At 70.2% G+C, this 55,878-nt stretch carries 49 protein-coding genes and 2 pseudogenes (2 of these 51 only partly in view); 30 read left to right on the top strand and 21 right to left on the bottom strand.

The window, feature by feature from the left end; genetic code table 11:
• On the bottom strand, positions 1-102 hold the beginning of the coding sequence (locus ACOQFR_RS07655; protein WP_421380341.1) for a hypothetical protein. Its footprint begins 1,590 nt before the window's first position; only the first 102 of its 1,692 coding nucleotides appear in the window; the start codon lies at positions 100-102; the stop codon falls past the left edge of the window.
• A gap of 118 nt (positions 103-220) precedes the next feature.
• Here ACOQFR_RS07655 and ACOQFR_RS07650 point away from each other — a divergent pair, with 118 nt between their 5' ends.
• Positions 221-1,273 (top strand): CDP-glycerol glycerophosphotransferase family protein, encoded by a 1,053-nt coding sequence (locus ACOQFR_RS07650; protein ID WP_421380338.1) that lies wholly within the window; start codon positions 221-223, stop codon positions 1,271-1,273.
• Positions 1,274-1,288: 15 nt separating this feature from the next.
• Here ACOQFR_RS07650 and ACOQFR_RS07645 read toward each other — a convergent pair whose 3' ends face one another.
• Positions 1,289-3,505 carry a patatin-like phospholipase family protein gene (locus tag ACOQFR_RS07645; RefSeq protein WP_421380335.1) on the bottom strand — a complete coding sequence of 739 codons (2,217 nt, stop codon included), beginning with the start codon at positions 3,503-3,505 and terminating at the stop codon, positions 1,289-1,291.
• Positions 3,506-3,585: 80 nt separating this feature from the next.
• Between ACOQFR_RS07645 and ACOQFR_RS07640 the strand changes: the two genes are divergently transcribed.
• Positions 3,586-5,364, top strand: a complete 1,779-nt coding sequence (locus tag ACOQFR_RS07640; RefSeq protein ID WP_421380333.1) for an LTA synthase family protein — start codon at positions 3,586-3,588, stop codon at positions 5,362-5,364.
• A gap of 3 nt (positions 5,365-5,367) precedes the next feature.
• On the opposite strand, the gene ACOQFR_RS07635 is transcribed toward ACOQFR_RS07640, so the two are convergent.
• Entirely contained in the window at positions 5,368-6,252 is an 885-nt protein-coding gene (locus ACOQFR_RS07635) for a hypothetical protein (RefSeq protein WP_421380330.1), read from the bottom strand.
• A gap of 136 nt (positions 6,253-6,388) precedes the next feature.
• Here ACOQFR_RS07635 and ACOQFR_RS07630 point away from each other — a divergent pair, with 136 nt between their 5' ends.
• Complete coding sequence (locus ACOQFR_RS07630) at positions 6,389-7,666, top strand: acetyl-CoA C-acetyltransferase (protein ID WP_421380327.1); 1,278 nt, start codon at positions 6,389-6,391, stop codon at positions 7,664-7,666.
• A 124-nt stretch (positions 7,667-7,790) separates the two neighbouring features.
• Here the strand turns inward: ACOQFR_RS07630 and ACOQFR_RS07625 are convergent, their stop codons facing one another.
• From ACOQFR_RS07625 to ACOQFR_RS07615, 3 genes are read right to left on the bottom strand one after another with little or no spacing between them, the layout of a single operon-like run.
• Complete coding sequence (locus ACOQFR_RS07625) at positions 7,791-9,038, bottom strand: heme biosynthesis HemY N-terminal domain-containing protein (protein ID WP_421380324.1); 1,248 nt, start codon at positions 9,036-9,038, stop codon at positions 7,791-7,793.
• Entirely contained in the window at positions 9,035-10,075 is a 1,041-nt protein-coding gene (locus tag ACOQFR_RS07620) for a uroporphyrinogen-III C-methyltransferase (RefSeq protein WP_421380321.1), read from the bottom strand. The genes ACOQFR_RS07625 and ACOQFR_RS07620 overlap by 4 nt, the downstream gene beginning before the upstream one ends.
• Positions 10,076-10,083: 8 nt before the next feature.
• Positions 10,084-10,863, bottom strand: a complete 780-nt coding sequence (locus tag ACOQFR_RS07615) for a uroporphyrinogen-III synthase (RefSeq protein WP_421380318.1) — start codon at positions 10,861-10,863, stop codon at positions 10,084-10,086.
• Between the two features lie 39 nt (positions 10,864-10,902).
• Here ACOQFR_RS07615 and ACOQFR_RS07610 point away from each other — a divergent pair, with 39 nt between their 5' ends.
• The 5 genes from ACOQFR_RS07610 (at position 10,903) to ACOQFR_RS07590 (ending at position 13,912) form a co-directional block, all read left to right on the top strand.
• The gene (locus ACOQFR_RS07610) at positions 10,903-11,352 is read left to right on the top strand and encodes a YiiD C-terminal domain-containing protein (protein ID WP_421380315.1); all 450 of its coding nucleotides are present in this window, start codon (positions 10,903-10,905) and stop codon (positions 11,350-11,352) included.
• A gap of 33 nt (positions 11,353-11,385) precedes the next feature.
• Positions 11,386-11,805 carry a hypothetical protein gene (locus tag ACOQFR_RS07605; protein ID WP_421380312.1) on the top strand — a complete coding sequence of 140 codons (420 nt, stop codon included), beginning with the start codon at positions 11,386-11,388 and terminating at the stop codon, positions 11,803-11,805.
• Positions 11,806-11,874: 69 nt separating this feature from the next.
• Positions 11,875-12,306 carry a rhodanese-like domain-containing protein gene (locus ACOQFR_RS07600; protein WP_421380309.1) on the top strand — a complete coding sequence of 144 codons (432 nt, stop codon included), beginning with the start codon at positions 11,875-11,877 and terminating at the stop codon, positions 12,304-12,306.
• Positions 12,307-12,369: 63 nt separating this feature from the next.
• Complete coding sequence (gene secB / locus ACOQFR_RS07595; protein ID WP_421380306.1) at positions 12,370-12,864, top strand: protein-export chaperone SecB; 495 nt, start codon at positions 12,370-12,372, stop codon at positions 12,862-12,864.
• A 16-nt stretch (positions 12,865-12,880) separates the two neighbouring features.
• Complete coding sequence (locus tag ACOQFR_RS07590; RefSeq protein WP_421380303.1) at positions 12,881-13,912, top strand: NAD(P)H-dependent glycerol-3-phosphate dehydrogenase; 1,032 nt, start codon at positions 12,881-12,883, stop codon at positions 13,910-13,912.
• Positions 13,913-13,947: 35 nt separating this feature from the next.
• On the opposite strand, the gene ACOQFR_RS07585 is transcribed toward ACOQFR_RS07590, so the two are convergent.
• From ACOQFR_RS07585 to ACOQFR_RS07565, 5 genes are all read right to left on the bottom strand, one after another.
• Positions 13,948-14,505, bottom strand: a complete 558-nt coding sequence (locus ACOQFR_RS07585; RefSeq protein ID WP_421380300.1) for an outer membrane beta-barrel protein — start codon at positions 14,503-14,505, stop codon at positions 13,948-13,950.
• A 170-nt stretch (positions 14,506-14,675) separates the two neighbouring features.
• Complete coding sequence (locus ACOQFR_RS07580; protein ID WP_421380297.1) at positions 14,676-15,224, bottom strand: diffusible signal factor-reguated Ax21 faimly protein; 549 nt, start codon at positions 15,222-15,224, stop codon at positions 14,676-14,678.
• 117 nt (positions 15,225-15,341) lie between these two features.
• Positions 15,342-15,815 (bottom strand): tRNA (cytidine(34)-2'-O)-methyltransferase, encoded by a 474-nt coding sequence (locus ACOQFR_RS07575; protein ID WP_421380294.1) that lies wholly within the window; start codon positions 15,813-15,815, stop codon positions 15,342-15,344.
• 18 nt (positions 15,816-15,833) lie between these two features.
• Entirely contained in the window at positions 15,834-16,073 is a 240-nt protein-coding gene (locus ACOQFR_RS07570) for a hypothetical protein (RefSeq protein ID WP_421380291.1), read from the bottom strand.
• A 113-nt stretch (positions 16,074-16,186) separates the two neighbouring features.
• Positions 16,187-17,026 carry a hypothetical protein gene (locus tag ACOQFR_RS07565; protein ID WP_421380289.1) on the bottom strand — a complete coding sequence of 280 codons (840 nt, stop codon included), beginning with the start codon at positions 17,024-17,026 and terminating at the stop codon, positions 16,187-16,189.
• 96 nt (positions 17,027-17,122) lie between these two features.
• Between ACOQFR_RS07565 and ACOQFR_RS07560 the strand changes: the two genes are divergently transcribed.
• The 3 genes and pseudogenes from ACOQFR_RS07560 (at position 17,123) to ACOQFR_RS07550 (ending at position 21,570) form a co-directional block, all read left to right on the top strand.
• Positions 17,123-19,984: a M16 family metallopeptidase gene (locus ACOQFR_RS07560; RefSeq protein ID WP_421380286.1), complete on the top strand. Its 2,862-nt coding sequence runs from the start codon at positions 17,123-17,125 to the stop codon at positions 19,982-19,984.
• 70 nt (positions 19,985-20,054) lie between these two features.
• A pseudogene (locus ACOQFR_RS07555) lies at positions 20,055-20,363 on the top strand (DUF4156 domain-containing protein); the annotation flags it as partial.
• A 190-nt stretch (positions 20,364-20,553) separates the two neighbouring features.
• The gene (locus tag ACOQFR_RS07550; protein ID WP_421380284.1) at positions 20,554-21,570 is read left to right on the top strand and encodes a 3-oxoacyl-ACP synthase III; all 1,017 of its coding nucleotides are present in this window, start codon (positions 20,554-20,556) and stop codon (positions 21,568-21,570) included.
• A gap of 60 nt (positions 21,571-21,630) precedes the next feature.
• Here ACOQFR_RS07550 and ACOQFR_RS07545 read toward each other — a convergent pair whose 3' ends face one another.
• A complete protein-coding gene (locus ACOQFR_RS07545) occupies positions 21,631-22,683 on the bottom strand; it encodes an ornithine cyclodeaminase (protein ID WP_421380282.1) in 1,053 nt (350 codons plus the stop codon).
• Between the two features lie 129 nt (positions 22,684-22,812).
• On the opposite strand from ACOQFR_RS07545, the gene ACOQFR_RS07540 reads away from it, so the two are divergent.
• The 7 genes from ACOQFR_RS07540 (at position 22,813) to ubiB (ending at position 31,896) form a co-directional block, all read left to right on the top strand.
• Positions 22,813-23,232 (top strand): Lrp/AsnC family transcriptional regulator, encoded by a 420-nt coding sequence (locus ACOQFR_RS07540; protein WP_421380280.1) that lies wholly within the window; start codon positions 22,813-22,815, stop codon positions 23,230-23,232.
• 93 nt (positions 23,233-23,325) lie between these two features.
• On the top strand, positions 23,326-25,854 hold the full coding sequence (locus ACOQFR_RS07535; protein WP_421380278.1) for a TonB-dependent receptor plug domain-containing protein: 2,529 nt from the start codon (positions 23,326-23,328) through the stop codon (positions 25,852-25,854).
• A gap of 53 nt (positions 25,855-25,907) precedes the next feature.
• A complete protein-coding gene (locus ACOQFR_RS07530) occupies positions 25,908-26,837 on the top strand; it encodes an alpha/beta fold hydrolase (protein WP_421380275.1) in 930 nt (309 codons plus the stop codon).
• Positions 26,834-28,495 (top strand): olefin beta-lactone synthetase, encoded by a 1,662-nt coding sequence (oleC, locus tag ACOQFR_RS07525; protein WP_421380273.1) that lies wholly within the window; start codon positions 26,834-26,836, stop codon positions 28,493-28,495. Before ACOQFR_RS07530 ends, oleC begins: the two co-directional genes overlap by 4 nt.
• The gene (oleD, locus tag ACOQFR_RS07520; RefSeq protein WP_421380271.1) at positions 28,492-29,499 is read left to right on the top strand and encodes a 2-alkyl-3-oxoalkanoate reductase; all 1,008 of its coding nucleotides are present in this window, start codon (positions 28,492-28,494) and stop codon (positions 29,497-29,499) included. Before oleC ends, oleD begins: the two co-directional genes overlap by 4 nt.
• Positions 29,500-29,575: 76 nt before the next feature.
• Entirely contained in the window at positions 29,576-30,214 is a 639-nt protein-coding gene (locus tag ACOQFR_RS07515) for a ubiquinone biosynthesis accessory factor UbiJ (protein ID WP_421380269.1), read from the top strand.
• A 5-nt stretch (positions 30,215-30,219) separates the two neighbouring features.
• Positions 30,220-31,896, top strand: a complete 1,677-nt coding sequence (ubiB, locus tag ACOQFR_RS07510; RefSeq protein WP_421380658.1) for a ubiquinone biosynthesis regulatory protein kinase UbiB — start codon at positions 30,220-30,222, stop codon at positions 31,894-31,896.
• Between the two features lie 99 nt (positions 31,897-31,995).
• Here the strand turns inward: ubiB and ACOQFR_RS07505 are convergent, their stop codons facing one another.
• Positions 31,996-33,546: a peptidoglycan DD-metalloendopeptidase family protein gene (locus ACOQFR_RS07505; protein WP_421380267.1), complete on the bottom strand. Its 1,551-nt coding sequence runs from the start codon at positions 33,544-33,546 to the stop codon at positions 31,996-31,998.
• A 121-nt stretch (positions 33,547-33,667) separates the two neighbouring features.
• Here ACOQFR_RS07505 and ACOQFR_RS07500 point away from each other — a divergent pair.
• The 4 genes and pseudogenes from ACOQFR_RS07500 to ACOQFR_RS07485 all read left to right on the top strand — a co-directional run.
• Positions 33,668-34,381 (top strand): annotated as a pseudogene (locus ACOQFR_RS07500) (pseudouridine synthase); the annotation flags it as partial.
• A 68-nt stretch (positions 34,382-34,449) separates the two neighbouring features.
• Entirely contained in the window at positions 34,450-35,226 is a 777-nt protein-coding gene (locus ACOQFR_RS07495; RefSeq protein WP_421380265.1) for a hypothetical protein, read from the top strand.
• Between the two features lie 137 nt (positions 35,227-35,363).
• Positions 35,364-36,095, top strand: coding sequence for a tetratricopeptide repeat protein (locus ACOQFR_RS07490; protein WP_421380263.1), 732 nt, complete (start codon positions 35,364-35,366; stop codon positions 36,093-36,095).
• A 61-nt stretch (positions 36,096-36,156) separates the two neighbouring features.
• Positions 36,157-36,780, top strand: coding sequence for a thymidine kinase (locus ACOQFR_RS07485; RefSeq protein ID WP_421380655.1), 624 nt, complete (start codon positions 36,157-36,159; stop codon positions 36,778-36,780).
• A 12-nt stretch (positions 36,781-36,792) separates the two neighbouring features.
• Here ACOQFR_RS07485 and ACOQFR_RS07480 read toward each other — a convergent pair whose 3' ends face one another.
• The 3 genes from ACOQFR_RS07480 to mutM are packed head-to-tail and all read right to left on the bottom strand — an operon-like array spanning position 36,793 to position 41,039.
• A complete protein-coding gene (locus ACOQFR_RS07480) occupies positions 36,793-39,597 on the bottom strand; it encodes a protein kinase domain-containing protein (RefSeq protein WP_421380261.1) in 2,805 nt (934 codons plus the stop codon).
• Between the two features lie 15 nt (positions 39,598-39,612).
• Positions 39,613-40,176 (bottom strand): ECF-type sigma factor, encoded by a 564-nt coding sequence (locus ACOQFR_RS07475; RefSeq protein ID WP_421380259.1) that lies wholly within the window; start codon positions 40,174-40,176, stop codon positions 39,613-39,615.
• Positions 40,177-40,226: 50 nt separating this feature from the next.
• Positions 40,227-41,039 (bottom strand): bifunctional DNA-formamidopyrimidine glycosylase/DNA-(apurinic or apyrimidinic site) lyase, encoded by an 813-nt coding sequence (gene mutM / locus ACOQFR_RS07470; protein WP_421380257.1) that lies wholly within the window; start codon positions 41,037-41,039, stop codon positions 40,227-40,229.
• Positions 41,040-41,115: 76 nt separating this feature from the next.
• Between mutM and ACOQFR_RS07465 the strand changes: the two genes are divergently transcribed.
• The 4 genes from ACOQFR_RS07465 (at position 41,116) to ACOQFR_RS07450 (ending at position 48,180) form a co-directional block, all read left to right on the top strand.
• Entirely contained in the window at positions 41,116-44,547 is a 3,432-nt protein-coding gene (locus ACOQFR_RS07465; protein WP_421380254.1) for a mechanosensitive ion channel domain-containing protein, read from the top strand.
• Between the two features lie 200 nt (positions 44,548-44,747).
• Positions 44,748-45,932 carry a DesA family fatty acid desaturase gene (locus ACOQFR_RS07460; protein ID WP_421380251.1) on the top strand — a complete coding sequence of 395 codons (1,185 nt, stop codon included), beginning with the start codon at positions 44,748-44,750 and terminating at the stop codon, positions 45,930-45,932.
• Positions 45,933-46,001: 69 nt separating this feature from the next.
• Positions 46,002-47,075: a hypothetical protein gene (locus ACOQFR_RS07455; RefSeq protein ID WP_421380248.1), complete on the top strand. Its 1,074-nt coding sequence runs from the start codon at positions 46,002-46,004 to the stop codon at positions 47,073-47,075.
• On the top strand, positions 47,065-48,180 hold the full coding sequence (locus tag ACOQFR_RS07450; RefSeq protein WP_421380246.1) for a metallophosphoesterase: 1,116 nt from the start codon (positions 47,065-47,067) through the stop codon (positions 48,178-48,180). The genes ACOQFR_RS07455 and ACOQFR_RS07450 overlap by 11 nt, the downstream gene beginning before the upstream one ends.
• A gap of 36 nt (positions 48,181-48,216) precedes the next feature.
• On the opposite strand, the gene ACOQFR_RS07445 is transcribed toward ACOQFR_RS07450, so the two are convergent.
• From ACOQFR_RS07445 to ACOQFR_RS07435, 3 genes are all read right to left on the bottom strand, one after another.
• Positions 48,217-48,609, bottom strand: a complete 393-nt coding sequence (locus ACOQFR_RS07445; RefSeq protein ID WP_421380243.1) for a host attachment family protein — start codon at positions 48,607-48,609, stop codon at positions 48,217-48,219.
• A gap of 134 nt (positions 48,610-48,743) precedes the next feature.
• Positions 48,744-49,169 carry an organic hydroperoxide resistance protein gene (locus ACOQFR_RS07440; RefSeq protein WP_421380240.1) on the bottom strand — a complete coding sequence of 142 codons (426 nt, stop codon included), beginning with the start codon at positions 49,167-49,169 and terminating at the stop codon, positions 48,744-48,746.
• 40 nt (positions 49,170-49,209) lie between these two features.
• The gene (locus tag ACOQFR_RS07435) at positions 49,210-49,674 is read right to left on the bottom strand and encodes a MarR family winged helix-turn-helix transcriptional regulator (protein ID WP_421380237.1); all 465 of its coding nucleotides are present in this window, start codon (positions 49,672-49,674) and stop codon (positions 49,210-49,212) included.
• Positions 49,675-49,797: 123 nt separating this feature from the next.
• Between ACOQFR_RS07435 and ACOQFR_RS07430 the strand changes: the two genes are divergently transcribed.
• From ACOQFR_RS07430 to ACOQFR_RS07415, 4 genes are all read left to right on the top strand, one after another.
• Positions 49,798-51,348, top strand: coding sequence for an SDR family NAD(P)-dependent oxidoreductase (locus ACOQFR_RS07430; RefSeq protein ID WP_421380233.1), 1,551 nt, complete (start codon positions 49,798-49,800; stop codon positions 51,346-51,348).
• Between the two features lie 71 nt (positions 51,349-51,419).
• Positions 51,420-51,788: a hypothetical protein gene (locus ACOQFR_RS07425; RefSeq protein WP_421380230.1), complete on the top strand. Its 369-nt coding sequence runs from the start codon at positions 51,420-51,422 to the stop codon at positions 51,786-51,788.
• Entirely contained in the window at positions 51,788-52,438 is a 651-nt protein-coding gene (locus ACOQFR_RS07420; protein ID WP_421380227.1) for a DUF3011 domain-containing protein, read from the top strand. The genes ACOQFR_RS07425 and ACOQFR_RS07420 overlap by 1 nt, the downstream gene beginning before the upstream one ends.
• Positions 52,439-52,555: 117 nt before the next feature.
• On the top strand, positions 52,556-53,578 hold the full coding sequence (locus tag ACOQFR_RS07415) for an amidohydrolase family protein (RefSeq protein WP_421380224.1): 1,023 nt from the start codon (positions 52,556-52,558) through the stop codon (positions 53,576-53,578).
• Positions 53,579-53,691: 113 nt separating this feature from the next.
• Here ACOQFR_RS07415 and ACOQFR_RS07410 read toward each other — a convergent pair whose 3' ends face one another.
• Together ACOQFR_RS07410 and ACOQFR_RS07405 are read right to left on the bottom strand one after the other, a co-directional pair.
• Positions 53,692-55,341, bottom strand: coding sequence for an MFS transporter (locus tag ACOQFR_RS07410; protein ID WP_421380221.1), 1,650 nt, complete (start codon positions 55,339-55,341; stop codon positions 53,692-53,694).
• Positions 55,342-55,355: 14 nt separating this feature from the next.
• A protein-coding gene (locus tag ACOQFR_RS07405; protein ID WP_421380218.1) for a DcaP family trimeric outer membrane transporter crosses the window boundary here: on the bottom strand, positions 55,356-55,878 show its 3' portion. The gene runs 818 nt beyond the window's last position; 523 of the gene's 1,341 nt are visible here — the last part of the coding sequence; its start codon lies off the right edge, out of view — the gene reads right to left on this strand; the stop codon is at positions 55,356-55,358.

The raw sequence follows: 55,878 nt of genomic DNA, 5'->3' as shown, positions 1-55,878 counted from the left end.
CTGGCGCAGGGCCGGCACTTCGTCCGCGCGCAGGTCGCGGTGCCCGGTGACGCCGATGACCAGGCTGCCCGCCAGCGAAGGATGGCGCTGTTGACCCGACATGCCCGTGATTGCCCCCGTTGGCGGTGCCTGCATACTATCCGTCCGCCGCACGGGACGGGCTACGGTCTGGTCCAACGTGGAAACCGCCGCCGACCGGCGCCGTCGATCGAGGTCCCGGGTGCCGAGCTACCTGCTGTTTGCCACCGAACGCTACGCCCTGCCCATCCTGCAGCCGCTGGCCGATGCGCTGCTGGCCACGGGCCACGGGGTGCATGCGCTGCTGGTGGACGGCGCCGCGGGCGCCACGCTGTCGGGTGGCGTGCAGGCCGTGGACGTGGCGCGGGCGGTGGCCCTGAAGCCGCGCGCGGTCTTCAGCGCCGCCAACTGGGTGCCGCCTTTCCTGGGTGGCGCCAAGGTGCAGCTCTTCCACGGCTTCAACGTCGAGAAGCGCGACGATGCGCGCGGCCACTTCCGCGTGCGCGGCCTGTTCGACCTGTACTGCACGCAGGGTCCGCTGACCACGGCGCCGTTCCGCAAGCTGGCCAGGCAGCAGGGCCACTTCGCGGTGGTGGAAACCGGCTGGCCCAAGCTCGACCCGCTGTTCGGGCCGGAGGATGCGGTGGCGCAGGATTTCCGCGCGCGTGCCGGCGGCCGGCCGATCGTGATGTTCGCGTCCACCTTCACCGAGCGGCTGAGCGCGGCGCCGCACCTGCACGAGGCCATTGCCGCGCAGATCGCGGCCGGCGACCGCTACTGGCTGCTCACCCTGCATCCCAAGTGCGCGCCTGGGCTGTTCCAGCGCTACCGCGCGCTGGCCGGCGACAACGCGCTGTTCTTCGAAACCGAACAGCTGGTTTCGGCCCAGCGCGCCGCCGACGTGCTGCTGGCCGACACCACCTCGGTGGTCTCGGAGTTCGCGGTGCAGCGCAAGCCGGTGGTGACCTTCCGCAACCGCGCGCCGAAACCGCACATGCTCGACTTCGATCGGCCGTCCTGGCTGCCGGTGATGCTGGACCGCGCCTTCGCCGCCGACGAGGCCCTGCAGCTGGCAATCGCCAGCTATGCCGACGGCATCCATCCCTGGCGCGATGGCCAGTCCTCGCAGCGCGTGATCGCCGCCACCGAAGACCTCATCGCCGGGCGGCTCGGTGCGCTGCGCCCCAAGCCGCGCAACTGGCTGCGGCACCTGCAGATCCGGCGCGAGCTGGGCTACTGGGGCCGCGCCGGCTGAGCGCGCGGCCGCGGCTCAACGCGGCCGGCCCAGTTCCAGCAGGAAGATGCCCTCGCCGCCTTCGCGCAGGCCGTAGCCGAACTGCAGCGGCCCCAGCCACGAGTCGAAGCCGAAATACAGGCTGCCGTGGATTTCGGCCTCGCCGTCGGACATGGACTCGTTGGCCAGCCAGGTCTGGCCGTATTCCAGCGTGCCGCCGAACACCGCCGGCCGGTTGAAGATGCGGCCCAGCTCGTAGGTGTAGCCGCCGTAGGCCAGCGCATAGTTCTCGGCCAGGCGTTCATTGGGCCGGTAGCCGGCGAAGCGCGTCAGGCCGCCGAGGCGGAACAGGCTTTGCACCGGGATCACGTCATCGCTGGACGCGTGGTAGCGCAGGCCCAGGAAACCCGAGTGCTTGCCGATCGCCTGCGCATGCAGCAGGTCCAGGTTGGTCTGCTGGAAATCGTGGTCGGCGCCCAGCGTGCCGCGCGACACCACCTGGCTGAGCACACCGTAGGTGCCGGCGCGCGGCAGGTAGGCGCTGTCGATGCGGTCGTAGGTCAGCGCCAGCTCCACCTCGCCCTGGTCGAAGCGCAGGTCGTCGAACAGCGGGTTGCCCAGCTCCAGCTTCACGGTGCCGGCGCGACGCTTCCAGCCGAAGGTGGCGGCGCCGTAGTTGCCGAACTCGCGGCCCAGGGTGAACTCGCCGCCCCAGCTGGGCACGCGGTAGTTGGCCACGCGGGTGCCGTCGTCGGCGAACAGGCCGAACTTGGGGCTTTCGTAGCTGGCCTGTCCGATGAAGAAATAGTCGCTGGCCACGCCCAGCGGCTGGTAGTAGTCCAGCAGCAGGCCGGGCTCGTCGCCGATCTGCATCAGCCCGCGCAGTTCGCCGCCGGCCGCGTTCACCGGCGCGCGCAGCACGCCCGCGCGCAGGTTCACGAAGAAGTCGCCGCTGAAGTCGGAGTACAGACTCAGGCCGGTTTCCAGATAGTTCGGGCCGTAGCTGTGCGGCGTCACCGTGACCACCACGCCGGTGCGGTCCTGTTCGCGCACCAGGTCGTAGGTGACCAGGTCCATGGTGTCCAGGCCGTAGATGCGCTGCAGGTTGTCCTGCAGGCGCGGCGTGTCCAGCGGCTTGCCCGGCGCGATGTCGATCATCGCCAGCAGGAATTCGTCGGCGTAGCGGCTGCGGTTGTCCAGGCGCACGAAGTCGATCACCGGCGCGTCCTTGTCGGGCACCGGGCGCGCGGCCAGCGCGGCATCGTAGCGGCCGGTGTCCAGCGCCATCGCGGCCAGGCGCGGGCGCAGCGCTTCCAGGCTCTGGTCGCCCAGCTTCAGCGCCAGCTCGATCTTGGCGAAGTCGGTGGTGGACACTTCGCTGCCCAGCGCCGGCTGCACCAGCAGGTCGCGCTCGGTGAGCGTGGCGATCTGCGCCTTGGCGCTGCCCACCGTGAGGAAGCCGCTGATCTGGTCGACGATGTTGAACAGGCCCGCGCTTTCATCAAGCTTGGACAGCGGCGTGCTCACGTCCACCGCGATCACGATGTCGGCGCCCATTGCGCGCACCACGTCCACCGGCACCTGGTTGGCCAGGCCACCGTCCACCAGCACCCGCTCGTCCAGGATCACCGGCTTGAACACGCCCGGGATGGACATGCTGGCGCGCATGGCCAGGGCCAGGTTGCCGCGGCCCAGCACCACGGCCTGGCCGGAGTTGAGGTCGGTGGCCACGGCGCGGAACGGGATGGGCAGCTGGTCGAAATCGTCGCGGATGGCCACCGGCTGGGTCATCTGCTCGAGCAGCAGCAGCACGCGTTCGCCCGACAGCACGCCGGGCGCGATCTTCAGGCCTTCGTTGCCGATGCCGGGCTTGCCGGCCACCAGGGCCAGGTCGTCGTCGCGCTTGCGGCGGAAGGAACGCTGCGGGCGGTCCAGGCGGTCGGTGAACATGCGCTGCCAGTCCATCGCCCGCAGCTCGCGCTCGATGGTGTCGGCCGACATGCCCGAGGCATACAGGCCGCCCACCAGCGCGCCCATGCTGGTGCCGGCGATGCAGTCCACCGGGATGCGCTGGCGCTCGAGCTCCTTGAGCACGCTCACATGCGCGAAACCGCGGGCGCCGCCGCCGCCCAGCACCAGGCCGATGCGCGGGCGGTCGGGGTCGCCGTCAGCGCGGCGGCAGGAGGGTGCCTGCGCGGCGGACGCGGCCGCGGCGAACAGGCAGGCAAGGACCATCAGGCGGGCAAGCATCATGGGACATCCACGGTGTGGGGCGGCGGCGACGCCCGTGCGGCGGCTAGTCTATCGCGGGGGACTGTTACGCTTTGCCCCGCATGAACGACACCCCCACCCCTCCGACCCCGACCCGCACGCGCGCCGGCGACCGCCTGATGGGGCTGGCCGCGCTGCTTCTGCTGGCGCTGTCGGGCTACCGCGCCTGGCAGGTGGACCGCTCTCTGGGCGCCTACCTGGACTGCGACCGCTGCCTGGTGGTGCCGGTGATCGGGCAGGACCTGTGGCTGCTGTTCGCGCTGCTGTCCGCCTTCCTGCTGGCGCGCTGGCTGGGCACGCGCGTGCTGGCCTGGATGCTGGGCCTGGGCGCGGCCGCGCTGATGCTGGCCTTCGTGGTGGACGTGGGCGTGCAGAGGCTGCTGAGCCGGCGCCTGCTGTGGGAAGACCTGCAGCGTTACGGCGGCGAGGCGGCGGCGAACGCGTCGGTGCTGTGGCCCTTCCTGCGCACGCCCGAAGGCGCGGCATTCGGCGTGGCGGGCCTGGCCCTGGTGCTGGCCGCGGGACTGGCGGTGGCGCGCGCGGCGCGGGCACCGCGGCGACAGGGACGCGGGGCCTGGCTTGCCGCCACCGGCCTGGTGCTGGCCCTGGCCTGGCTGCCCGGCAGGACCTGGTACCTCAACACCCTGGGCTACGAAAACGTGCTGGCCATCAACCGCGGCAACGGCATGGCCCGGCCCTACGGCCCCGCGACCCTGCAGCGGTTGAAAGACACCGCGCCGCCGGCGCCGGTGTGCGAGGCCGGACTGCAGCGCCAGGCGTCGGTGATCGTGGTGGTGGTCGAGTCGCTGTCGCTGCGCCACAGCCGGTTGTTCTCGGGCTTGCCCGACGACCTCACGCCCGGTCTGGACGCGCTGGCGCAGCGGGGCAGCTGGTTCCCCGATTTCTACGCCAACGGGTTTTCGACGGAAGGCGGGCTGATCGCGCTGATGACCGGGCATGCGCCGCTGTCGGGCATCCGCTACGGCACCACGATGCTGTTCACCCAGGTGCACGGCGATTTCCATCGGCGGCTGGCGGCGCGCGGGCATCGCACGCACTTTTTCACCACCGGCGACCTGCAGTTCACCGGGCGCGAGCGCTGGCTGCGTGCGATCGGCGTGGAGGCGATGGAGGGCGACAAGCATCCGGCCTACGACGGCCTGCCGCGCGGCGCCTTCAATGCCGCCAGCGATGCGGCCTTGTTCGACCGCGTGCTGCAGTGGTACGACCACGAGCGCGGGCCGGCGCCGTTCATGGCCACGGTGCTGACGGTGGGCATGCATCCGCCGTTCGTGGCGCGCGACGGCGGTGATGGCGGCGAGGCCGCCGCGGTGCGCAAGGCCGATGCGGCGATCGCGGAGTTTGCGCGCGCGCTGGATCAGCGCGGCTATTTCCGCGACAACCTGCTGGTGGTGGTGGGCGACCATCGCATGATGGCGCCGGTGCGGCGCGACGAGCTGCAGCGCTTCGGGCCGGCGGCGATGGTGCGGGTGCCCGCCTTCGTGGTCGGTGCCAGTGGGCTGCCGCCGGGGCCGGTGCCGGGCGAGTTCCAGCAGGTGGACCTGGTGCCGTCGCTGCAGTACCTGCTCGATGCGCGCAGCTGCCGCAGTCCGCTGCAGGGCCGCATGCTGGGCGCTGATCCGCAGGCCGCGCCGGCGCTGGTGCTGGCCGATCCGATGCGCTACGACCAGGTGCTGGCGCGCGTGGCCGGGCGCGAACACGTGCTGGTGCTCGACGGCGAGGACTCGCGCTGGCGCGGCGCCGCGCCTGACCCGGGCTTCGAGCTGGCGCTGGAAGTGGCGCGGCTGCGCGTGGGGCGCGACCGCCCGCCGCCGCCCTGAAGCCTAGGCTTCGGTCAGCACGCCGCGCGGATCGCGGCCCGCGGGGCAATGGTCGAAGGTGACCGGGATGCCGTGGGCTTCCAGCACCGTCGCGAACTGGCGCTGCCGCATCTGGAACTGTTCGAAGGCGCGCGTGAGCCGCTCGGCATCCACGCCGGCGGGCGCGAAGCCGCCTTCGGCCCAGGCGTCGATGTCGAGCAGGGCGATGCGCACGCCGCCGTCGGCGTAGCGGGCCAGCGGTTCGGGCGGCGCGTCCAGCCACTCCTCGCCCGCGGGGGCCAGCAGCGCGGTTTCCACCAGCGGCCACAGCGGCGCCAGGCCGGCGTGCTCGTACTGCATGGCCATCATCGCGGCCAGGTCGTTGAGGGTGAGCAGGCGCGCGTGTTCGATGCGCGCCTGGAAGCCGTCCTGCGCCAGCAGCGCGGTGTCGGCGCCGGCCATGCCGGTGTCCAGCAGCACCTGTTCCAGCTGGTCGCCGACCCGGGCCACGCGTTCGGCGTCGCCGCGCAGCAGCAGCGGCAGCAGGCGCAGCGGGCCCTGCGCGTGTTCGTCGGCGGGCTGCAGCGGCGCGGGCAGGCCCTCGGCACCGGCGCCGAAGCCGATCACGCGGGCGCCGGCGGCCCCCGGCGCGCGGGCGACCAGGCGTTCGAGCTCGGCGTGCAGCCGATAGCCGGGACGCAGCAGTTCCACCGGATCGAACAGCGCGGCCACGAGGCCCAGGTCCAGCTCGGCGGCCTCGGGCACCAGCTTGGCCAGGTCGCGCGCCACCAGCGCGGCCAGCGCGCCGGCGGCCTCGGGACCCAGCCGCGTGCGGCCGGCGCCGGCACCGGGCGACAGCTCCAGGGCGACGGCGGCGAGGCAACTCAGGGCAGGTCGGGTCATCGGCATACGGTGGCGTCGGGTTATGATCCCATCATACCCGCCGACCCCCGGCTGCCCGCTGCCGGGGCCGGTGAACGCATTGTCCCCGGGTCCGGACCGCGCCCGTCGCGGCCCGGAATGCCGGCCAGCCAGGAGTGATCGAATGTCGCCCACCCGTCGTGTCGCCATCCTCGGCGGCGTCCGCATTCCCTTCTGCCGCAACAACACCGCCTACCACGACGTCGGCAATCTGGGCATGTCGATCAAGACGCTCGGCGCGCTGGTCGAGAAGTTCAAGCTGCACGGCGAGACGCTGGGCGAAGTGGCCATGGGCGCGGTGCTCAAGCACAGCAGCGACTGGAACCTGGGCCGAGAGGCGGCGCTTTCCTCGGGCCTGTCGCCGGCCACGCCGGGCATCACGCTGCAGCGCGCCTGCGGCACCGGCCTGGACACGGTGATCCTGATTGCGAACAAGATCGCGGTGGGACAGATCGAGGCCGGCATCGGCGGCGGCTCCGACACCACGTCCGACGTGCCGATCGTGGTCAGCAAGCGCCTGCGTCGCCGGCTGCTGGACGCCAACATGGCGCGGTCGTTCGGGGCGCGGCTCAAGGCCTTCAAGGGCTTCAGGTTCAAGGAGCTCAAGCCCGATTTCCCGGGCGTGGGCGAGCCGCGCACCGGCAAGTCCATGGGCGAGCACTGCGAGCTGATGGTCAAGGAATGGCAGATCCCGCGCGAGGCGCAGGACCAGCTGGCGATGGAGTCGCACAAGAAGGCGGCCGCGGCGTACGAGCGCGGGTTCTACAGCGACCTGGTGGCGCCGTTCCGCGGCCTGGAGCGCGACAACATCCTGCGCCCCGATACGTCGATGGAAAAGCTGGCCACGCTCAAGCCGGCCTTCGACAAGACCTCCGGCCAGGGCACGCTGACGGCCGGCAATTCCACGCCGCTCACCGACGGTGCGTCAGCTGCGCTGCTGTCGTCCGAGGAGTGGGCCAAGGCGCGCAACCTCGAGATCCAGGCCTACCTGGTGGATGCGCAGGTGGCCGCGGTGGACTTCGTGCATGGCGAAGGCCTGCTGATGGCGCCGTGCTGGGCCGTGGCGCAGATGCTGACGCGCAACCGGCTGTCGCTTCAGGACTTCGACTACTACGAGATCCACGAGGCCTTCGCGGGCCAGGTGCTGTGCACGCTCAAGGCCTGGGAGAGCGAGGAGTTCTGCCGGACCAAGCTGGGCCTGGACAAGGCGCTGGGTTCGATCGACCGCAGCAAGCTCAACGTGGTCGGCAGCTCGCTGGCCCTGGGCCACCCCTTCGCCGCCACGGGCGCCCGCATCGTCGCCACCGCCGCCAAGCTGCTCAAGGAAAAAGGCTCCGGCCGCGTCCTGATCTCCGTCTGCACCGCCGGCGGCATGGGCGTCACCGCCATCGTCGAACGCTAAAAATCCGGGGTCAGAGTAAGTTTATCTTCCGAGCGAAATCCGGGGTCAGAGTAAATTTATCTTCGTAGCGGCTCGCCGCGGGGCGAACGCTCCGAAGATAAACTTACTCTGACCCCGGATTTGGTTAGCGGGGGAGCAGGGGGATGCCGTGTTCGTTGCGCTGTTCGGCGACGGCCTGGTCGGCGATCTGTTCGCGGAGGGTGCGGCCGGAGAGGCTCAACGGCGGTTCGTCGCGCGAGACGCGCAGCGCGTTGGCGTAGGCCAGGGCGGCGCGGGCGCTGTCGTTCTGCGCGGTCCACACGTGGCCCAGCCACTCCCAGGCTTCGGCGCCTGCGCCCTGGGCCAGGGCGCGGTGCAGGTAGTCCTCGGCCTTGCCCCACAGCTGCTGCTGGAAACACAGCTGCGCCAGCGCGACCAGCAGCGCCGGATCGTTGGCATGCGCGGCCATCCAAGCTTCGGCGCGCGGCAGCCGCGCGATCTCGCGCGCCACCGGCAGGCGGCCGTAACGCGAGACGAACGCAGGTTCCCACTGCGCATCGAGGGCATCGGCCAGCGCCTGCACACCCTGCGCTTCCAGGCCCAGCGCCACCGCGCGATGCGCGAAGGCATCAGCCACCGAAGGCGCCAGCTGCAGCCGCTGCGGATGCGCCTGCCAGCGCTGCAGCAGCACGTCGGCCTGCGGTGCCTGCTCCAGCGCGGCCGCGGCCAGCTGCAGTTCCAGCGCCGACAGCTGGTCAGCCGGAAGGGCCTGTTCGCGCCGCAGTGCATTGAGCTGGGCCTGCGCCTCGTGGGCACGGCCACGCGCGGCCATCGCCTGCGCCTGCAGCACCAGCGCGCGCGGCGGCAGCGGACCCGTCAGCCCGGACAGCGCTTCGAGCACTTCGTCATGACGCTGCAGTTCGGCCAGCCGCGTGGCCTGCTCAAGCACGCCCGCAGGATGATCGTGCGCCAGCAGCGCCGCCTGGTGCCGCGCCGCGGCCTCGACGTCGCCGTGGCTGGCGGCCGCGCGGCGCGCGCCCAGCAGCGCCGGCGTGCGCAGCTCGGCGTCGTCGGCGGCCTTGGCCAGCAGCGATTCGGCGCGCGCCCAGCGTCCCTGGTGCAGCGCTTCCAGCCCGCTGACCAGGCGATTGCGCGCCTGCTGCCGCGCATGCCGGCGCCACGCGCGCAGCGGCAGCTGCAGCAGCCACCACAGCGCCCAGATCAGGAACCACGCCAGGCCCCAGGCCAACACGAAATACGCCAGCGTGGTGGTGTACGTGAGGCCACGGAACCGCACCACCACATCGCCCAGGTCCTGCGAAAACACGCTCCACGCAAACGCGCCCAGCACCGCCAGCGCCAGCCACCACAGCAGGCTGCGGTAAAGATTCATGGCGCCGGCGTCCGTCCGCGGCGAAGGTCGCGCAGCTGCTGCAGCCCCGCCCCCTGCAGCGGCAGGTCGGGCCGCAGCGTCAGCGTGGCCAGGCCGGAAAGTTTTTCGCGCTGCGCGCGCAGCGACGCGTCGTCGGCGTACAGCCGCTGCAGCCACTGGTCGATGCGCTGGATGCCGGCGCGGAAACCGCCTTCGTCGCGACGGTCCAGCGCAGTGCGCGCCAGCGCCAGCTCCAGCGCCAGCGTGGCCTCGCCGGTGGCGCGGTCGGCCGGCGAGATCAGGTCCTGCGGATTGCTGGGGCGCACTTGCACCACGGCGTCGAGCAGGCGCTGCCAGCCCGAAGCTGCGGGCGCGGCGGCAGGCGTGGACCCGGGCGCGCGGCTGGTGAAGCCCGCGAGCCCCGACTGCAGCGCGTCCAGTTCGGCCGCCGCCGCGGTGCGCGGATCGGCCGGCAGCGCACGCAGCGCGGCCAGTTCCTGGCCCACGGTCTGGCGCAGGTTGATGTAGAGCGGATCGGTGAGCGGCGCCAGCGTGTCGTGCGCCAGCGACGTGGCCTGGATCGCGCCGGGCAGATCGCCGGCGATATCCAGCCGCGCCTGCGCCAGGCTCAGCAGCAGCTCCACCTCGTCCAGCCGCAGCGCATCGCGGCCTTCGCTGGCCTGGGCCGAGAGTTCGCGCAGGTTGTCTTCCAGGATCGCGGCGCGCTGGCCGACGCCCAGCACCTCGTCGCGCAGCAGGCCGGTGCGCGCGGTGGTGTCGGTGAGGCGCTGGTCCAGGCCGTGGTGGGTGCGGCGCAGCGAGACCAGGGCCTGTTCGGCCTCGAGCAGGCGCGCGTCCAGCGCTTCCGGGCTCAGGTCGGGGCCCGCTTCTTCGCTTGGCCGCAGGGCCTGCCAGCCGCGCCAGGCGCCGTAGACGCCCGCGGCCAGCACGGCGCACAGCAGCAGCCAGCCCAGGGCCCCGAACGGGCGGCGTGCAGGCGGGGTATCGGAGGATTGTTCGAGCACGGTGTCCACTGCCGACAAGGAACGCGAAAACAACCGCAATCCTACCGGAAGCGTCCCGCCGCCACATCGCGGGCCAGGGCCTGCAGCAGGTGCGACGGGGCCGCGCCCTCGGCCAGCACGATGGCCGTGAAGCCCAGGGCCGCCAGGCTTGCGGCCAGGCGCGGACTGCTGGCCACCACCGGGCGCAGGCGCCAGCGGGCGCGCGCCGGTTCGGGCAGGCGCGACCACAGGCCGTCGAAGGCCTCGGCGCTGCTGACCAGCAGGGCGCCGCGCTCTTGGAACTGGTCCAGCCGCGCCAGCCGCGTCGCGGTGGGCGCCACCGGTACCCGCCGATAGACCTCGGCCAGGTGCATGCGTGCGCCGCGCTGGGCCAGGGTCTCGGCAATCAGCCCGCGGCCACCCGGGGCGGTGACCAGGCCCACGTCCAGGCCGGCCACGTCCTGCAGTGCCGGCAGGGCCAGCAGGTGTTCGGAATCGCTGCGACCCGGCGGCAGCTCGACATCGTCGACGCCGGCCCGCTGCAGCGCCGCCGCGGTGCCGCTGCCCACCGCCACCCAGCGCTGCCCCGGCTGCGCCTGCAGCGGCGCGTGCAATCGCGCGAACCGCACCGCGGCGGGGCTGGTGAACACCACGCGCGGGCAGGCCAGCGCGGCCGACAGCGCCACGCCTGCATCCACGGCTTCCAGGCGCAGCGTACTGACGGGGAAGGCGCGTGCGCCCAGCGTCGCCGCGGCGCGCCGCACCGGTGCGTGGCTGCCCGAGGGGCGCAGCGAGATGACGTACCATCCCGCCAATACCGGTGGGGACTTCGGCCTGGCCATGGCCGCAGCTTCGCACAGCCACCCTGGAAACGGCAGCGCATGAACCCCCTGGACTTCCTCAACGCCCAATACCGCTCGATGCCGCCCGTGGCCGCGATGCAGATCCAGGCCCTGTCCTGGGACGGCGACGCGCTGCGGCTGCGGGCGCCGATCGCCGCCAACGTCAACGACAAGCACAGCGCCTTCGGCGGCAGCCTGGCCAGCATCATGACCCTGGCCGCCTGGGGCATGCTGACCCTGAAGCTGCAGCAGTGCGGCATCCAGGCCCAGGTGTACGTGGCCGACAGCCACGTGCGCTACCTCAAGCCGCTCTACGCCGACCTGCTGGCCGAGGCCCGGCTCGAGCCCGAGGTGGACTGGGACCACGTCCTGCACAGCTATCGCGACCGCGGCCGTGCCCGCGCCGCCGTGGTGTCCGCGGTGCTGGGCCCGGAAGGCGAGCCGATGGCCACGCTGACCGGGCGTTTCGCGGCCCTGCGCGCCGACTGAGACGCGCGCGGGCCTTTGTGCATAATGGGCCGCATGGACATCCGACCGATTCGATGGCTCGCCCCGGCCCTGGCCGTTCTGCTGATCACCGCCTGCGGTTCGATGGCGGCCAAGCGCACGCCGCGCGAGGAGGCCCTGTACACCTACGTCAGCGCCATCCGCTGGAGCGACTTCGAGGCCGCGGCCAACTTCGTCGACCCGATGGTGCTGGCGGAAAACCCCATCACCGACCTGGAGAAGGAGCGCTTCAAGCAGTTCCAGGTCTCGGGTTACCTGGTGAAGGGCTCGTCCGAGCCATCCGAAGACCGCTACGAGCAGGTCGTTGAAATCCGCCTGGTCAACCGCAATACCCAGGTCGAACGCATCATCACCGACCGCCAGCAGTGGCGCTGGGACGCCGAGGCCAAGCGCTGGTGGCTGATGAGCGGCCTGCCGGACCTCGAGCCGCGCTGAACCGGCTTCTTTGCCCGGGGCGGCGGCGGCGCCCATAATGCCCGCCCCGCTGCCGGAACCCCGCACCCCATGGATCGCCTGTTCGAAGTCGCCCAAGCCAATCCGCTGCTCTCCATTGCCCTGGCCGGCATCACCCTGGCCCTGATCTATACCGAGGTCATGCGGCTGTTCCGCGGCTACAAGGCCGTCACGCCCGCCCAGCTCACCGAACTGATCAACCGCGAGAACGCGCTGGTCGTGGACCTGCGTGCGCAGGCCGATTACGAGAAGGGCCACATCATCGGCGCCCGGCACCTGCTGCCCAGCCAGGTCGAACCCGAAGGCAAGCTGCTGGCCAAGGCCAAGGAGTCGCCGGTGGTGCTGGTGTGCGCGGCGGGGCTGACCGCCTCGGCCAGCGCCGAGAAGCTGGTCAAGGCCGGCTTCAAGCGCGTCAGCGTGCTCGATGGCGGCCTGGGGGCGTGGACCGCCGCCGGCCTGCCGCTGGCCAAGGGCAAGGCCTGATCCGCGACGGCGTGCGATAATCGCCCTCTTTTTCCCACCCACATCGATACCGGAGTTGCCGTAATGGCCGAGCAGAACAATGGCGCCGTCGGCGCCGACCAGGCGCAGTTCGCGATCCAGAAGATCTACGTGCGCGACGTGTCCTTCGAGGTCCCGGGCGCGCCCCAGATCTTCAACGAGCCCGGCCAGCCCAACCTCGAGCTCAACCTCAACCAGAAGGTCGCGCGCGTCGGCGACGGCGTGTTCGAAGTCGCGCTGGGCATCACCCTGACCTGCAAGCTGGCCGACAAGGTGGTCTACCTGGCCGAGATCGAGCAGGCGGGCCTGTTCCAGCTGGCCGGTTTCGACGACCGCACCCTGGACATGATGCTGGGCACCTACTGCCCGAACGTGCTGTTCCCGTACGCGCGCCAGGCCATCGGCGACCTCGTGGCGCAGGGCGGCTTCCCGCCGTTCTACCTGCAGCCGATCAACTTCGAGGCGCTGTACGCCGAAGGCCTGCGCCGACGCGCCGAAGCGGCCCAGGGCGGCGCGCTGCCCGAGGCCGGCAACGCCTGATCCAGGCGCGGCGCCGATGAGCACCGCCAAGCCGTCCATCGCCGTGCTCGGGACCGGGTCCTGGGGCACGGCGCTGGCGTCGTTGATTGCCCGCAACGGGCATGCGACCACGATCTGGGGCCGCGACGCGGCCCAGGTCGCGTCCATCAACGGGCAACACGAGAACACGCGTTACCTGCCGGGCATCCCGCTGCCCGAGGCGCTGGTGGCCACGGGCGACCTGGCCTCGGCAGTGGCCTCGGCCGACCTGGTGCTGGTGGTCACGCCCAGCCATGCCTTCAGCGAAACCCTGCACGCGCTGGCGCCGCACCGGCGCGCGCAGGCCGGCGTGGCCTGGGCGACCAAGGGTTTCGAGCCCGGCTCGGGGCGCTTCCTGCACGAAGTGGCCGGCGAGGTGCTGGGCGCGGGCGTGCCGCTGGCGGTGGTCACCGGACCGTCGTTCGCCAAGGAAGTGGCGCAGGGGCTGCCGACCGCGGTCACGGTGCATTCGGACGACGAGGACTTCACCACGGCGGTCGCGGCGGCGCTGCACGGGCCCACCTTCCGCGCCTACACGGGCAACGACATGCTGGGCGCCGAGCTGGGCGGCGCGATGAAGAACGTGCTGGCCGTGGCCACCGGCGTCGCCGATGGCATGCAGCTGGGACTGAATGCGCGCGCGGGGCTGATCACGCGCGGCCTGAACGAGATGCTGCGCCTGAATGTCGCGCTGGGCGGACGCGCGGAAACACTGATGGGCCTGGCGGGCCTGGGCGACCTGGTGCTGACCAGCACCGGCGACCTCTCGCGCAACCGCCGGCTGGGCCTGGCGCTGGGTCGCGGGCAGTCGATCAGGGAAGCCGTGGCCGCGATCGGCCAGGTGGTGGAGTCGGTGCAGACCGCCGACGAAGTGATGCGCCTGGGCGACCGCCACGGCATCGAGCTGCCGATCTCGGACCTGGTGCACCGCGTGCTGCACGAGCAGATCACGCCCGTCGAGGGCCTGAAGATGCTGCTGTCGCGCGAACAGAAACCCGAATACCCCGACGGCCTCTTCGAACAACCCTAAGTTCGTAAGTTCGTACCAGGTATGTTTTCTTTGCCTTAGAACGTGGCGCGCAGACCCGCCAGGTACGACTCGCCGCCATCGCCGAACTCGGCTTCGCCGGTGATGCCCCAAGTGTCGGTGAAGCGCCACTGGGCGCCGACCGTGCCGGTGAAGTCACCGCTGTAGTCGCTGCCGTCGTAGTAGTTGGCCTTGATCAGGCCCTCGAAGCGCTCGCTGAACGCGCTGCGCAGGCCCACCGACGTGCGGAAGCCGTCGATCTTGGCCACTTCCAGGTCGTTGCGCTGGTGCGCCAGCTCGCCGATGAAATCGGTGCGGTCGCTCACGCCCAGTGCGTAACCCAGACCGACCTCGTGGCCCTCGGCATCGATGCTGGTGTTGTCGATGTCGGTCTGGTGGTAGCCGGCGAAGCCGTAGAAACCCGACTGCCCGAACTCGTACGAACCGCGCAGGCCGAAGCCGTCGGCATCCAGGCCGCCATCGCCGTCGGTGCTCAGGTAATCACCTTCGATCCAGGTGTAGCTGGGGCCATCCTGGGCCAGCGCCGCGACAGGGAGCAGCGAGGCCAGGGCAAGAACCATCAATGAACGTTTCATGGTGTTTCCTTTTCTACTTTCGGGGGGATGCCCTGCGAACAGGGCAGGCCGAGTATGGAAACCCCACTGCAACCTCCGGTTAACGAGGTGCGCGAGCCTGAACAGGAAAACTTGCGCAAAAAGAAAAAGCCCGGCAAGGGCCGGGCTTTTCCGCAACGCATGCAACAGGATCAGAAGCTGGCGCGGATACCGACCGTGTAGGCCTCGCCACCATCGGCGAACTCGACCTCACCGGTCATGCCCCAGGTCTGGGTCCACTTCCAGTGCAGGCCGGCGGTGCCGGTGAAGTCGCCGTCGATGTCGCTGCCGTCGAAGTAGTTGGCCTTCAGCAGGCCTTCCAGGTTCTCGGTGAACGAGCCGCGGACACCCACGGAAGCGCGGTAGCCGTCGGCGTCGCCGAAGCCCTGCACGTCGGTGTTGACGTAGGCGATCTCGGCGATCAGGTCGGCGTTGTCGGAAATGCCGTGGGCGTAGCCCAGGCCGACGTCGGTGGTGTCGATGTCGATGTTGAAGTCATCGGTCTCGACCTGCGAGTAGCTGCCGAAGCCGTAGAAGTTGGACTCGCCGAACTCGAACGAACCGCGCAGCGCGAAACCGTCGGCGTCGCTGTCGACGTTGACGTAGTCGGCTTCCACGTAGGTGTAGCTCAGCTTGTCGTCGGCCTGGGCCGACAGGGGCAGCAGCGAAGCCAGGGCCAGGGCAATGAGGGAACGCTTCATTTTTCTTATTCCTTTTCGGTGGGGATGGCCCGGAATTCGGCTCCGGGCTGGCGCAAGTATGGGAATCGCACCGTAACGGATCATTAACAAACGACCGAAAACCCCCACCCCCTGTCGTCAGTCATGCCCCGCGGCGCCGACGTAACCCAGCTGCCGCCAGGCCTCGAACACCGCCACCGCCACCGCGTTGGAGAGATTCAGGCTGCGCTGTCCCGGCCGCATCGGCAGGCGCAGGCACTGCTGCGGCGGCAGCGCGTCGAGCACCGAATCGGGAAGTCCGCGCGTCTCGGGCCCGAACAGCAGCGCATCGCCCGGCGCGAAGCGCACGTCCTGCCACGGCTGCGTGGCCCGCGCACTGAAGGCGAACACACGCGGCGAATCAAGCGTCGCCAGGCATTCGGAAAGACTGGCGTGGCGCACCACGCGCGCGGCCTCGTGGTAGTCCAGGCCGGCGCGCCGCAGCCGCGCATCGTCGAGCTCGAAACCCAGCGGTTCGACCAGGTGCAGCCCGGCGCCGGTGTTGGCGCACAGGCGGATCACGTTGCCCGTGTTGGGCGGAATTTCCGGTTCGAACAGGATGACCTGGATCATCCGGCCATTATCGCGGCCTCAGCTGGCGCAGCGCAGCCGGCGCCCGAGGGTGGCGATGTCGCCGGGCACGCGGGCCAGGCCACGCGGGCCGGCCGGCCGCGGATTGCTGCAGTCCAGACCCGGAAGGGCCGCTTCGGCCAGCGCCGCCGGCACCGGCAGCGACACCGGCGAGGCATCGCCGGCGGTGGTGGCCAGCAGGCCCACGGCCAGCAGGGGCAGGGCGAAGAGACTGCGGTGGAGCTGGGTGGACAGGCGCATGGCGAATTCCGGCGTGGTCGGATAAGCCTGGTCAGCAGGAACCGTGCCAAGCCCTCACGCTTTGATAATCAGACACTTGCGGCGCGCCGCAGGCTGTCCGCCGCTGTCCGCGATCAGCCCCGGACGCGGCAGCCGGACAGGGCCAGGTCCTGGAAGGCCTGCCACTGCTGCTCGGTGGCGGCCCGGGCCGGCCGCGGGAAATCGATGCGTGCCGCCAGCTGCGAGCGGCCATCGTCCTCGCGCAGGTTGCTCAGGCCCTCGAAGCGGAGCAGCCGACGGCTCTCGCGGCCGTAAGCCACGTCGATATGCGGCGCCACCCAGCCCAGCACGCCGCCCAGCCGCAGCCGGAACACGTCCGCTGCCTCGCCGGCGTGCGTGGCCTGCCCGACCCGGCTGAGCTTGAACCCCAGGCTTTCCAGCCGCGACGGCACCGCGAAGCGCAGCGGCACCGACTTGCCGGCGCTCAGTGCCGCCCATTGCCCGCGGATGAATTCGTCGAAGCCCGCATCCGCCACCAGCCGGGCGCGGGCATCGTCCAGCGCCGCGCTGCGTTCCTTGCGGCCGGCGCCCTCGCGCACCCACACCGTGCCGGCATCGCCGCGTCGCCGCAGACCTTCGCCGTAACCCAGGCGCGCATCTTCCAGGCTGAACTCCGGGGCCTGCACCGAGTCACGGTAGTCCACCCGCTTGCGCGCGAAGGCGGTGCCGTCGGCGCAGCGGTAAAGCACGAGGCGCTCGCGCGGCTGGCCGTCCACTCGTCGCACCAGGTGCTGTTCGCGATACAGAAGTGCGTTGCTTTCGGGGTCGCGGGCCAGGCCTTCCTCGAAACTCAGGGCGGCATGGGCCGGGCTGGCGACCAGCCCCAGGGCAAGGCAGACCGCGATCGCAAGGCCCGACCACGGCCGCGCCTGGCCATTGATCGGGAAGGAATTTCCGCGGGTTTTTGTAGGCATGTGCCGACTATGGCCTTTGGCCTAGTGTATGGCCCGTCAAGGCAGGCTAGGATTCGGGTCCCCCGGCATCGCCGGCTGTCCCTGCAAGGTATCCGAATGATCTCGATCCGCCGTCCGCGCGCCACCGCGCTTGCCCTGGCCCTGGGCCTCGTCTTCGCCGGCACCTCGCCGCTGCATGCCACCGACGCCATCGCCAAGGAACAGGCCGCCCGGGCCGACATCGCCTTCGAGCAGTTCACCCTGCCCAACGGCCTGCGCGTGATCGTGCACACCGACCGCAAGGCGCCCATCGTCGCGGTCAACATCTGGTACCACGTGGGCTCGAAGAACGAGCTGCCGGGCCGCACCGGCTTCGCGCACCTGTTCGAGCACCTGATGTTCCAGGGCAGCGAGAACCATCCGACCGAATTCTTCGCGCCCTTCGAGCTGGTCGGCGCCACCGACCAGAACGGCACCACCAACCAGGACCGCACCAACTACTTCCAGAACGTGCCCACCACCGCGCTCGACATGGCGCTGTGGATGGAGTCCGACCGCATGGGCCACTTCATCAACTACGTCACCCCGGCCCTGCTCGACGAGCAGCGCGGCGTGGTGCAGAACGAGAAGCGCCAGGGCGAGAACCAGCCCTACGGCCAGTTCTACGAGCGCCTGCTCAAGGCCTCCTACCCCAAGGGCCATCCCTACAGCTGGACCACCATCGGCTCGATGAGCGACCTCAACGCCGCCTCGCCCGATGACGTCAAGCGCTTCTTCCAGACCTGGTACGGCCCCAACAACGCCGTTCTGGTGCTGGCCGGCGACATCGACCTGGCCACCGCCAAGGAAAAGGTCGCCAAGTACTTCGGCGACATCCCGGCCGGCCCGACCATGGCCCAGCCCAAGGTGGATCCGGCGCCGCGCACCGCGTCCACGCGCGAGACCATGACCGACCGCGTGCCGCAGACCCGCGTCTACCGCGCCTGGAACACGGCCGAGTACGGCCAGGCCGACGTCGAACGCCTGCAGCTGCTGGCCCAGGTGCTGGGCGGCTCGCGCTCCTCGCGCCTGGACAAGCGCCTGGTGTTCAACGACAAGCTGGCCGACAACGTGTCCGCCGGCGCCTGGTCCAACCTGCTCGGCGGCCTGTTCTTCATCCAGGTGGACGTGAAGCAGGGCGTGGACGTGGCCACCGTCGAGGCCGCGCTGGACGAAGAGCTGCGCAAGCTGATCAGCGAAGGCCCGACCGCGAGCGAGCTCGAGCAGGCGCGCACCGTCTACAAGGCCGGCTTCATCCGCGGCATCGAGCGCATCGGCGGCTTCGGCGGCAAGGCCGACGCCCTGGCCGAGTGCGCCGTCTACACCGGCGACCCGGGCTGCTTCCGCGAAAGCCTGGACGTGCTCGAGCAGGCCACCGCGGCCGACGTGGTGGCGGCCGGCAAGCGCTGGCTGTCGCGCGGCGACCACACCATCGTCGTGAACCCGGGAGAGCGCGTGGCCACGGTCGAGGAAGAATCCAAGACCCATCCGGACATGGCGCCGGTGCCGGCGGCCGATCCGAAGTACACCACCACGCCCAGCACGGTGGACCGCAGCAAGGGCGTGCCGCAGACCACCGAGTTCCCCGCGCTGAGCTTCCCCGAACTGCAGCGCGCCACGCTCAGCAACGGCATCAAGGTCATCCTGGCCGAGCGCAACACGATCCCGGTGGTGGCCATGAGCCTGGAGCTGCCGGGCGGCTATTCGGCCGACCTGGGCCGCAAGCTGGGCACGTCCAGCTTCACCTTCGGCATGCTCGACGAAGGCGCGGGCGACCTCGACGCCCTGGCCTTCGGTGACCGCGCCGAAAAGCTGGGCGCCAACCTGGCCGCCGGTGCCGCGCTCGACGGTGGCAATGCCTACCTGTCGGCGCTGAAGGAAAACCTCGATGAGTCGGTGGCGCTGTTCGCGCAGATGCTGCGTGCGCCGCGCTTCGACGACAAGGAAATCGAGCGCGTGCGCCAGAGCTGGATCGCCGGCATCAAGCAGGAGAAGGCGCGTCCGAACTCGGCCTCGCAGCGCATCCTGCCGCCGCTGCTGTACGGAGCGGGCCATCCCTACGCCATTCCGTTCACCGGCTCGGGCACCGAGGCCTCCATCGCCTCGCTGACCCGCGACGACCTGGTGGCCTTCCACAAGGCCTGGGTGCGTCCGGAAGGCGCCACCCTGATCGTCACCGGCGACACCACCCTGGCCGAGATCGTGCCGGTGCTCGAGAAGCACCTGGGCGACTGGAAGGGCGAAGGTCCGGCGCCGGCGCCGATCGCGGTGCCCACCGTGGCCCTGCCGTCCAAGCCCAGCGTTTACCTGGTGGACCAGCCGGGCGCGATCCAGGCCACGATCTTCGTCGGCCAGCTGGCCCCGTCCACGATGGATGCCAAGGCCACCGAGCTGGAGATCGCCAATTCCGTGCTGGGCGGTGAGTTCACTTCGCGCCTGAACATGAACCTGCGCGAGGACAAGCGCTGGGCCTACGGCAGCTACAGCTTCCTGCAGGGCGCGAAGGGACAGCGTCCGTGGGGCGCGTTCGCCAACGTGCAGATCGACAAGACCAGCGAGTCGATCGCCGAGCTCAAGCGCGAGATCACGGCCTTCGCCGATGGCAGCGAGCCGGCCACGGCCGAGGAAGTGGCCAAGATCCAGGCCACCGAGATCCGCAGCCTGCCCGGTTCCTTCGAGACGGCGAGTTCGGTGATGGGCGCCATCGGCGGCATCGTCCGCTTCAACCGCCCCGACGACTACGTGGTGCAGCGCCGCGCGAAGATCGAAGCGCTGACCCCGGCGGTCGTGCAGGCCCAGGCCGGCACCATCAAGCCCGAGGCCCTGACCTGGGTGATCGTGGGCGACCTGTCCAAGATCGAGGCCGGCATCCGCGGCCTCAACCTGGGCGAAGTGAAGGTGGTGGACGCCGACGGCCAGCCGGTGGCCCCGAAGCCGTAACCGCCCGGCTCATTGCGGGTTCAGCACGGCCGGGGCGACAATCCCGGCCGTGTTCTTTTTGGAGCAACCGATGCGAACCCTTGCGCTGGCCGTGCTGCTGATCCCCCTCGTCTCCGCCTGCACCTGGGTGAAGATGGCCCCCGGCGGCGCCGAGGTCCGCGTGGTCCGCGCCGACCAGTCCCTGGGCAGCTGCCAGCTCAAGGGCGAAGTGGCCGTATCGGTGAAGAACAGCGTCGGCTTCTACGAGCGCAACGACCTCAAGGTGCGCGACGAGCTGGAAACCCTGGCCCGCAACGAGGCCCCCAGCCTGGGCGCCGACACCATCCAGCCCAAGGGCGAACCCCTGGACGGCGAGCAGCGTTTCCAGGCCTACCGCTGCGGCACGGCGGTGGCCCCGGCCCGCAACACCGGCCCCAGCACGCGCGAAACCGCCGAGGGCACGGTCGAGACCTTCCCCATCGAAGACTGAGGCCCCGGCCCCGGTTCTTCACGCCGGCCCCCGGCCCAAGTGGAGCCGGGGCGCCGAAACGGGTAACCTTCGTGGGTTTCCGCCAAGGTCAACCCTGCCCATGTTGTTCCAGCACGTCTCCATCGCCGGCCTTGCGCACATCGATGCGCCGCACCGCCTGAGCTCGGCCGACATCAATGCCCAGCTCAAGCCCACCATGGACCGGCTGGGCATCAAGACCGATGTGCTGCAGGACATCGCCGGCATCTACGCCCGCCGCCTCTGGGACGACGAGACCCAGGCCAGCGACGCCGCCACCCTGGCGGCCGAGAAGGCCCTGGCCGACGCCGGCATCGACCGCAGCAAGATCGGCCTGCTGGTCAACACCTCGGTCAGTCGCGACTTCCTGGAGCCGTCCACCGCCTCCATCGTCTCGGGCAACCTGGGCATGGGCGAGAACTGCCAGAACTTCGACGTGGCCAATGCCTGCCTGGCCTTCCTCAACGGCATGGACATCGCCAGCCGCATGATCGAGCGCGGCGAGATCGAATACGCCCTGGTCGTGGACGGCGAGACCGCCAACCTGGCCTACAAGAAGACGCTCGAGCGCATGGCCTCCCCGGAAGTGACCGAGGAGCAGTTCCGCAACGAGCTGGCCACCCTCACCCTGGGCTGCGGCGCCGCGGCGATGGTGCTCTCGCGCGCCGAACTCACGCCCGATGCCCCGCGCTACCGCGGCGGCGTTACCAAGGCCGCCACGCAGTGGAACACCCTGTGCCGCGGCAACCTCGACCGCATGGTCACCGACACCCGCATGCTGCTGATCGAAGGCCTGAAGCTGGCCACGGCCACCTTCGGCGCCGCGCGCCAAGCCCTGGGCTGGGTGGTCGAGGAGCTGGACGAATTCGTCATCCACCAGGTGTCGCAGGTGCACACCCAGGCCTTCATCAAGGCCTTCGGCATCGACCCGAAGAAGGTGCTGACCATCTTCGCCGAGCACGGCAACATCGGCCCGGCCTCGGTGCCGATCGTGCTGAGCAAGCTCAAGGAAATGGGCCGCCTGAAGAAGGGCGACCGCGTGGCCCTGCTGGGCATCGGCTCGGGCCTGAACTGCTCGATGGCCGAGGTGGTCTGGTAAGCCAGCGCCTCCACCGGCATGCAGCAAGGCCCGCTTCGGCGGGCCTTGTCGTTTCCGGCCTCAGGCGGCCTGGCGTCGCGCCGGCGCCGACGGTGCGGCCAGCTCGCCGAACAGGTCCTTCGGGTCGCGCAGCGCGGGCACCAGGTGCGCCTCGTGGCCCAGGCCCAGTTCGCGGGCGCAGTCGCGCACCAGGCGCAGCGCCGAAAAATCCTCCAGCGCGAAGCCGACCGAATCAAACAGCGTGACTTCGGCGGCATTGCGGCGGCCCGCCGCCTGCACCGTCAGCACGCGCCAGAGTTCGGTCACCGGGAAGTCGGCCGGCATCTGCTGCACTTCGCCCTCGATCCGCGACTGCGGCTCGAACTCGACGAACACCGCCGCCTGCGCCACCACGGCCGCGGCCAGCTCGGTCTTGCCGGGGCAGTCGCCGCCGACGCCGTTGATGTGCATGCCCGGCTCGATCATCTCCGGGGTCAGGATGTCGGCATTGGCCTTGTCGGCGGTGACGGTGGTGACGATGTCGGCCCCGCGCACGGCCTGGGCCACGCTGGCGCTGCGAACCACGCGCAAGGTGGGGGCGGCAGTGGCCAGGTTGCGCACCAGCTTGTCGGTGGCGGCAAGGTCCACGTCATACACGCGGATTTCGTCGATGCCCATCAGATGGTGGAAGGCCAGCGCCTGGAACTCGCTCTGCGCGCCGTTGCCGATCAGGGCCATGCTGCGCGAATCCTTACGCGCCAGCAGCCGCGCCGCCATTACCGAGGTGGCGGCGGTGCGCAGCGCGGTGGTCAGCGTCAGCTCGCTGATCAGGCTGGGCATGCCGGTGTCCATGTCGGCCAGCACGCCGAAGGCCACCACCGTGGACAGACCCAGGCGGGTGTTGCCCGGGTGGCCGTTGACGTACTTGAAGCTGTACTCGCGCGCGTCGGCCACCGGCATCAGCTCGATCACGCCCAGCGGAGAATGCGCCGCGGCCCGCGGGCTCTTGTCGAACTCGGGCCAGCGCCGGAAATCGGCCTCCAGATAGTCCACCAGGCGGGCCAGCAGGGTCGGCAGGCCGTAGGTCGCGACGATGCGGGTCAGGTCCTGGGTGGTGAGCTGGGTCATGGCCATGGCGGGGCTCCGGATTCGGTGGACGGTGTGGCCATTGTCCGTACCGGGCCGTCAGTGCGAAACGGCAACAATGCAGCGTATGCGCCAGAAAGCTGCTAAATAGTCAGTACGAAATGCCGGATTGCGCAGATGGATGACCTCGACCACCGCCTGATCGCCAAACTGCGCCACGACGCCCGCGCGCCGGTCGCCGACCTGGCCATCGCCCTGGGTGTCTCGCGCGGCACCATCACCAACCGCATGGCCCGGCTGCAGCGCGACGGCGTGATCGCCGGCTACACCGTGCGCCTGCGCCCGGATGCCACCCCGGACGAGATCCACGCCTGGACCTCGCTGGCGGTGGAGGGCAACCAGCACCACGTGATCCGCGCCCTGCTCGGCGAGCCCGGCGTCTTTGCGCTGCACGACACCAACGGCCGCTGGGACCTGCTGGCCGAGCTGCGCGTGGGCAGCCTGGCCGACCTGTCCGGCACGCTCGAGCGCATCCGCCGCATCCCCGGGGTCAGCGCCACCGAAACCAGCGTGCACCTGCAGACGTTCCGCGGCTGATCCCGCCCGGGGCGGGCCGGGCGCCCTTGCCAAACAAACTAAAACGCTTGTAAAAGATTCCGGAGGCCGCCGTTTACGGCCCGGGAGTCCCCTGTGATCCGATCGCGCGCCCTGCCCCTCGCCCTGCGCCGCAGCCTGCTGGCGCTGTCTCCGCTGGCCGCCACGGCCGCCCTTGCGGCCCCCGGCCCGACCGCGGCCGCGGAGGGCGACGTGGGCCTCGACGCCGTCAAGGTCACCGGTTCACGCCTGGCCCGGGGCACGCCCGAAGGCGCGACGCCCCTGTGGGTGATCGACCGCGAGGCAATCGATGCCAGCGGCGATTTTTCCGTGGCCGATCTCCTGCGCGACCTGCCCCTGGCCACGACCGGAAATTTCCGGCCCCAGTCCGGAAGCACCGCCCAGTCGCTGGCCACGGTGGACCTGCGCGGCCTCGGGCCCAACCGCACTCTGGTGCTGGTGGACGGCCGGCGCGCGCCGACCAACCCGATGAGCGCGTCCTTCGGCGCCGACCTCAACGCCATTCCGCTGTCGGCGGTGGAGCGCATCGAAATACTGGCCGACGGCGCGTCCGCGATCTACGGCGCCGATGCGATCGGCGGCGTGGTCAACATCATCCTGCGCCGCGACTTCGAAGGCGCGCAGCTGCGCTACGGCCGCGGCTGGAGCGAAGCCGAGGGCGGCGACACCGAGGAGATGTCGATGCTGATGGGCGGCGGCAGCGAGCGCACCCGCCTGGTCGCCGGCGCCTCGGCCTCGCGGCGCGGCATTGTGTTTACCCGCGACCAGATCGGCGGCGCCGTGCGCGGCGTGGGCCTGTACGGCAACAACTACTACGACTGGAGTACCGGCAGTGCGCGCGCCGTGCCCGGCTTCGACTGCAGCCAGGGCGCGTTCTACGTGCAGGACAACGGGCTGTGCGGCTTCGACTTCAACCAGGTCGCGGCCAACGAGGCCAAGCTCAGCCGGGTGGGACTCGACGTTCGCGCCGACCACCAGATCAACGATCGCTGGAATCTTTATTCCAGCGCCAGCCTGACCCGGGTCGAAAGCTTCGGCCGCTATGCCCCCACGCCGGGACTGCTGGTGGTGGACGACGGCAGCCCCAACGACGTGGATCCCACCGACGGCCTTCCCACCTATTTTTTCCACCGCTTTGCCGCGGCGGGCAACCGCGACGAATTCACCGAGGCCAGCAACCTGGACTTCGTGCTCGGCTTCCAGGGCCAGCTCACCGACCGCGTGCAGATCGACGTGGGCCTGCGCCGCGCCGACTACCGGTTCGTGTCGCTGGGTCGCGGCTACATCGTTTCCGACATCGCCAACGAGGCCGCCAACTCCGGCCGCTACGACCTCTCCGATCCCTACGGCGCCGACCCGTCGCTGCTGTCCAGCCTGCAGGCCACGCTGAGCACGGATGCGCGCTGGCGCAGCGACGAGATCCATGCGACCGCCGAAGTTGACCTGTTCGACCTCGGCGGCGGCCGCTCGCGCGCCGTGTTCGGCGCCGAGCACCGGCGCGGCACCTACTACAGTCGCTTCGACTCGCTGTCGGAGGCCGGCGCGATCCTCGGCACCGCCGGCAACTCTTCCGGCGGCGACCGCGACGTGGACGCGGTGTTCTTCGAGTGGCTGCTGCCGTTCGTGAGCAGCTTCGACCTCAGCCTGGCCGGCCGCTACGACGACTACAGCGACTACGGCCAGGAGTTCTCGCCCCGGGTGGCGCTGCGCTGGCAGCCGCTGGATCCGCTCACCTTCCGTGCGTCCTGGGGCCAGGGCTTCGTGGCGCCGGGCCTGGACATCCTGACCCAGGCCCCGACCTTCTCGGCCGAACCGATTTCCGATCCCGCCACCTGCCTCGCCCTGGGCGCCCCGTCCAACTGCCAGACCCAGGTGGACACGGTCACGCTGGCCAACCCGGACCTCGGCTCGGAACGCGCCGAGCACGCCAGCCTGGGCCTGAGCTACGACGCCACCGCCTGGATGAGCCTGGGCGTGGACTACCACCGCGTCCGCGTGGACGACCGCATCTCGAAGTTCACGCCGCAGGAGGTGGTGGTTTTCGCCGCCAATCCAGGCCTGTACGGCCCGCTGCCGGCCGGCCTGGGCGTGGACCGTGGACCCGATGGCCGGATCCAGCGCATCACGTCCGGCTACGTCAATCGGGGCCGGGTCGAGACCGACGGAGTGGACCTGCGTATCGGCCTGGATTTCGGCCTGGGCGACTGGGGCGCGCTGGACAGCCAACTGGCCGTGTCGCACGTGCTGGACTACACGATAGACAGCGGCCTGGGGCGCTTCGACCTGCTGGGCCGGCCGGGCTACCCGGACCTGCGCGCCGCGCTGTCCAACACCTGGCGCCTCGGCGATGTGTCGGTGACCTGGAACGTCAACCATATCGGCGACCACGGTGGCGACAGCGGCAGCGCGCGCATCGGCAGCTACGCCACCCACGACCTGCAGCTGACGTGGCGGGCCCCATGGGACGGCCGCATCACGCTGGGCGCCACCAACCTGGGCGACCGCCATCCCGCGCAGGTGCCCTACGACGGGCGGCCCTACAACTTCTATCTGTACGACGGCTACGGGCGAACGACTTACCTGCGTTACACCCAGGCCTTCTGATCCCGGGGCGGACAGGGCGGGCACCGGCGCAGGGTCGGGTAGAATCCCCGCCCATGACTGCCAGCCCCCTCAGCGCCGAACAGGCGCGTGTCCTCGCCAAGGGTCCGTTCCCGGACTATCCGTTCACCCCCAAGGCCTTCGTGCATCCCAACGGCCTGACCCAGAGCTATCTGGACGAGGGCGAGGGCGACCCGATCGTGATGCTGCACGGCAACCCCTCGTGGAGCTACTACTGGCGCCACCTGGTGCTGGCCCTGCGCGGCGACTACCGCTGCATCGTGCCCGACCACATCGGCATGGGCCTGTCGGACAAGCCGGCCGACAAGGACTACGGCTACACGCTGCGCAACCGCGTGCAGGACCTGGACCGGCTGCTGGATTCGCTGAACCTGGGCGACGACATCACCCTGGCCGTGCACGACTGGGGCGGCATGGTCGGCTTCGGCTGGGCGCTCAAGCACGCCGCGCGCGTGAAGCGCCTGGTCATCCTCAACACCGCGGCCTTCCCGCTGCCGGCCGACAAGCCCCTGCCCTGGCAGCTCAAGCTGGGCCGCAACTGGGGCCTGGGCGAATGGCTGATCCGCGGCGCCAATGCCTTCGCCGCCGGCGCCACCCGCGACGGCGTGGTGTCGCCGATGCCGGACGACGTCAAGCGCGCCTTCCTGGCGCCCTACGACAGCTGGGCCAACCGCATCTCGACCGTGCGCTTCGTGCAGGACATCCCGCTCAAGGACGGCGACCGCGCCTGGGACCTCGTCGAGGAGGCCGGCCGCCGCCTGCCCGACTTCGCCAACCGGCCCACCTTCATCGGCTGGGGCCTGCGCGATTTCGTGTTCGACCACCATTTCCTGAAGGTGTTCGAAGCCACGCTGCCCCGGGCCGAGAAGCAGATCTACGACGATGCCGGGCACTACGTGCTGGAGGACAAGCACGCCGTTCTGGTGCCGCGCATCCGCGACTTCCTGGACCGCAACCTGCTGTGAACGCCGGCAACATCGCGGCGGCGCTGCCGCGACTGGCGGCGGAAGCGCCCGACCGGATCGCGATGCGCTGCCCCGGGACGCGCGGGCCCGACGGCTACGCGCGCTATGACCTGACCCTGAGCTACCGCGAGCTGGATGCGCGATCGGATGCGATCGCCGCCGGCCTGGGCCGGCACGGCATCGCCCGCGGCGATCGCGTGGCGCTGATGGTGCGGCCCTCGCCGGAGTTCTTCCTGCTGATGTTCGCGCTGTTCAAGCGCGGCGCGGTGCCGGTGCTGGTGGATCCGGGCATCGACCGGCGCGCGCTGCGGCAGTGCCTGGACGAGGCGCAGCCCCAGGCCTTCATCGGCATTCCGCTGGCGCACGCGGCGCGCGTTCTGCTGCGCTGGGCGCGCAGTGCGCGGGTCCTGGTCACGGTCGGACGGCGCTGGTTCTGGGGCGGCGTGGACCTGGCGGCGGTGGAGGCGGCCGGTGCCGGCGCCGGTCCGCAGCTGGCCGACACGCAGGGCGACGAGGTCGCGGCGATCCTGTTCACCTCCGGATCCACCGGCGTGCCCAAGGGCGTGGTGTATCGGCACCGTCATTTCGTGGCGCAGGTGGCGCTGCTGCGCGAGGCCTTCGGCATCCAGCCCGGCGGCGTGGACCTTCCGACCTTCCCGCCGTTCGCGCTGTTCGATCCGGCGCTGGGCCTGAGCTCGATCATCCCCGACATGGACCCGACGCGGCCGGCCAAGGCCGATCCGCGCAAGCTGGTGAAGGCGATGCAGGACTTCGGCGTGGACCAGCTGTTCGGTTCGCCGGCGCTGATGCGCGTGCTGGCCGGGCACGGCGCGCCGCTGCCCGGACTGCGTCGCGTCACGTCGGCCGGCGCGCCGGTGCCGGCCGACGTGGTGGCGCGCATGCGCGCGCTGCTGCCTTCCGATGCGCAGTTCTGGACGCCTTACGGCGCCACCGAATGCCTGCCGGTGGCGGTGATCGAGGGCCGCGAGCTGGAATCCACCCGCGAGGCCACCGAGCAGGGCGCCGGCACCTGCGTGGGGCGGCCGGTGCCGCCCAACGAGGTGCGCATCATCGCCATCACCGACGAGGCCATCGCCGACTGGGGACAGGCCCGGGTGCTGGGTGCCGAGGCGATCGGCGAGATCACCGTGGCCGGGCCCACCGCCACCGACGAATACTTCAACCGGCCCCAGGCCACCGCGCTGGCCAAGATCCGCGAGACCCTGGCCGACGGCAGCACCCGCATCGTGCACCGCATGGGCGACCTGGGGCGTTTCGATGCGCAGGGCCGGCTGTGGTTCTGCGGGCGCAAGAGCCATCGCGTGCGCACGGCCGAAGGCGGCCTGTACACCGAGCAGGTCGAGCCGGTGTTCAACGTGCATCCCGAGGTGCTGCGCACCGCCCTGGTCGGCGTGGGCGAGCCGGGCCAACAGCGGCCGGTGCTGTGCGTGGAAATGCGCCCGGGCCTGCCGCGCGGCGAGCACGCGCGCGTGCTGGCCGAACTGCGGAAGCTGGGGCAGGGCTTCGTGCACACCGCGCGCATCGAAACCTTCCTGGTGCACCCGGGCTTCCCCGTGGACATCCGCCACAACGCCAAGATCACCCGCGAGATCCTTGCGCCCTGGGCCGACCGACGCTGCCGGGACGGTGCCGCATGAAAGTGCTGGTGACCGGTGGCGCGGGTTTCCTCGGGCAGGCGCTGTGCGCGGGCCTGGTGGCCCAGGGGCATGAGGTGACCAGCTTCCAGCGCAGCCACTCGACTGCGCTGGACGCGATGGGCGTGCGCCAGGTGCGCGGCGATCTGGCCGACGCGGCCGCGGTGACGGCGGCGTTCGCGGGGCAGCAGGCCATCTTCCACAACGCCGCCAAGGCCGGTGCCTGGGGCAGCTACGACAGCTATTTCCAGGCCAACGTGGTCGGCACACGCAACGTGCTGGCGGCGATGCGCCAGCACGGCATTCCGACCCTGGTCTACACCTCCACGCCCAGCGTGACCCACAGCGGCCGCACGCCGGTGGAAGGCGGCAATGAAGCCGATACGCCCTACGGCCACGGTTTCAAGGCGCCCTACCCGGCCACCAAGCTGGTGGCCGAGCGCGAGGTGCTGGCGGCCAACGACGCGACCCTGGCCACGGTGGCGCTGCGCCCGCGGCTGATCTGGGGGCCGGGCGACACCCAGCTGCTGCCGCGCCTGGCCGAGCGCGCGCGTGCGGGCCGGCTGCGTTTCATCGACGGCGGCCACAACCGCATGGACACCACCTACATCGACAATGCGGCGCAGGCGCACCTGGATGCGTTCGCGGCGCTGCGCCCGGGCGCGGCCTGCGCCGGGCGCGCGTATTTCATTTCCAACGGCGAACCGCGGCCGGTGCGCCAGATCGTCAACGACATGCTGGCCGCGGCCGGCGTGCCGCCAGTCACCGGCGAAGTGCCGTACGCGGTGGCGTACGCGGCCGGTGCGCTGCTCGAGCCGGTCTGGAAACTGCTGCGGCTGGGCGGCGAGCCGCCGATGACCCGGTTCCTGGCCGAGCAGCTGTCCACGCCGCACTGGTATGACATCTCCGCGGCCGCGCGCGATTTCGGCTACCTGCCGCGCGTGTCCACCGCCGAGGGACTGCAGCGCCTGGCCCGCTGGTGGCACGACCCGGCGCGACCGGCCTGAACCGCGGGCCCGGCGCGCACCGGGGCCTTGGCCGCATTCACCCGTGCGTGCATCGCGCTTCCCCTAGAATGGCGCCATGACGCAAGCTGCCGCTTCACCCTTCGATGCCCTCAAGCCCCTGGCCGGCCGCGCGCTGGAGCAGGCGCTCAACCGTCTGGTCGCGCTGGATCCCGACACCGGCGCTGCGCTGGCGCGGCTAGAGGGCCGCCGCATCGGCCTGGCGCTGGAGGCGCCGCCGGTCGCGCTCGACATCCGCGTGGCCGAGGGCCGCCTGCGGGTCGGCCCGCCCTCTGTCGAGCCCGACCTGGGCATCCGCGCCACGCTCTCGGGCGTGCTGTCGCAGCTGCCGTTCCTGCGTACGCCGGGGGCGCCGCCGGTGGGCAAGGTGCGCATCAACGGTGATGCCGAACTCGCGCGCACCGTGCAGCAGCTGGCCAAGGGCTTCGATCCGGACTGGGACAAGCCCTTCGCCGACGTGCTGGGACCCGTGATCGGCCCGCAGGTGTCGCGCGTGCTGCGCGAGGGCCTGAAGGCCGGCGCCGGTTTCGCCAAGGGCTTCACCCGCGACGGCGTGGACTACCTCACCGAGGAATCGCGCGACCTGGTCGGCAAGGCCGAACTGGCCGCCTTCCTGGACGACGTGGACGAACTGCGCGATCGCGCCGAACGCCTGGCCGCGCGCGCGGCGCGCCTGCCGCCGGAGCGCGACGCGTGAATCCGGTGCGCCTGCTGCGCGGCGGCAAGACCGGCTTCAGCGCCAGCCTGCGCGCGCTGGGCATTGCCCGCGTGCTGCTGCGCCACCGGCTCGACGATTTCCTGGAAACCACCGTGCTCGGCCGCTGGTTGTGGCTGCTGCGGCCGATCACCCCGGCGCGCAGCGCGGCCGACCTGCCGCGCGGCGCACGCCTGCGGCTGGCGCTGCAGGAGCTGGGCCCGATCTTCGTGAAGTTCGGCCAGGTGCTGTCCACGCGCCGCGACCTGCTGCCGCCCGACATCGCGCAGGAGCTGACCCTGCTGCAGGATCGCGTGGCGCCGTTTCCCGGCGAGGACGCGCGGGCGCGCATCGAGGCGGCGCTGGGACGGCCGGTCTCGGAAGTGTTCGCCGAGTTCGACCTCACGCCGCTGGCCTCGGCCTCGATCGCCCAGGTGCACGCCGCGCGCCTGCACGATGGCCGCGAGGTGGTGGTCAAGGTGCTGCGGCCCGGCATCCGCAAGCAGATCGCGGCCGACGTGGACCTGCTGCGCACGCTGTCCACGCTGGCCGACCGCCACCATCCCAATGCCGACAAGATCCGGCCGCAGGAAGTGGTGTCGGAGATCGAGGCCACGCTCTACGCCGAGCTCGACCTGCAGCGCGAGGGCGCCAATGCCAGCCTGATGCGCCGCACCTGGCTGGGCAGCGATGACCTGTACGTGCCCGAGGTGTTCTGGGATTACAGCACCGAGACGGTACTGACGATGGAGCGCGTGCGCGGCATTCCGTCGGATGATGTGGCGGCGCTGGATGCCGCGGGCATCGACCGGCGCGCGCTGGCGGCCAAGGGCGTGCGGGTGTTCTACACGCAGGTGTTCCGCGACAACTTCTTCCACGCCGACGCGCACGCCGGCAACATCTGGGTGGATGCGACGCGCACGGAGAACCCGCGTTTCATCGCCATCGATTTCGGCATCGTCGGCCAGCTCGACCGGCGCGACCAGTACTACCTGGCCGAGAACTTCATGGCCATCTTCCAGCGCGACTACCGGCGCATCGCCGAGCTGCACGTGGAGGCGGGCTGGATGCCGGCGCACATCCGCATCGACGAGCTTGAGGCCGCCACGCGCGCGGTGTGCGAGCCCTACTTCACCCGGCCGCTGAGCGAGATCTCGCTGGGCGAGGTGCTGGCCAAGCTGTTCAAGACCGCGCAGCGCTACGAGCTGACGCTGCAGCCGCAGCTGATCCTGCTGCAGAAGACCCTGCTCAACATCGAGGGCGTGGGCCGGCTGCTGGATCCCAAGCTCGACATCTGGGCCGAGGCGCGGCCGGTGCTGGAACGCATCCTGCGCGACCGCTACAGCCCCGCGCGGCTGGGCGAGGAGTTCCGCAAGCGGCTGCCGGAGCTGATCACCCACGCGCCCGACATGCCGCGCCTGCTGCACGACTTCCTGGCCCAGCAGGTGCGCGGCCAGCACAGCATCCACATGCGCAGCGAAGACTTGGCCGAACTGGCCCGCATCTCGAAGGCGGGCCAGCGGCAGACGGTGTACGCGATCCTGGGCACCGGCCTGATGGTGGTGGCCGCGGTGCTGGTGGGCCTGGATGCCGGCGGTCCGCGCATGCTCGGCATTCCCGCCGCCGCCGGCATTGCCGGCCTGGGTGCCTTCGGCGCCTTCCTCGCCGCCTGGCCCCGCCGCTGAAACAGAGAAAACATACCAGGTATGTTTTTATGTGCTGTCTGGCGGAAAACGGACGGTAAATAAAAACATACCTGGTATGTTTTCTCTGTTTCAGCAGCGTCAGGGGCAGGTGAGGCCAATCGGCGTCAGCAGTTTCTCCAGCGCCAGCGTCTGCGTGCCCGTGCTGCCCGACAGCTGCACCGTGGCCGAGCGACAGCTGTTGAAGGTGATGCGGGCCGTGCCCCAGGGCGTGTAGACGCGCGAGCCGGTGAAGTTGCTCCAGGTGGCGCCGGTGACGAAGGACATCGGCACGTCGATGGGCTGGCCGTAGCCGAAGGTCTGGCGGTTGGGGCGGTAGTCGCCGTACAGCCACAGATGCTCGCCGGAATTGCCGAAGCCGTAGAAGAACAGGATGAAGCGCTGGTCATCCACCATCTCCAGCGTGAAGCCCTGCCCCGAGGTTGCCAGGTTGAACCAGCTGCCCTGGATCTCGTTCGGGAACGGCCCGCTGGCCGGCACCGCATTGCCCACCCGGAAGGTGTGCCGGATCACCTGGCCCTGCAGCGTCGCCTCCAGCGTCCACAGTCCCAGCGCGGCGTTGGCCGGCAGCGCCTGGTTCCAGTACCAGTACGCGCCGCTGTAGTACTCCGGCGTGCTGCCGGTCTCGGCCATGTCGAAGTTCCAGCTCGACTCGACCGTGCCGTTGGGCCGCAGCAGCCGGAACTGCGTCACCATGCCGCGCCCCACGTCGCGGTAGGCGGCCATGAAGGTGATCGGGTCGCCGGGGTTGAACACGTCCTTGAAGTTGGGCACGTCGGTGGTGTTCGGGCACTGCGGGTACACCGGCGGCGCGCTGTGGGTGGAGATGCGGTTGATGCGGGTGTCGCGGTAGGGCCGCTGGCTGGCCCACGATGAAGTCACCGCATTGCACTGGCCCTGGTAGGGATCGAGCACCGGCGCGTTGACGGAATTGTTCGCGCGCAGCTCCAGATGCAGGTGCGGCCCGGTGGAAATGCCCGAACTGCCGACCTTGCCCAGCACCGTGCCCGCCGCCACCTGCGTGCCGATCGGCAGCGACGTGACCGAGTTGCGCTTGAGGTGCAGGTAGCGCGCGATGCTGCCGTCGCCGTGCAGGATGATCACGTAGTTGGCGTTGTCGGGCGCGTCGAAGGAACAGCTGCGATCGCTGGCGCCGTCGCGCTTCTCGATCAGGGTGCCGGGCGCGGTCGCGATCACGTCCACCGCGCCCGAGTCCATCAGGTGCCAGGGGAAGGGCCAGATGAAGTAGTCGATGCCGCGATGGTTGTAGCCGGCCGCGGTGTCGTAGCTGCGGGTGCCGCAGGTGTACTCGCGCACCTGGTTGGGAAAGGCCGGGTTGAGGTCCACGAAGTTGGAGATGCCCGACCAGTCGCTGCCGACGCCGGGCGTCGGGCCCATCGGCCAGGTCAGGCCGGTGAGCGCCTTGGGCTGGAACCGGAACTGGCCCGTGCTGCGCAAGGTCTCGATGTTCTCGGCCACGCGCTTGACGATCTCGCGGTCCAGCTCGGGCGACACCTGGTCGGCGGCCTCCTGCGTGGCCATGATCCGGCCGCCATCGGGCGGGCGGGCCGCGGCGGGCGTGGCCGCCAGCAGGGCGCACAACAGGAACAGCAGCGGGCGCGGCGTGGCCATGGCATCGGTCCCCGGATGGCGGTGTGGAAACGCAGCCTACGCCCCGCCGGCGCGCCGCGCATCTGCCGGAAGACAGGGCGCGGCGTGCGAGAATCGCCGCCCCTTCCCAGCGTGAGCCCGCATGAACCAGGCCCTGGACGTGCTGCACGCCGACGACCAGTTGGCGGTCGTGAACAAGCCCGCCGGCCTGATGGTGCACGACAGCGCCCTGGCCCGCGGCGAGACCGATTTCGCCGCCGACCGGCTGCGCGAGCAGTTCGGCCGGCCCGTGTTCCTGGTCCATCGCCTCGACCGCGCCACCAGCGGCTGCCTGCTGCTGGCCTTCGATCGCGACAGCGCCTCGGCGCTGGGCAAATCGCTGATGTCGCAGGACTTCGACAAGCAGTACCTGGCCGTGTGCCGCGGCTGGCCCGAGCCCGCGCAGGGCGTCATCGACCATGCGCTCGACGGCGGCCCCGGCAAGCCGCAGAAGAAACCGGCCATCACCGACTACGCACGACTGGCCACGGCGGAACTGGCGCAGCCCAGCGCGCAGCATCCAAGCTCGCGCTATGCGCTGCTGTGCTGCCGGCCGCGCACCGGTCGCTTCCGGCAGATCCGCCGCCACCTCAAGCACATCCACCACCACCTGATCGGTGATTCCAGCCATGGCGATGGCCGCCACAACCAGGCGTTCCGAAGGATGGGCGTGCACCGCATGCTGCTGCACGCCTGGCAGCTGTCGTTCACGCACCCGCTGGATGGCCGGCGCATGACCGTCGTGGCGCCAGGCGATGCGCAGTGGCTGCGCGCGTTCGCACAGCTGGGCTGGGAGATGCCCGACGAATCCGCATTACTTGCGACCGATGTGGCCATTCCGGCATCCCCCTATAGTCCTTCCCTGATCGCCCCACCGGAGTTGCCATGACCGCTTCCCGCCCGTTGATGCTTGCGCTGTGCCTGGCGCTGTCCGCGCTGTCCTCGTCGGCACTGGCGCAGACGCCGCCGCCCACGCCCAAGGACAACGAGCGCACCGGCGACGAGAAATACATCATGAGCACCACCGGCTTCCTCGATTACCACCCCGACCTGCGCCATCGCCTGGCCGGTCAGGGTCACTATCGGAAGAAGCGGTACGAACAGGCGCTGGCTTCCTTCATGCGCGGCGCGCGCTTTGCCGACAAGCCCTCGCAGGCCATGGTTGGCGAGATGCTCTGGAAAGGCGAGGGCGCGCCCATGGACCGACCCATGGCCTACCTGTGGATGGACATCGCGGCCGAGCGCGGCTACCGCCTGATGCTGGCCAAGCGCGAGCACTACTGGAACGCGCTCACCGAAGCCGAGCGCGCCCGCGCGCTGGAGCTGGGCGATGCCCTGTATGGCGAATACGCCGACGCCTACGCCAAGCCGCGCATGGAGCGGCAGCTGCGTCGCGCCCGCCTCAACCGCACCGGCAGCCGGGTCGGCGCCAATTCCGGCTTCCTGCAGATCGAGATCCCGGGCCCGGGCGGCTCGCGCGTGGTCGACGGCAGCACCTATTACGCCGACAAGTACTGGAAGCCTTCCGAGTACTGGCGCATGCAGGACGAGGACTGGAAGGAATTCGGCGAGGGTACGGTCGAGATCGGCGACATCCAGTCCGTCGGTGAGCCCACCATTCCCGAGGACGAGAGTGAGTCCCCGGAAGCGGATCCGCGCTGACACGGGCAAGGGCGGGAGCGCGTGCCGCGAGGGATTGACAAATAAATCTACAGACGTAATAGTTCAGATATTACAAATGTAGAATAATCGGCCCGTGGCCTGCGGGCCATCGATCCCCCCACCGAAAGGAGCCTCCCGTGCGCAAATTCTTCCCCGCAGTCCTGGTCGGGCTCGCGCTGCTCGCCGCCGGCGGCCAGGCCGCGGCCCAGATCACCGACCGGGACGACCGCCGCATCATCACCACCGAAGGTTTCCTGACGGCCCACCCGGACCTGCGCTACCGCCTCGAAGGCCTGGACGCGTACGAGAAGGGCAAGCACGCCGAAGCCCTGGGCCTGTTCACGCGGGCGGCCAAGTACGCCGACAAGCCCTCCCAGAGCATGCTGGGTGAAATGCACTGGAAAGGCTTGGGCGTGCCGGTGGACCGCGCCATGGCCTACGTCTGGATGGACCTGGCCGCCGAGCGCGGCTACCCGCTGATGGTGGCCAAGCGTGAAAGCTACTGGCGCGACCTGGACGAGGCCGAGCGCGCCCGTGCGCTGTCGCACGGCGACAAGATGTACGGCGAGTACGGCGACGACGTCGCCAAGGCCCGCATGCGCCTGATGCTGCGCCGCGAGCGGCTCTGGGGAACCGGCAGCCGCGTGGGCTCCACCGGCAACCTGCGCATCATGATCCCCACCGCCAGCGGCGTGCGCTACGTCTCGGGCGACGACTACTACGACCGCAAGTTCTGGCAGCCCGACCTCTATTTCCAGTGGCAGGACCAGGACTGGAAGCGCACCGGCAAGGCCACGGTGGAAGTGGGCGAAGTGCAGACCCGTCTGACCGAAGACGAGGCCGGGGCCGGATCCGACGACGAGCCCTGACGGCAGGACAGCGGCGGCGGCGGCGGCGATAATGCCCCCTTCGCCGCCGCCGGACACCGCCTTGGCCAAGCTCTATTTCTATTATTCGGCGATGAACGCCGGCAAGACCACCACGCTGCTGCAGAGCGCGCACAACTACCACGAGCGCGGCATGCGCACGCTGATCCTCACGCCGCGCCTGGACGACCGCTACGGCGAGGGCGTGGTGGCCTCACGCATCGGGCTAAAAGCCCGCGGCACCATCTTCGGCCGCGAGGACGACCTGCTGTCGCGCGTGCAGTCCGACATCGACGCGCGCGGGCCGCTGCACTGCGTGCTGGTGGACGAGGCGCAGTTCCTGTCCAAGGCCCAGGTCTGGCAGATCACCGAGATCGTGGACCGCCTGAAGGTGCCCGTGCTGGCCTACGGCCTGCGCACCGATTTCCGCGGCGAACTGTTCGAGGGCAGCCAGTACCTGCTGGCCTGGGCCGACAACCTGGTGGAGATCAAGACCATCTGCCACACCGGCCGCAAGGCCACCATGGTGGTGCGCGTGGACGAGCACGGCCGCGCGATCACCGATGGCCCGCAGGTGGAGATCGGCGGCAACGACCGCTACGTGTCGGTCAGCCGCGGCGAGTTCAAGAAGATCATGGCCGGCGAAGGACGCATCGACCTGCAGCAGCCGCAGCTGCCGCTGGGCTGAGGGCGCCCGCGCTCAGCGACAGGCTGCGGTCGCGGCCAGTTCGTCGAGCAGGCGCTGGCGCTCGGGCTGGCGTGCGCTGGCCTCCGCCAGCATCCGGTCGCGCACGACGCGGGCGGCGCTGTCATCGCCCCGCAGGCAATGCCAGCGCGCCTGCAGCGCCTGGATCCGCCAAAGTCCCTGTTCAGCCTCGGGCGTGCGCACTCGCGGTGCGGCCAGCAGCCCCTGCAGTCCATTTTCGGCGCCGTCGAAATCGCGCGCCACCAGCAGGGCCTGTACCCGCGCAAGGGCAATGCTTTCCAGCGCCAGGTCATCGGCCGCCAGTCCCGCCGCCAGCAGTCGCTGCTGCGCCGAGCTGAGCAGGGCCTGTGCCGCGTCGCTGTTGCCGCGCGCCATCGCCACGTCCGCCAGCAGGCCGTCGGCGCGCGCGGCCAGCAGGGCATCGGTGGCCAGCGCAATCTGCTGGCACTCGTGCGCCAGCAGCTCGGCACTGTCGGCCTGGCCCAGGGCCAGGCGAACCTGTGCCAGGTCGCACAGCACCGAGCCGCGCAGGCCCAGCTCGTTGCTCCGACGCCTCAGCTGCAGGCTGCGCTGGAAGGCATCCTGCGCCAGCGGAAGCTGGCCCTGTTCCCAGGCCAGGCGGCCCATCTGCTGCCAGGATGACGCCACCTCCGGATGCTCCGGACCGAACCGGGCCAGCAGGCGATCGTGCGCGGTACGCAGCAGGCGGTCGGCCTCCTCCAGCTTGCCGGCCTCGACCAGGATCGCGCCCAGCGGCCGCTGCACGCCGGTGCTGGCCGGATGGCCGGGACCGAATCGGTTCAACGCGATCTCCAGCGCCTGGCGATACGAGGCCTCGCTTTCCAGCGGATCGCCGATGGCGCGGTGCAGGCCGCCCAGGTCGCGCCAGATCTCCACGCCCAGGGCATTGCGGTCGCCGCCGCTTTCGCGCAGCAGGCCCAGCGCGGCGCGCATGCCGGTGATGGCTTGGGCGTACTTGCCCTCGTCGGCCAGCAGGCTGGCCAGGTCGGCCTGGCTTTCGGCCTGCAGCGCCTTCGACAGACCGGGGCCGCTGCGAAGCGCGAGCGCCGAACTGAAAAGATCGCGTGCCACTTCGCCGCCGCCCAGGCTGCGGTGGCATCGGCCCAGCTGGGAAAGGAACTCCGACACTTCACGCGGATGCCGGGTCGCCTGCTCTTCGCTGACCTTCATCCAGGGCATCAGCGCGCGCTCGCACACTTCCGGCTGGCCCAGCGCACGCAGGCTGCGTCCGCGCAGCGCCGCCGCCTCGATGCCGATGCGCGCCGGCGCTTCGCCCGACACGCTCGACAGCACCTGCGACTGCCGGTCCAGCAGCTCCAGCGCCTGGCGGTCGTCGCCCAGGCCCTGGCGCAGGCGCGCCACCAGGCCCAGCAGCTCGGCGCGGGCCTGCGGCTGGCCGAGCAGTTCGGTGTCGGCGCGGCGCACGCCCGCGTCCAGCAGCGTGCGCACGTCCAGCCCGGTGCCGCTGCCGGCCTGGTCGGTGTTCTCGAACAGCGCGACCACGAAATCCTGCATGGCCTGCGCGCGGTCGGCCTCGGACAGCGCCTTGCGCGCCTGCCAGGACACGAACAGCAGCGCCACCACCAGCACCGTGGTCACCGACGTGCCCACGCTGATCGCCAGCGCGTTGCGGCGCAGGAACTTCTGCGCGCGGTAGCCCAGGCTCTGCGGCCGCGCCAGCACCGGCTCGCCGTCCATGTGCCGGCGCAGGTCCTGGGCCAGCGCCTCCACCGAGACATAACGGTCGTCCGGCGCCTTGGCCAGGGCCTTGAGCAGGATGTTGTCCAGGTCGCCGGCCAGTTCGCTGGCGACGCGGCGCGGATGCGCCACGCCGCTCTCGCGCGCCAGCTTCAGCGCACCCACCGACGGCCGCACCGGGTCGCCCGTGAGGATGGCTTCTTCCCAGGCGGCATCGCTGGTGCGCGCCGGGTCGTAGGGCTTGCGCCCGGTCAGCAGTTCGTACAGCACCACGCCGAGCGAATACACGTCGGTCATGGTGGTGATCACGCCGTTGCGCAGCTGCTCGGGCGCCGCGTAGTGCAGGGTGAAGGCGCGCGTGCCGGTGCCGGTGATCTCGGGATTGCCCTCCACCGGTTCGTCCAGCAGCTTGGCGATGCCGAAGTCGAGCAGGCAGACCTCGCCGGCCGACGTGACCAGGATGTTGGACGGCTTGAGGTCGCGGTGCACCACCAGGTTGGCGTGCGCATGGCTCACCGCCGCGCACACCTGCAGGAACAGCCGCAGCCGGTCGTTGGTGGACAGCGCCAGCTGCCGCGCGTACTGCGTGATCGGCTCGCCCTGCACGTAGTCCAGCGCCAGGTAGGGCTGGCCGTCGCTGCTCACGCCGGCATCGAGCAGGCGCGCGATGTGGGCATGGCCCAGCCGCGCCAGGATCTGCCGCTCGCGGGTGAAGCGGTTGCGCAGGCCGGCATCGCCCAGGCCGGGCCGCAGCAGTTTCAGCGCCACGCGCCGCTGGTACAGGCCGTCGGCGCGCAGCGCCAGCCACACCTGGCCCATGCCGCCTTCGCCCAGCGGGCGTTCCAGCTTGTAGGGCCCGATCGACTGGCCGGCCTGCGGCGCGAACAGCGCGGCATCCACCACCGAGTTGGCCAGGAAATCCGGGCGCTCGTCCTCGAGCGCGATCATCTTCTTCAGCTCATCGGCCAGTCCGGCGTCGCCGGCCGTGATTTCGGCCAGCCGGCGCGCGCGCGCCGGCGGTTCCAGCTCAAGCATCTCGTCGAGCAGGGCCGACAGGGTGGACCAGCGCTCGGTGTCCACGGGTCGGCGCCAGGCTCAGCCCTGCAGGGCGGCCAGCAGGAACATGCGGGCCTTCTGCCAGTCGCGGCGCACGCTGCGCTCGGAGCGCTTGAGCAGGCCGGCGATCTCGGTTTCCGACAGGCCGGCGAAGTAGCGCATCTCGACCACCTGCGCCAGGCGCGGGTCGAGGTCGTGCAGTTTGTTCAGCGCCACGTCCAGGCCCAGCATGTCCTCGTCCAGGCGCATGCCGCCGCCCGCGTCCTCGGGCAGGTCGGTGACGCGGTGCAGGTCGCCGCCGCGCTTCACGGCCATGCGCTGGCGGGCGTAGTCCACCACCACGCTGCGCATCGCGCTGGCCGCATAGGCAAAGAAGTGGGCGCGGTCTTCGAACTCGGCCTCGGCGCGGCCGGCCAGCTTGAGGTAGGCCTCGTGCACCAGGGCGGTGGTGTCCAGGGTGTGGCCCTGCTGCTGGCCGCCCAGCTGGCGCCGGGCCATGCCGTGCAGCTCGCGGTAGAGCGTGGCCAGCACGCGGTCGAGCGCCGACTTGTCGCCGCCGCGCGCGGCACTGAGCCACTGGGTGATGTCCGCCGTTTCGTTCATGGGTCCCCGGGTCCCGTCTGCGCGGGCTGCCGACACTATAGCCGAGGCGCCTAGCGCTGGCAGCGGGGGCACCAGGCGGTGGCGCGGTTGCCCATCCGGCCGTCCCGGATCGGCCGGCCGCAGGTCCGGCAGGGCTCGCCCTCGCGGCCGTACACGTACAGCTCCTGCTCGAAATAGCCGGGCGCCCCGTCGGGGCTGAGGAAATCGCGCAGGGTGGTGCCGCCGCGCGTGATGGCATGGGCCAGGATCGTCTTCACCGCGGCGGCCAGCCGGTGGTAGCGCTCGCGGCTGACCGCGCCCGCGGCCCGGCCCGGGGCGATGCCGGCGCGGAACAGGCTCTCGGCGGCGTAGATGTTGCCCACGCCGACCACGATGGCCTGGTCCATCAGGAAGGCTTTCACCGGCGCCTTGCGGCCGCGGCTGCGTTCGAACAGGTAGTCGCCGTCGAAGTCCTCGGACAGCGGTTCCGGGCCCAGCCCGGCCAGCAGGTCGTGGGTCTGGCCGGCGGGCTGCCACAGCAGGCAGCCGAAGCGCCGCGGGTCGGTGAAGCGCAGCACGCGCCCCGAATCCAGGGCCAGGTCGACGTGGTCGTGCGTGTCCACCGGCGTCGTCGCCGGCAGCACGCGCAGCATGCCCGACATGCCCAGGTGCAGCAGGGCGCTGCCCGGCGGGGTGTCGAGCAGCAGGTACTTGGCGCGGCGGCGCACCGCCAGCACGGGCTGGCCCGGGAGTTCGCGCGCCACCTCGGGCGGGATCGGCCAGCGCAGGTCGGGCCGGCGCAGCACCACGCCCGTGATGCGGCGTCCTTCAACGTGCGGGGCCAGGCCGCGGCGGGTGGTTTCGACTTCCGGAAGTTCGGGCATGCCGCCAGTGTCGCAGAGGTGCCCGAGGCCGTGAATTGCCGGTACAGGTCGTCGGGGCTAGCCTTGGGGCATGCCCATGCCCGTCCGTTCCCTCTTTGCCGCCATCCTGACCCTGGCCCTGCTGCAGGGGAACGCCGCGATGGCCACCGCCACCGGGCCGCTGGCCACCCTCAACGAGGCCGTGGATACGCTGGCCGACCCGCAGGGCAAGGCCGAGGCGGACGCCCGCGAGGCGGCGGCCGCCTTCGACAAACAGGCCGCCGAGGTCGAACAGCGCCTGCAGGAACTGCGCGCCGGCGCCGCCGACGCGCCGGCCCGCAACAATGAACTCAGCGCGCAGCTGGCGATCGATCCGGCGGCGTCGCTGGCCGACTGGGAAGCCCGCCTGCCGCCCTCGGCGGGCGTGGAAGTGCTGGAGGCCGTGCTCGAACAGGAGCGCGTGGCCGCCAACCAGCTGCGCGACCAGATCCAGGCGCTCACCGCCGAGCTGTCGCAGGGACTGGCGCAGCCCGCGCGTTCGGGCCTGGCCCAGGCCCAGCAGCAGCGGCGGCTGGACGAACTCGATGCCCCGGTGTCGCCGGCCGCCGACGAACCCGCGTCGCTCAGCGAGGCGCGCCAGCTGCGCAACAATGCCGAGCGCCGCAAGCTGCAGGCCGAGCTGGCCTATGCGCAGGCCCAGCAGGACCTGGCCGGCACCCGGCAGCGCCAGCAGGAACTCGAGCTGCGCGTGCTGCGCCACCTGCTGGAACTGCGCGAGCCGCGCCTGGCCCTGCTGCAGCAGCGCATCGTCGCGATCGGACGCGAACAGCTCGAAGCCGTCGCGGCCGGCGTGCGCGCGCAGGCCGAAGCCCTGGACGGGCGCGACCCGGTGGTCAAGGCGGCCATGCAGGAAAACCTGGCCCTGGCCGAGGAGCTGGTGCTCACCAACGAACGCCTGTCCGCGCAGCGCCGCGCCCTGGTCGAACAGGAACAGGCGCTGCAGCGTGACCTGGCCGGGCTGGGCGACAGCCGCACGCGGCTTGAGCTGGGCGAGCGCAGCGAACAGGTCGGCACCTGGCTCTGGGCCGAACTGCGGCGGCTTGAGCCCCAGGCCCGGCTGGAGGACGAACTCGACCAGGTCCGCCGCACGCTGGGCGACCTGCGCCTGCGCCTGATCGGCCTCAACGAAACCCAGCGCGACCTGGACGACATTCCCGACGTGGTGCGCGAGCTGCGCGCCAATGCCGCCGGCGTGGACGATGACGGCCCGGTCGCGCGCACCGCCGGCACGGACCTGCTGGCTGGCCTGCTGGAGCAGCGGCTCTCGCTTGCCGACCAGCTCGAGCCGCTGATCTGGCGCCGCATCACCGCGCTGGAGCAGAGCGAGCGCAGCCTGCAGGCGCGCCTGGACGCGAACACCGAACTGCGCCAGACCCTGGACCGCCACCTGCTGTGGATACGCAGCCACGCCCCGGTCGGCGAAGCCTGGCTCGCGATGGTTCCCGAGGGACTGCGGGACCTGGTGAAGCCCTCGCGCTTCGTCACCACGGCCGAACTGGTGCAGCGCGCGCTGGCCGACAATTCGCTGCCCTACCTGGGCAGCCTGCTGCTCGTGGTGGCGCTGCTGCTGCTGCGCCGGCGCGCGCGGCCCCGGCTGACGGCGCTGGCCGCACCGATCCGCGAAGTGCGCAAGGACAGCTACCGCAACACGCTCGAGGCCCTGGGCTGGACCGTGGCGGCGGCGCTGCCGGGCGCAGTCACGCTGCTGCTGGTGGGCTGGCTGCTGCAGGATGTCGGCAGCACGGGCAAGTACAGCGATTCATTGGGACGGGCCTTCGAGGCCACCGCCCTGCCGCTGTTCACGCTGTCCTTCCTGCGCTGGCTGGTGCGCGAGCGTGGCCTGGCGCATGCGCACTTCCGCTGGACCAAACCCCGACGCGACACGCTGCGGCGCTGGCTGCCGCGCATGACTGCGGTGCTGCTGCCGCTGTATTTCGTGGTCGCCCTGGCCTTCATGCGCAACCAGGAGCTGGCCATCAGCGTGCAGGCACGCGGCGCGATCGTGCTGATTTCCCTGGCCTCGGCCTGGGCGCTGTGGCAGATGCTGGCACCCGAGCGCCTGTGGCATACGCGCGGCGCCAGCAGCGAACCTTCGCGCCTGCGCAAGCTGCTGCGCCTGATGCTGCCGGCGGGCATGCTGGCCGGCGCCGCGCTGGCGCTGAGTGGCTACGTGTATTCCAGTGCGCTGCTGCTGGACTCGCAGTTCGCCAGCGTGGGGGTGGTGACCGCGGTGGCGGTGGTGCACGGCCTGCTGTCGCGCTGGTTTTTGCTGGGCGAACGCCGGCTGGCCTTGCGCCGCATGGAGCAGAAGCGCGAGGCCGAAGCCGAGGCGCGCGCCCAGGCACAGGCCGGCGAGAGCGGCCCCGACCCCGACAGCGGCGAAGCGGTGCCGCTGGAGCTGGATGAAGAGATCACGCTGGAGAAGGTCAGTGCGCACAGCCGCAGCCTGCTGCGCGCGCTCAAGCTGAGCCTGCTGGTGCTGGGCCTGGCCTGGGTCTGGGCCGAAGTGCTGCCGGCCTTCGCCCGCTTCGACGAGATCACGCTGTGGAGTGTCACCGAAACCGCGGCCGACGGCGTTGCCAAGACCCTGGTGCCGGTGTCGCTGATGGCGGTGCTGCTGGGCCTGCTGGCGCTGGCGCTGACCTTCGTGGCGGCGCGCAACCTGCCGGGCCTGATCGAGATCGGGCTGCTGTCGCGCGTGAACATCGACGCGGCCTCGCGTTATGCCATCACCAGCGTGTCGCGCTACGTCATCGTGCTGGTGGGCCTGGTGCTGGGGCTGGGCCTGCTGGGCCTGCGCTGGGGCCAGCTGCAGTGGATGGCGGCCGCGCTCACGGTGGGCCTGGGCTTCGGCCTGCAGGAAATCTTCGCCAACTTCGTTTCCGGCCTGATCCTGCTGTTCGAGCGGCCGTTCCGGGTCGGCGACGTGATCACCGTCAACAACCTCGACGGCACCGTGACGCGCATCCGCACCCGCGCCACCACCATCCTGGATTTCGACAACAAGGAAATCGTCGTCCCCAACAAGAGCTTCATCACCGGCCAGCTGGTGAACTGGACGCTGTCGGACGAAACCACCCGCATCACCATCAAGGTCGGCGTGGACTACGGCACCGACCCGGCGCTGGTGCATCGCCTGCTGATCCAGGCCGCCGAGGAGAACCCGCGCGTGCTGCGCGACTGGCCGCCGCGCAGCTGGCTGATGGCCTTCGGCGCCAGCACGCTGGACTTCGAGCTGCGGGTGTTCGTCGGTTCGATGGGCGACCGACTGGCGGTGCGCAACGAACTCAACACGCGCCTGATCGAGCTGTTCGAGCAGAACGAGATCGCGTTTGCCTACCCGCAGCTGGACGTGCACGTGCGTGATGTGCCCGAGCTGGTGGCGGCGACGCGTGCGGCAACCGAGGAGGCGCGCCCGGCCAAGCCGCCGCGCAAGCCGCCGCAGCCGCCGGCGCGCGAACCGGACTGAACCCGCTCCGCCCTGCGCAGCGAACGCGGCCACGATCGCCGGCATCCCGTGGCAGCCGCGGGATGAATGCGCGTTCATGGCGGCCCTTGTGGCGGCGGTGCCTGAACACCATACCTTGACGCAGGGTGACGAGCCACGCCGCCGCGGGCATCATCGCCCCCTGTCACGGGCCCCCGCCCGATTCCTTCGGAGTCTTCCCCATGTCACTGGATGTGTTCGACTGGCTGGCGCGCGGCATCACGCAGGCCAGCTACTGGCAGATGGCGGTCTATTTCCTGGTGGTCACCCAGGTCACCATCATGACCACCACGCTCTATCTGCACCGCAGCGCGGCGCATCGCGGCGTGGACTTCCATCCGGTGCTCACGCACTTCTTCCGATTCTGGGCCTGGCTCACCACCGCCATGGTCACCAAGGAATGGACGGCGGTGCACCGCAAGCACCACGCCAAGTGCGAGACCGCGGAAGATCCGCACAGCCCGCGCTTCCAGGGCATCCACCAGGTGCTGTGGCGCGGCGTCGAGCTGTACCAGGAAGCGCGCCTGGACAAGGACATGCTGGAGAAGTACGGCAAGGGTTCGCCGGACGACTGGATCGAGCGCAAGCTGTACACGCCGCGCGCCACCTTCGGTCCGATCCTGATGCTCGCCATCAACCTGGCGCTGTTCGGCCTCCCGGGCATCGCGATGTGGGCGCTGCAGATGGCGTGGATTCCGTTCTGGGCCGCCGGCGTCATCAATGGCCTGGGCCACTGGTGGGGCTACCGCAACTTCGACACGGCCGATACCGCCACCAACCTCACTCCGTGGGCCTTCTGGGTCGGCGGCGAAGAGCTGCACAACAACCACCACGCGTTCCCGAGCTCGGCCAAGTTTGCGCTGCGCAAGTACGAGTTCGACATCGGCTGGACCGTGATCCGCGGCCTGCAGGCGCTGGGCCTGGCCAAGGTGCTGCGCGTCGCGCCCGAACTGGACGTGCGCCCCAACATCCAGGTGCCCGATGCCGACACGATGCGCGCGGTGATGGCGCACCGCTGGCAGGTGGCCACCGACTACTTCCAGATCGTGCTCAAGCCGCACCTCAAGGCCGAGGCCGCCGACCTGCCGGGCCGCCTGCGTCGCGCCTTCCGCAGCGAGGGCAAGTGGCTGAGCGAGGAGAACCGGGCCCGCTTCAGCGCCTGGATCGCCGAGCGTCCCAATACCGCGCGGCTGATGGAGTTCCGTTCGCGCCTGCTGGCGATCTACGAGCTCAAGAGCGCCGAGGCCGAGGCCAAGATGGACGCGCTGCGAACCTGGTGCGCCGAGGCCGAGGCCTCGGGCATCCGCCAGCTGCAGGAGTTCTCGGCACGCCTGAAAGGCTATTCGATGGTACCGGCCCGGGCCTGATCCGGTCCGCGGCAAGTCCAGGCCCCGTCGGCAGTCCGACGGGGCCTTTTCATTTGCGTGGAATCTGTGATGCTGGCGCGCATGCTGAGTTTCGTGAAACGGATACTAGGTGCCCGGCAAGGCCCGGGCCCGGCCGAAGAGGCGCTGCCGACCGTAGCTCCCGCCGACCCTAGGGTCCGCAGCGGCGATGGGTTTCTCGACCTGCTCGAGGAGGCCGGCCATCGGGACGGCTTCCATCATCCGCGTTGGGAGCGCGTGGAAGCCTGGCTGGAAGGGCTGCCGGAGTCGGCGCGGAACGACGCCTGGTTGGCTTGCGAACGGACGTGGCTGGAGCTTTTCCGTGAGTCCCTCGGCGGGAACTACCGATTGCATGAATCGGCGACGTGCTTCCTCCTCAGCGCACAGTCACCGAGAACCGCCGCGGCCACCCTGGGATTCCTGGATACGACCCTGCGTCGCGTGCAGCACCTGCTGGAGGAACTGGCCGCGTCCTCCGACGCGGGCAAGGAAATCCTCGTGGTGTTCGCCGACGAGGAGGACTATTACCGCTACGTCGGCTATTACTATCCGGACGAAGGCGAGTTCGCCATGAGCTCGGGCATGTTCCTGCATGCAGGCTGCAGCCACTTCGTGGTGCATGGCGAAGAGCTGAGTCACTTCGAACCGGTGATCGTGCATGAGATGACGCACAGCCAACTCAGCCACCTGCCGATCCCGGCCTGGCTCAACGAAGGCATGGCCGTGAATTCCGAGCAGCGCCTGACCCGCATCGGTGCCGACGCCTGGTCGGTGATGAAGCTCGAGGACCAGCATCGGAAATTCTGGACTGTCGAGACGATCCAGCAGTTCTGGTCGGGTGCGGCCTTCCTGCGTCCCGACCAAGGCAGCGAGCTCGCTTACGACCTGGGCCGCCTGATGGTGAACGGACTGAGCAGCGACTGGGCCGCGTTCAAGCGCTTCGCGCAGGCGGCGCATCTCGAGGACGCCGGGCGATCCGCCGCGCACGCCGCGCTGGATATCGACCTGGGGGAATTCGTGCGGCATTTCCTTCGCCAGACCGGCGGCGAGTGGGGACCCGTGCCGTCGCTGTGGCCGGCGCCGCCCGAGCGCGGCCAGTTCCGGGGCAGCACGCATGCGCCCTAGGCCCCTGGTCTGGCTGCTGCTGGCTGCGCTCTTCGCTGCGCCGCTGTCCCTGCCCGCGGCGGAACCCGCGGCGCCGGACGATGCCGGCCCTTACGCACGCTACGTGGGCGATGACCTGGAGCTGCGCTGGGTCTGCGCCGGCGTCGTGACGAAGGAGCGCATCGAGCGCCCCACCTGGCCCGTGCAGGTCGCCTCCCGCTGCGGCTATCCACGGACGCTGGCGCTGCGGCCGCGTGCGGGCATCGACGCGCCCGCGCGCACCACCGGCGCGCCGAGGCTGGCGGCGCTGTCCGACCTGCACGGCCAGTTCGACCTGACCCGGCGCCTGCTGCAGGCCAACGGCATCATCGACGCGGACGGTGACTGGGCCTACGGCCGCGGCCATCTCGTGGTCACCGGCGACGTGTTTGATCGGGGCCCGCGCGCCAACGACGTGCTGTGGCTGCTGTACATGCTGGAACAGCAGGCGCGCGACGCAGGCGGCGCCGTGCACTTCACGCTGGGAAACCACGAATCGCTGGTGCTGCGCGACGACCTGCGTTACCTGCACGAAAACGATCGCCGCGTTGCCATCGCGCTGGGCACGCCGTTCCCGGCCCTGTACGGCCCCGACACGGTGCTGGGCGACTGGCTGCGCAGCAAGCGCACGGTGCTGCAGGTGGACGGGCTGGTGTTCGTGCACGGCGGCATCGGGCCCGGGTTTCTGGCGCTCGGCCTGGACCTGGACCAGATCAACGTTCGCTCGCGCGCTTCGCTGGGACTGTCACGCGACCAGCTGCGCGGCGATCCGGTGCTGGCGGCGCTGCAGGACGGCGTCGGCAGCCCGATCTGGTATCGCGGCTACTTCCTGCCGGACGGACCGGATACGGCGCAGGTGCAGGTCATCCTCGACGCCCTTGGCGCGGAGCGCATCGTCGTCGGCCACACCTCGCAGCCCGGCGTGCAGTCGCGGCACGGTGGCCGGGTGATCGCGATCGACAGCAGCATCAAGGAAGGCGTGTCCGGTGAACTGCTGCTGGTCGAGGACGGTGTGCTGAGTCGCGCCGGACTGGACGGCCAGCGCCGCGAGATTCCGGACCAAGCGGCGGCGGCCGGCGACGACTGAGCGGAGGGGCGGGACGCGCCCCTCCGCCGGCGACGTTCAGTGCAGCGCGCGCTCGATGTCTTCCAGCGGCGCGTTGGTCAGGGTCTTGGCCAGTTCGCCGACCAGGCGTGACTGGGTTTCCTTGTGCAGCAGCGGGCGCATGCGGCCCAGCGACTGCGGATCGGCGATCAGCACGATGTGGTCGAACTTGTTGTTCAGCGCAGCCGCATTGATGCGGTGGGCCAGCTGGCGCGAGAACGCCGCTTCGCCCAGCTCCGCGTCGGTCTGTTCCTGCGGAACGTCGCCAGCACCGCCTTCGACCAGGTCGCCCTGGGAAAGATGGTCGTCCTGGCGCAGCGCGATCTTGTGCTCGTTGCCGACATTGGTGAACACGCGGGCGCCGGCGCCGTCGGCGACCACGATCCAGGTTCCAGCGGGAATCTTTTCCATGTGTTGCTCCTGTGTCCACGCACCGATTGGTGCTTTGCACAGGAGTCTAGGCGCGCCAGCGTTAACGGCGCGGCTAGGGCGAATCGCATCGCGCGACCGGCATAACGCACGGTCGCGCGATGCGGCGATGTCATTCAGACGATGGTCAGCGTGACGTCGATGTTGCCGCGCGTGGCGTTGGAGTAAGGGCACACCTTGTGGGCCGTTTCCACCAGCTGCTGCGCCTGCGCGCGGTCCATGCCGGGGATCGAGATCTTCAGCTCCACTTCGATGCCGAAACCGGCCGGAATCGGGCCGATGCCGACCACGCCCGTGATGGACGTGTCCGCGGGCAGCGCGATCTTCATCTTGCCGGCCACCACTTTCATCGCGCCGATGAAACAGGCCGAATAGCCCGCGGCGAACAGCTGCTCGGGATTGGTGCCGTCGCCGCCGCCGCCGCCGAGTTCGCGCGGGGTGCTGAGCTTGAGGTCAAGCGCGCCGTCGGACGACGAGGCGCGGCCTTCGCGGCCACCGGTGGCGGTGGCGGTGGCGCGGTAGAGCACGTTTTCGATGGACATGGCGGGTCTCCTTCGTGGGTCGGTTCGGGATGGATGGGGATCAGTCCTGGGCCAGCAGGTTGGCGCGCAGGGTTTCGAGCTGGGCCTTGGTGGCCAGCAGCGTCTCGGCGTCGCAGCCGGTGGCGCAGAAGATGCCGTGCTGCAGTTTCGGAATGCGGGACTTCAGCGCGCGGCCGGCGGGCGCCAGCGCGATCAGCACCTGGCGTTCGTCCTGCCGGCCGCGGGTGCGGCTGACCAGGCCCGCGGCCTGCATGCGCTTGAGCAGGGGCGTCAGCGTGGCCGAATCCAGGAACAGCTTCTCGCCGATTTGCGACACCGTCTGCTCGTCCTGCGCCCACAGCACCAGCAGCACCAGGTACTGCGGGTAGGTCAGGCCCAGCGCGGCCAGCGGCTTGCGGTAGGCCTTGGCCATGGCCAGGCCGGTGGAATACAGCGCGAAGCAGAGCTGCTCGTCCAGCAGGCGCACCGGCGGGGAGGGCGGGGCGGCGGGGCGTCGGGTGGCCATGGCCGGGAATATACATAGCGCACGATGCAATAGCAAGCGATGTAAAGGCCGGATCGCCCCGGGCCCGCCGGTCTGGGACAATGGCGGCCTGCGGCCCCGCCCGCCACGCCAAGATCCCGAGCCATGTCCAAGCCCACTTCCCCGCCCGACGCCAGCGCCGGCGCCGACTCCCTGCTCGAACGCCTGCGCGCGGCGGCCGAGCTGCTCGAAACCGTCGCGGCCGACAAGGCCGTGCTCGATACGCTTCCCGTGGAAGACAGCAAGCGCCTGAAGGCCGCGGTGCACCGCTTCCACAACCCCGACCCGATCCACCACCGCAAGCTGCGGCGTGCGCGCAAGCGCGAGCAGGTGCAGCTCAAGAACCAGCAGGACGATGCGGTGCTCAACGCCACCGGCATCCGCGAGCTGCGCCGCAAGCCGGTGTTCACCACGCCCAACTACTTCCCGCCGCAGGCCAAACCCGCCGATGCGATCACCGACGATCCGGTCCGCGAGTCGGTCGAGCCGCAGCACTGCTACGTCTGCAAGCTCAAGTACACCCGCATCCACCACTTCTACGACCAGATGTGCCCGGACTGCGCCGAGTTCAATTTCCACAAGCGCACCGAGACCGCCGACCTGCGCGGGCGCGTGGCCCTGCTCACCGGCGGTCGCGTCAAGATCGGCTACCAGGCCGGGCTGAAGCTGCTGCGCGCCGGCGCCCGCCTGATCGTCACCACGCGTTTTCCGCGCGACTCGGCGGCGCGCTACGCGCAGGAGCCGGACTTCGGCGACTGGGGCCACAACCTGGAAGTGTTCGGCCTGGACCTGCGGCACACGCCCAGCGTCGAGGCCTTCTGCCAGCAGCTGCTGCAGACCCACGACCGGCTCGATTTCATCGTCAACAACGCCTGCCAGACCGTACGCCGCCCGCCGGAGTTCTATGCGCACATGATGGCCGGCGAGACCGCCGCCCACGCCGACATGCCCGAGCACGTGCGCAAGCTGCTGGGCAGCTACGAAGGCGTGCGCGCCGGCGACATCCTGCCCGGCGGCCAGACCCTGGTGACCGGGCTGGCGGCGCCGGGCATCACGCGGGCGGCCGAACTCTCGCAGGTGCCCCTGCTGGCCGAGGAACTGCTGGGCCAGAAGCACCTGTTCCCCGACGGCCAGCTCGACCAGGACCTGCAGCAGATCGACCTGCGCGGCCGCAACTCCTGGCGCCTGCTGCTGCACGAAGTGCCCGCCGTCGAGCTGCTCGAAGTTCAGCTGGTGAACGCCGTGGCACCCTTCATCCTCAACGCGCGCCTGAAGCCGCTGATGCTGCGCACGCCGGAACGGGACAAGCACATCGTCAACGTGTCGGCGATGGAGGGGCAGTTCTACCGCAACTTCAAGACCACCCGGCACCCGCACACCAACATGGCCAAGGCCGCGCTGAACATGATGACGCGCACCTCGGCCGCCGATTACCACGGCGACGGCATCCACATGAACTCGGTGGACACCGGCTGGATCACCGACGAGGATCCGGTCGAGATCGCGGCGCGCAAGACCCGCGAGGAGCGCTTCCATCCGCCGCTGGACATCGTGGACGGCGCGGCGCGCATCGTCGACCCGATCATCGACGGCATCAACACCGGCCGGCACGTCTGGGGCCAGTTCCTGAAGGATTACCGCCCCACGGACTGGTAAACCCCGGCTTCACGGGGTTTTAACGGCCGGGTTTCATGATGGGCGCGGGCATGCCGCCCAGGGGAGTGACCATGAAAACCATCGTGCTGCTGGCCGGCCTGCTGGCCGCGTCAGGCGCCTGGGCCGCCGAGGTATCGGAGGCGCCGGGCAATCGGTTCCTGCATCGCTACGACCGCAACGGCGACGGCCGCATCGACGCCGAGGAGTACCGCAACTTCACCGCCCGCCTGTTCGCGCGCCGCGACCGCAACGGCGACGGCGTGATCAGCGCCGACGAGCACGGGGTCGCCGACGGCGGCGACATCAGCCGCGACGACTTCATCGCCCAGTCCGACGCCGCCTTCGCCAGCCACGACAGCAACGGAGATGGCTACATGGATCTCGCCGAGATCGTCGCGGCCCGCAAGGCCCGCGAAGCCGCCAAAGCAGGGGACGCCTGATGAACGCCAGACTTCCGATGATCGCCGCCGTGGCCCTGGGCCTCGGCCTGCTGCACGCCCCTTCCGCGCTGGCCGACCAGACCGTGCGCTGCGAATCCCAGGACAACCAGTGGCGCAGCTGCAGCGTGGACACGCGCGGCGGCGTGCGCCTGTCGCGCCAGCTCAGCTCGCAGGGCTGCTGGCAGGGCGACACCTGGGGCTACGACCGCAACCGCATCTGGGTCACGCGCGGCTGCCGCGCCGAGTTCCGGGTCGGCAGCGGCGGCGGCTCGTCCTCGTCCGGCGGCGGCAGCGATGCCGGCAAGATCGTCGCCGGCGCCGTGGTGCTGGGCCTGCTGGGCGCCGCGATCGCCTCGCACGACAAGGACCGGGACCGCCACGACTACCGCAACGACTACCGCGACGACGGCTACTACGACGACGACTACCACTCCGGCAACTGGGGTGCGCCCGACTACACCTTCGAGTGCGAGTCGCGCGATGACGAGTACACCCGCTGCACCGCCGGCAGCATCCGCGGCCGTGGCCACGTCGAGATCGTGCGCCAGCTGAGCAAGTCGCAGTGCCGCTACGGTTACTCGTGGGGCGTCGAGCGCAACCAGGTCTGGGTCGACCACGGGTGCCGCGCCGAGTTCGGCGTCTATCGCTGAGGGGCCTGCCGCGCCGTCGCCTCCGGGCGGCGGCGCGGACCCGCGGCCCGGCGCCGTGGACCCGCCGCCGGGCGCCGTTCACGGCCGTGTTAAGCCGTGGCCGATAAGGTGCGCGGCATGAAACTGCCCACCCTCCTGACGGCCCTGCTGCTGGCCCTGCCCGGCCTTGCGTCCGCGCGCGACTACACCTGGGCCGATGCCCACCTGCACTACGTGGACTTCTTCCAGGAAACCGACGGCATGCCCGCGCTGTTGCGCAGCATGGACGCCGGCGGCGTTCGCTCGGCCGTGCTGATGGGCATGCCGGTCGCGAAGAAGTGGCACGAGGATGCGCCCAAGCGCCCGCGCTACTACCAAGGCGACGACTCGCCGCTTTACTGGTACAGCGCCACCGATGCCTTCGTTGCCGAGGCGGTGCTGGCCCTGCCGGAAGACCAGCGCGCGCGCTTCCACCCCTTTCTCTCCGGCTTCAATCCCGCCGACAAGAACGCCACCACCCACATCGAAGGCATGATCCGCCTGTACCCGGGCCTCTGGCAGGGCATCGGCGAAGTGCTGACCCGGCACGACGACCTCACCGCCCTGATCCAGGGCGACGTGCCGCGCGCCAACAACGAGGCGATGATGCGGGTGTACGCGCTGGCCGCGAAGCACGACCTGCCGGTGCTGCTGCACTCCAACCTCACCTCGGTGCGCGAACGCGAGCCGCTGTACCTGGAAGAGCTGCAGCAGGCGCTGTCCAGGCATCCGGACACCCGCTTCATCTGGGCCCACGCCGGCACCAGCGCCGAGATCCACCGCACCCAGGGCGAGCTCGACTTCCTGCACGAGACGCTCTCGCGCCTGCTGCGCGAACACGAGAACCTCTGGATCGACCTGTCGTGGACCGTGCTCGAGCCCTACCTGCTCGACAAGGACGGCAAGCCCGACGCCGAATGGCTGGCGCTGGTCGGGAAATATCCCACGCGCTTCCTGCTCGGTTCCGACCACGTCGGGCACTTCGACGGCGCGGCGGATAAGCTCGAGGCGTTCACCCCGTTCCTCGACGCGCTGCCGGAGGACGTCGCCCAGGGTCTTGCCCACCGGAACCTGCAGGGCGTGCTGCCGCGCCGTGGCGCGCGGCCGCCCGACCGCGACTGAGCGGGTGACGCCCCGGCGTGAGCGCGGCAAGGCGGCCGCCAAAAAAGAGGGCCGACGTCCGAGGACGCCGGCCCTGGAACGGCCGGGCACGGAGCCCGGCGGGGAGGGAGGGACTACTCGCGGATGTCCACGTCCTTGGTTTCGCGCAGGAAGAGCGAGCCGATGACGAAGGTCATCAGCGCGATGCCGATCGGGTACCACAGCCCGTAGTAGATGTTGCCGGTGGCCGCGACCAGCGCGAACGAGATGGTCGGCAGGAAGCCGCCGAACCAGCCGTTGCCGATGTGGTAGGGCAGCGACATGGACGTGTAGCGGATCCGTGTCGGGAACAGCTCCACCAGCCAGGCCGCGATCGGCCCGTAGACCATGGTCACGTAGATCACCAGCAAGGTCAGGATGGCCAGCACCATGGGTTTGTTGATGCGTGCCGGATCCGCGGTGGCCGGGTAGCCGGCCTCGGCCAGCACCGTCTTGAGCTCGCCCGAGAACCGCGTGCCCTGTGCGGCGGCGTCGGGTCCGTCTCCCTCGTAGCCCTGGATGCTCACATCGCCGACGTTGACGACGGCCAGCGTGCCGGCCGGCGCTTCCTTCACCGTGTAGGGCACGCCGGATTTCAGCAGTGCCGCCGCGGCGATGTCGCAGGAGCTGTTGAACTTCTTCTTGCCGATCGGATCGAACTGGAAGCTGCAGGTGTCCGGGTCCGCCGTGACGGTGGCCGGCGCCGAGATGGTGGCCTCGCCGATCGCCGGGTTCGCGTAGTGCGTCAGCGCCTTGAACAGCGGGAAATAGGTCAGCGCCGCGATCAGGCAGCCCGCCATCACGATCGGCTTGCGGCCGATCTTGTCCGACAGCCAGCCGAAGAAGATGAAGAAGGGCGTGCCGATCATCAGCGCGCCGCCGATCAGCATCCAGGTGATCGTGCTGTCCACCTTCAGCGACTGGGTGAGGAAGTACATGGCGTAGAACTGGCCCGCGTACCACACCACCGCCTGCCCGGCCGTGGCGCCCAGCAGGGCCAGCAGCACGATCTTGCCGTTCTTGGAGAAGAAGCTCTCGGTGATCGGCGCCTTGGACAGCGTGCCGTTCTCCTTCATCTCCTGGAACAGCGGCGACTCCGACAGCTGCATGCGGATCCACACCGAGATGCCCAGCAGCACGATCGACAGCAGGAACGGGATGCGCCAGCCCCAGTCCGCAAAGGCTTCGACGCCGATGGTCTCGCGCACGGTAAGGATTACCACCAGCGACAGCAGCAGGCCGATGGTGGCCGTGGTCTGGATGAAGCTGGTGTACAGCCCGCGCTTGCCCCGCGGCGCGTGTTCCGCCACGTAGGTCGCTGCGCCGCCGTATTCGCCGCCCAGGGCCAGGCCCTGCAGCAGCCGCAGCACGATCAGGATGATCGGGGCCGCGATGCCGATGCTGCCGTAGCTGGGCAGGATGCCGACCAGGAAGGTCGACACGCCCATGATGACGATGGTGACCAGGAACGTGTACTTGCGCCCGATCATGTCGCCGATGCGGCCGAACACGATCGCGCCGAAGGGACGCACCGCGAAGCCGGCCGCGAAGGCCAGCAGGGCAAAGATGAAGCCGGTGGTCTCGTTGACGCCGCTGAAGAACTGCGCGGCGATGATGGCCGCCAGCGACCCGTACAGGTAGAAGTCGTACCACTCGAACACCGTGCCCAGGCTGGAGGCGAAGATCACCTTCTTGTGGCCGGCGGTCAACGGCTTGCCGTTGATGTCGTGCGTTGCGGTTGCCATGGTCTAGTCCCCGGTCAGAAGTTGTATTTCACGTGCAGGTGCAGGCGGCGGAGATCGCCGTCGAGCCCGCTTTCGATCTCGCGGTCGCCGTAGATCAGCTCGGCGCCGATGTCGATCTTCGGCAGGGGCGAATAGATCAGGTTGGCGTGCAGGGAGCTGGCCGACTTGGTCACGCCGCCGCCGGTCAGGCCGATGTCGTTGTCGAAGCTGGCCGCCGAATAGAACAGGTTGCCGCGCAGCTTGGGGTTGAAGGCGTGGCGCCAGGCCACGAAGTAGCCGTAGCCGTCGAGCGCATCCAGCGAGCCGTCGGCTTCCTGCATCGCGTCGCTGCCCAGGCCGAAGCCCAGGTAGCGGCCGATGCCGCTGCCGGTGCTGACCATGTAGCGCAGGTCGTCGTTGGCGCCCAGGTTCCACTTGCCCGACACGCTGATCGCGAAGCCGGTGTCGCTTTCGCTGGTGGTGGCGGTCTCGTAGCGCAGCTGCCGCGCCAGCCCGGCCACGGTGAAGTGGCCCCAGTCGGCCTTGTGCAGGTAGCGC

Origin of the sequence: Arenimonas sp. MALMAid1274, assembly GCF_049195245.1 — a bacterium.
Classification (GTDB): domain Bacteria; phylum Pseudomonadota; class Gammaproteobacteria; order Xanthomonadales; family Xanthomonadaceae; genus Arenimonas.
The sequence above is the reverse complement of the archived record's forward strand: the minus strand, read 5'-3'. Positions and strand labels throughout refer to the sequence as shown.

What these genes read in the sequence shown, in the direction of transcription:
- ACOQFR_RS07645 (WP_421380335.1), bottom strand. Translation starts at nt 3,505, where the DNA reads ATGATGCTTGCCCGCCTGATGGTCCTTGCCTGCCTGTTCGCCGCGGCC.
- ACOQFR_RS07640 (WP_421380333.1), top strand. Translation starts at nt 3,586, where the DNA reads ATGAACGACACCCCCACCCCTCCGACCCCGACCCGCACGCGCGCCGGC.
- ACOQFR_RS07635 (WP_421380330.1), bottom strand. Translation starts at nt 6,252, where the DNA reads ATGCCGATGACCCGACCTGCCCTGAGTTGCCTCGCCGCCGTCGCCCTG.
- ACOQFR_RS07630 (WP_421380327.1), top strand. Translation starts at nt 6,389, where the DNA reads ATGTCGCCCACCCGTCGTGTCGCCATCCTCGGCGGCGTCCGCATTCCC.
- ACOQFR_RS07625 (WP_421380324.1), bottom strand. Translation starts at nt 9,038, where the DNA reads ATGAATCTTTACCGCAGCCTGCTGTGGTGGCTGGCGCTGGCGGTGCTG.
- ACOQFR_RS07615 (WP_421380318.1), bottom strand. Translation starts at nt 10,863, where the DNA reads ATGGCCAGGCCGAAGTCCCCACCGGTATTGGCGGGATGGTACGTCATC.
- ACOQFR_RS07610 (WP_421380315.1), top strand. Translation starts at nt 10,903, where the DNA reads ATGAACCCCCTGGACTTCCTCAACGCCCAATACCGCTCGATGCCGCCC.
- ACOQFR_RS07605 (WP_421380312.1), top strand. Translation starts at nt 11,386, where the DNA reads ATGGACATCCGACCGATTCGATGGCTCGCCCCGGCCCTGGCCGTTCTG.
- ACOQFR_RS07600 (WP_421380309.1), top strand. Translation starts at nt 11,875, where the DNA reads ATGGATCGCCTGTTCGAAGTCGCCCAAGCCAATCCGCTGCTCTCCATT.
- secB (WP_421380306.1), top strand. Translation starts at nt 12,370, where the DNA reads ATGGCCGAGCAGAACAATGGCGCCGTCGGCGCCGACCAGGCGCAGTTC.
- ACOQFR_RS07590 (WP_421380303.1), top strand. Translation starts at nt 12,881, where the DNA reads ATGAGCACCGCCAAGCCGTCCATCGCCGTGCTCGGGACCGGGTCCTGG.
- ACOQFR_RS07585 (WP_421380300.1), bottom strand. Translation starts at nt 14,505, where the DNA reads ATGAAACGTTCATTGATGGTTCTTGCCCTGGCCTCGCTGCTCCCTGTC.
- ACOQFR_RS07580 (WP_421380297.1), bottom strand. Translation starts at nt 15,224, where the DNA reads ATGAAGCGTTCCCTCATTGCCCTGGCCCTGGCTTCGCTGCTGCCCCTG.
- ACOQFR_RS07575 (WP_421380294.1), bottom strand. Translation starts at nt 15,815, where the DNA reads ATGATCCAGGTCATCCTGTTCGAACCGGAAATTCCGCCCAACACGGGC.
- ACOQFR_RS07570 (WP_421380291.1), bottom strand. Translation starts at nt 16,073, where the DNA reads ATGCGCCTGTCCACCCAGCTCCACCGCAGTCTCTTCGCCCTGCCCCTG.
- ACOQFR_RS07565 (WP_421380289.1), bottom strand. Translation starts at nt 17,026, where the DNA reads ATGCCTACAAAAACCCGCGGAAATTCCTTCCCGATCAATGGCCAGGCG.
- ACOQFR_RS07560 (WP_421380286.1), top strand. Translation starts at nt 17,123, where the DNA reads ATGATCTCGATCCGCCGTCCGCGCGCCACCGCGCTTGCCCTGGCCCTG.
- ACOQFR_RS07550 (WP_421380284.1), top strand. Translation starts at nt 20,554, where the DNA reads ATGTTGTTCCAGCACGTCTCCATCGCCGGCCTTGCGCACATCGATGCG.
- ACOQFR_RS07545 (WP_421380282.1), bottom strand. Translation starts at nt 22,683, where the DNA reads ATGGCCATGACCCAGCTCACCACCCAGGACCTGACCCGCATCGTCGCG.
- ACOQFR_RS07540 (WP_421380280.1), top strand. Translation starts at nt 22,813, where the DNA reads ATGGATGACCTCGACCACCGCCTGATCGCCAAACTGCGCCACGACGCC.
- ACOQFR_RS07530 (WP_421380275.1), top strand. Translation starts at nt 25,908, where the DNA reads ATGACTGCCAGCCCCCTCAGCGCCGAACAGGCGCGTGTCCTCGCCAAG.
- oleD (WP_421380271.1), top strand. Translation starts at nt 28,492, where the DNA reads ATGAAAGTGCTGGTGACCGGTGGCGCGGGTTTCCTCGGGCAGGCGCTG.
- ACOQFR_RS07515 (WP_421380269.1), top strand. Translation starts at nt 29,576, where the DNA reads ATGACGCAAGCTGCCGCTTCACCCTTCGATGCCCTCAAGCCCCTGGCC.
- ACOQFR_RS07505 (WP_421380267.1), bottom strand. Translation starts at nt 33,546, where the DNA reads ATGGCCACGCCGCGCCCGCTGCTGTTCCTGTTGTGCGCCCTGCTGGCG.
- ACOQFR_RS07495 (WP_421380265.1), top strand. Translation starts at nt 34,450, where the DNA reads ATGACCGCTTCCCGCCCGTTGATGCTTGCGCTGTGCCTGGCGCTGTCC.
- ACOQFR_RS07475 (WP_421380259.1), bottom strand. Translation starts at nt 40,176, where the DNA reads ATGAACGAAACGGCGGACATCACCCAGTGGCTCAGTGCCGCGCGCGGC.
- mutM (WP_421380257.1), bottom strand. Translation starts at nt 41,039, where the DNA reads ATGCCCGAACTTCCGGAAGTCGAAACCACCCGCCGCGGCCTGGCCCCG.
- ACOQFR_RS07465 (WP_421380254.1), top strand. Translation starts at nt 41,116, where the DNA reads ATGCCCGTCCGTTCCCTCTTTGCCGCCATCCTGACCCTGGCCCTGCTG.
- ACOQFR_RS07460 (WP_421380251.1), top strand. Translation starts at nt 44,748, where the DNA reads ATGTCACTGGATGTGTTCGACTGGCTGGCGCGCGGCATCACGCAGGCC.
- ACOQFR_RS07455 (WP_421380248.1), top strand. Translation starts at nt 46,002, where the DNA reads ATGCTGGCGCGCATGCTGAGTTTCGTGAAACGGATACTAGGTGCCCGG.
- ACOQFR_RS07450 (WP_421380246.1), top strand. Translation starts at nt 47,065, where the DNA reads ATGCGCCCTAGGCCCCTGGTCTGGCTGCTGCTGGCTGCGCTCTTCGCT.
- ACOQFR_RS07445 (WP_421380243.1), bottom strand. Translation starts at nt 48,609, where the DNA reads ATGGAAAAGATTCCCGCTGGAACCTGGATCGTGGTCGCCGACGGCGCC.
- ACOQFR_RS07440 (WP_421380240.1), bottom strand. Translation starts at nt 49,169, where the DNA reads ATGTCCATCGAAAACGTGCTCTACCGCGCCACCGCCACCGCCACCGGT.
- ACOQFR_RS07435 (WP_421380237.1), bottom strand. Translation starts at nt 49,674, where the DNA reads ATGGCCACCCGACGCCCCGCCGCCCCGCCCTCCCCGCCGGTGCGCCTG.
- ACOQFR_RS07430 (WP_421380233.1), top strand. Translation starts at nt 49,798, where the DNA reads ATGTCCAAGCCCACTTCCCCGCCCGACGCCAGCGCCGGCGCCGACTCC.
- ACOQFR_RS07425 (WP_421380230.1), top strand. Translation starts at nt 51,420, where the DNA reads ATGAAAACCATCGTGCTGCTGGCCGGCCTGCTGGCCGCGTCAGGCGCC.
- ACOQFR_RS07420 (WP_421380227.1), top strand. Translation starts at nt 51,788, where the DNA reads ATGAACGCCAGACTTCCGATGATCGCCGCCGTGGCCCTGGGCCTCGGC.
- ACOQFR_RS07415 (WP_421380224.1), top strand. Translation starts at nt 52,556, where the DNA reads ATGAAACTGCCCACCCTCCTGACGGCCCTGCTGCTGGCCCTGCCCGGC.
- ACOQFR_RS07410 (WP_421380221.1), bottom strand. Translation starts at nt 55,341, where the DNA reads ATGGCAACCGCAACGCACGACATCAACGGCAAGCCGTTGACCGCCGGC.